The following is a 57,671-nucleotide window of genomic DNA, read 5'->3' on the forward strand; positions in this document are numbered from 1 at the left end:
CCCGTCACGCAATTCCAAAGCCCTCGCCAGATAAACCATGGATCAAGTCTGACAAAGATCAGACACAAAGGAACCAACGACACGCTACACTAGGAAGCTAGGACGCTACGGCGGCCGCGGTCATCTCGCACACGGCAGTGGATCAGGTCATGGTGACGAAAACGGGGCTGATCAATCACCAGGGATACGGTCCCGCGATCGGCCGGATTCGCAGGCAGCAAGATTATCGCTGGAGGTAGGGTGTGGACCATGTACCTGGAGAACATCGTCATTGACGCGATGGAGCCGCAACAGCTGGGGCGGTTCTGGGAGGCAGCGTTCGACGGCGAACAGCTCACCGACGAACCCGGCATCTACGAAACACGGCTCGCCACCGATGGCGGATTGGTCCTCGACCTGTGCTTCCAGCGGGTGCACGAACCGCCGTCGTCGGAACCCCGGATCCACCTGGATCTGCTCGGCGGGGATCGGCAGGCCGACGTCGTCGAGCGGTTGCTCAGCTTCGGTGCGCGGCATCTCGACATCGGACAGGGCGGGGTGCCCTGGACCGTGCTCGCCGATCCGGAAAGCAACGCCTTTTGCGTCATGAATGACCGGCCAGCCTATTCCAACACCGGACCGATTGCGGCCCTGCCGATCGATTCCGCCGATCCGGAGCGGGACGCGGCGTTCTGGTCGTGGCTCACCGGATGGCACCAGCTGGCCGGATCGCCCACCACGTTGCGGCACCCCTCCCACCGCGGCCCCTTGCTGGAGTTCTGTCCCGAGCCTGCCCCGAAGGGAACCGCGAAGAACCGGCTTCATCTCGACGTCCGGCTCGACCCTGCAGACAACCCCGACGACGTCGCCGCGGGCATTACCAGCCGGGGCGGGCGGGAGCTCAACCCCGACTGGGGCGACCTGCCCTGGCGGATCTATGCCGACCCGTCGGGCAACGAGCTCTGCGTCCTGCCAGCCCGATAGCCTGACGGCACCGAGGTTCTGCAAGTGATGTTGGACAACGGTTGTTGACCGAAAGAGAAGGATGATGGGTTCACTTGGTTGATTTGCGTCTGGTTCTTCCACCCGATCCGGAGAACAGTCCACCGGATAAGCCGTTGCTTGAGAATTACGTGGCTTGTCCTGATGGTGCCCTAGTGTCCGGGCACTACACCTAGCCGCACAACAAGCATCCTGCTTACTACTGAGGCAAGATAGGACTGTGGCCAGAACAGCTGATAACCCAGACATCGAACTTGCTCCGGATCAGACCCCGGTAGATTCCCTGCGGGAGGAGTACAACTCTCTGGCTGAAGAGGTGCGCCGTCACCGGTTTGCCTACTACAACGAGAACGCGCCGACTATTTCGGATGCCGAATTTGACGAGCTGTTCCGACGGCTGGAGAAGATCGAAGCGCTTCACCCCGAACTGGTAGCCAACGATTCACCAACCCAGGAAGTGGGCGGTGACGCGTCCTCCGCATTCGCGGCCGTGGACCACCTGCAGCGGATGTACAGCCTGGAGGACGTCTTCTCACTCGACGAACTGGATATCTGGGTGAGCCGCGCTGCCGCCAGCGTCGAATCCGTGAGCCCGGGCAGCACCATCAGCTGGCTGACGGAGTTGAAGATCGACGGCCTGGCGGTCAACCTGCTCTACCGGAAGGGGGAGCTGGTGCGCGCCGCCACCCGCGGCGACGGCACCACGGGTGAGGACATCACCCACAACGTCCTGACCATCAAGTCGATCCCCAGGGTCCTGGCCGGAACTGGCCACCCTGCCGAGATGGAGGTCCGTGGCGAGGTCTTCTTCCCCTCCACGGCGTTCGCCCAGCTCAACGAGCGGATGGTTGCCGCGGGGAAGGCTCCGTTTGCCAACCCCCGTAACGCTGCGGCCGGCTCCCTCCGCCAGAAGGACCCGGCACTGACCGCCGAGCGGCCACTGGATATGTACGTGCACGGTATCGGTGTCCGCGAGGGTCTGGCAGCGCAGTCCCAATCGGAAACCTACGGTCTGCTGAAGGGGTGGGGCTTGCCCACCTCGCCCTACTACAGGGTGCTCGACGACGCCCCGGCGGTGGTCGACTTCATCGAGCACTATGGGAAACACCGGCATGAAGTGTTGCACGAGATCGACGGCATCGTCGTCAAGGTCGATGATTTCGCGTTGCAGCGGGCCCTCGGGCACACCTCCAGGGTGCCCCGCTGGTCGGTAGCCTTTAAATACCCACCGGAAGAGGTCAACACCCGGCTGCTCGACATCCGGGTGAACGTGGGCCGGACCGGTCGCGTCACGCCGTTCGGGATGATGGAACCGGTCAAGGTTGCTGGCTCCACCGTCGAAATGGCGACCCTGCACAACCAGGATGTGGTCAAGGCCAAGGGAGTCCTGATCGGGGACATGGTGGTGCTGCGCAAGGCAGGGGATGTGATCCCGGAGATCGTGGGCCCCGTCGTCGCCCTTCGTGACGGCACCGAACGCGAGTTCGTCATGCCGACCGAGTGCCCGTCCTGCGGAACTCCGCTGGCCCCGGCGAAGGAGGGCGACGTTGACATCCGGTGCCCCAACGCCCGGTCCTGCCCGTCGCAGCTGCGGGAGCGGGTCTTCCACCTCGCAGGCCGAGGGGGCTTCGACATTGAGGCCCTCGGGTGGGAAGCGGCGATCGCGCTCACCCAGCCCGCCGAGCCGACCGACCCGCCGCTCACCTCCGAGGCGCAGCTGTTCGACCTGACCCCCGAGGCGCTCGCCGACGTGCGGATCCTGCGGGACAAGCGGGTCAAGGGCGAGGTGGTCGGCAAGGAGCTGGTGCCCTATTTCTACACCAAGGGAACCGCGAAGAAGCCGTCCGAACCCAGCGCCAATACCCGGCGGCTGTTCACCGAGCTGGAGAAGGCAAGGCAGCAGCCACTGTGGCGTGTCCTGGTCGCCCTGTCGGTCAGGCATGTGGGACCGACGGCCTCGCGTGCCCTGGCCACAGCGTTCGGCTCAATGGATCGGGTCCGGGCCGCGTCAGAAGAGGAACTGGCGAACGTCGACGGCGTCGGCCCCACCATTGCCGCGGCGCTGACCGAGTGGTTCGCTGAGGACTGGCACCGGGAGATCGTTGACGCGTGGGCCGCCGCGGGTGTGCGCATGGAGGACGACGTCGACACCTCCATGCCGCGCACCCTGGAGGGCGTGACCGTTGTCGTCACCGGGTCGCTGGAACGCTATAGCCGGGATGAAGCGAAAGAGGCGATCATCCAGCGCGGCGGCAAGGCATCTGGTTCTGTCTCGAAGAACACCCACTATGTGGTGGCGGGGGAAAACGCCGGCACCAAACTGGACAAGGCCGAAGCCCTGGGGCTCACGGTGTTGGACGAGGAAGGCTTCACCCGGCTGCTCGAGGAGGGCCCAGCGTGAGCGCATCCCCGACGGAGCTGCTGCACCTGGCAAAACAGGCTGCCTCCGCGGGAGCGGACGTGTTGGCGCGTCGGACTGTCGAGGCGTTGGGTTCGCAGAACAAGAGCTCGGACAGCGATTGGGTGACTGCGTTTGATCTGGCGGCCGAACGTGCCGTGCGGAATGTTATCTCCCGGTCCCGTCCCCACGATGTGATCACCGGTGAGGAGCTCGGAACCACTGTTCCCGACAGGGCCTCTGGAACCGACCGGGTGCGGTGGTCCATCGACCCGCTGGACGGCACCACCAACTTCATTCGCAATATTGTCTACTACTGCACGTCGGTGGCGGCCGCCGATGCTGACGGCCGGTGGCTGGCCGGGGTGGTCCATGCCCCGGCGCTGGACCGGGTGTACTGGGCAGCGGCCGGGCAGGGTGCCTGGGTGAGGGATCATGGCCGGATAACCCGTCTGGCGGGCCCGGAGAGCGGACGGATTGGCGCCCTGCTGGGTACCGGTTTCACCTACGACGCCGCATCCCGGGCTCAGCAGGTGGGGGAGTTGTCCTCACTCCTGGCGGGATTTGGGGACGTCCGGCGGCTGGGATCCGCGGCACTTGACCTGTGCATGGTTGCTGATGGCACCCTCGACGGGTATCTGGAACGCGGACTGAACGAACACGATTGGGCTGCTGGCGCCCTCATCGCCGAGGAGGCCGGTGCAGCGGTGCTCCGCCCGGATCTCACCTCCGAGCTCGACGGCGGCCCGGATGCAGCCGAGCGGTTTGGGGGCGTCACCGCTGCCGGAACACCGCAGCTGGTGCAACGCGCCGCAGCGTTGACCCTGAACCCGTCGGGGAGCAGCGAATGACGCCCAGTTGGCAGAAGGCGTTCTCCACCCTCTCAGCCCCTCGGCTGCGCGAACTCTACGCCGCTGCTGTGCTCGGCCAGCACTCCGATGCGTCGTCGAAGGAACTGGAGAAACTTCACGCGGCGGCGCTGCTGAATACGGACGGCACGGTGAATGCCGACCTGTTCCAGGAGGTGCTGGGCGCAACGGCACGGAAAAAGCCGCAGGGCGTTGACCGGTTCTTCCTCGACGGCCAGCTCGACGGGTTGCCGCGGAACCCTGCGGAGCGCACAGCGGTGCTCGAGCACCTGACCGAACGGCTCATTCCCGCGGACCAGGAGCTCTCCGAACGAGAAGTGAACCTGGTGCTGGCCACCGTCACCCGGGACATCCCCGCCCTGCGTCGCGCACTGGTGGACCAGGGCCATCTGGCCAGGCGCCCGGACGGGACCGGGTACCGACGCGCCTGACCACGGCCCGCCGACGTCGTCAGCTGTTGTGCGGAGCGTCCGGATCCGCTGGAGCCTCGTCCCGGCGCTTCTCGATCAGTTCCTTGGTGCGCACCAGGCGGAGCAGGGTTACGAGGAGGAGTCCGCCGAGCATGTTGAATGCCAGGGTGTAACCAAACCAGCCGAGCCATTGCAGGTAGCTGATGTCGGCGCCGGAATGGATCGCGGCGAAGATCAGGAGGGAATCCAGGATGGAGTGGAACAGCTGCAGGCCTGCCAGCAGAAATCCGCCGATCACCGTTGCCACGATCTTGGCGACGTCGTTCGATGTTCCCTGCTGCATCCGGCTCATCAGGGTGATGGTGCTGCCGCCCAGCACGGCCAGCGCGACCACCTGCATGGAGAACGGCGCATCAATGAAATGGTGGGCACTCTCGGCGACCGTCTCATTCCACTCCGGGAACGCCTGCATGACTATCCAGACGAAGGCCCAGCCGCTGACCAGGTTCGCCACAAGGGTTCCACCCCACAGCTTGGCCAGCTGCGTCACGCTGCCCTCCTTCGCGACGACGGCCGCGACCGGCATCAGAAAGTTCTCGGTGAACAGTTCGCTGTGCGCCAGGAACAGGGCGACGAGGCCCACGCTGAACGCGAGCCCGGCGAGCAGATGATCGCCCGTCTCGTGCAGCACCGCCAGGTAGGCCATGATGCCCAACCCGATTTCGAACCCCCCGAACACCCCGGTCACAAGGATGTTGCGGAAGGTGCGTTGCAGCCGCTCGGCACCCTCTTCGACTGTGTTGTCGAACGATTCCTTCAGCTCATCCTCGACCGGGGCGTCAGTGTCCCCTAGTTCCCGCCTGCGTGCTTCGCTCACGACGCCTCTCCCTGTGTTAGATGGGAGTGATCTCCCGAATCAGCGCTATCAACTAGAGGAATCGTAGCAACCGGGGGAGCTGCGCCCATTGCAACATCGTGATCATGGCTGCTTAATTTCGACGAGCTGGATCAGGTTGCCGCAGGTGTCGTCGAAGACGGCCATGACGGCCGTGCCGATGTCGGTGGGAGGCAGGGTAAAGACCACTCCCTTTTCGGTCAGCCGGGCATACTCGGACTCGAGGTCCTCCACCGCGAACTGCGCCAGCGGGATTCCGTCCTCAACCAGCGCATCGCGGTATGGCTTCACTGCGGGGTGGCTTGACGGTTCGAGGAGGAGTTCGGGGCTGTCGGGGGATTCGGGTGACCGGACGGTCAGCCAGAAATCGTCACCCAGCGGGATGTCGTGGCCTTTGGTGAAGCCAAGGACGTCGGTGTAGAAGGCTAACGCCGCTCGCTGGTCGTTAACGAACAGGCTGGTCAGGGCAATTTTCATTCGGTCCTCTTCTCGGTGGGCCATCTGCCGGTGATTTCGGTGAGCGGTCCAGGATTGAAATAGTGGAACTTGGAGCGGCCGCGCCGCTCGGTCAGCACCAGATGGGCTGACTCCAGTACTGCCAGGTGCTGCGAGATGGCCTGTCGGGTCAGGCTTCGCTGGTGTCGCATGGCGAGCACCGAACATAGATCGAACAGGGTCTGCCCGTCGCGGACGGAGAGCTCGTCAAGGATGATCCGCCGCGTTTCGTCGTCGAGAGCGTGGAAGACATCAGCCATGAATCCACTATAGGCAAGTATCGGCTTGCATATCAATGGCCATACTACGATGAGCGAATGGCTGAACTGGGGGCAGTACTTCAGGCCACGGGTCTCCTCGTTGGCTATTTCAGGGCGCCGGTGTGCGGTGCGGTGTCGGTGGCGGTCCAGCCCGGTGAGGTTCTCGGGATCGTCGGAGTCAATGGCGCGGGCAAGTCGACGGTCGTCCGGACGCTTGCCGGCCGTCAGCCCGCGCTGGCTGGTGACGTGCTGGTGCGGGGTTTGCCGGCGGTTCCGGACGCGGTAATGTTCCGGCGCCAGGTGTCTGCAGTGTTCGACGACGACCTGTTCTTTCCCGCCCTCACGGTCCGTGAGCATCTGCTGCTGGTCGCACGAGGCCATTCACTGGATGCCCCGGACGAAAGGGTCACCGCCGAACTGGAGTTCTTCGGACTTCGGGACCGGGCGGACGTGGTCCCGGATTCCCTGTCCTCCGGGCAGCGGCGGCGGCTCCTCCTGGCAGCCGGACTCATCCGTCCGTCTTCCCTCCTGATCCTCGACGAACCCGAACAACGGCTCGACCCGGTCATGCGCGCTGCGCTTGCGCAGCGGATCAGCGACCATGCGGACGCCGGCGCCGCCGTGGTGCTGGTGACCCACGATCCGCGGCTGCTGGTGCAGACCGCATCGACCTGCCTGGTCATTGACGACGTCGTCGAGCAGCTCGACCCTGACCAGGGAGCTGCGATCATTGCCGGCTCCTGACGCGCTTCGGCTGCGACCAGCTGCCAATGAGGACGAGGACGGGACCCTCGCCACCGCCCGAGCCGTCGTCGCATTTACCCGCACGTCGTCCCGCCGGTACAACCGGGCCCGGACCTCGGTCGGCGGCCTGTTCGTCGACATCTACTCGAACACCCTGGCGCTGGGCTGCGTGCTCGCGATCGCCGGCTCATTTGTGTTTGCTCTGCGCGACGAGATTGCCCGACGGGATCCTGCGCAGGGTGGCCTTGCCGACCAGCAGTGGCAGATCCTTCCGGCCGAGGTCCTGTGGATCCTGTTGACCTACCTCGCGTTGAACGGCTTGCTGGCCCTGACGAGGCGGCTGGGACCGGCATCGGTGAGTTCCAGCGAGGGATCCTGGTGGCGGCCCCTGCCGGTCGACCGGCGGCCGATGGTTCTGCCGGGCCTCATCCGCCTCATCGGCGGGGCGGGGGTGGCCGGTCCTGCGGCCTACCTTCCGTTCAGTCTGCTCACCGCTTTGGACCGGACACCTACGGGGCATCTCCTTACCGCTGGAACGTTTGGGTTGGTTGCGGTGATCGTGGTCGGCGGAGGAGCGCTGCTGCAGCTGCGGGCGAGTTCCGGCCGACGTGATGTTCTCTGGCCGGCGCTGGCTCTGCTACCCCTCGCGGTGTTGCCGTCGCTGGGTCCTGCCGTCTGGCCGCCACTGGTGGCGTGTGCCCTCGCGATCGGGATGCTGGCCTACTCGCTGCCGAAGGTTGGTGCAGTGGCAGGGGCCGAGCTGGTACGCGGGGGAGGCGTGTCCGGCCACGCCGGGGCTTCAGTGTTCCTCCTGGACATTAACGAGCTCAGCCGGGCATTGGCGGCCAGCCCGCGCCACACCGCCTCGATGCGGGGCGCGAAGATATACGCCCGCCAGGGGTTGGGGCCTCGGTCGGCGATCGCGCGCGCCGATATTGTTGCGTTCCTGCGGTTGCAGCCAGGGGTAGCGGGGCCGCTGGTCTGGTTGGGGGCATGTCTTGCTCTGGTGCTGGCTGATGCGGCCTTGCCCGCCGTCGTGCAACTGCTGGTCATCGTGGTTGCGGGATGCGTCACGAGTGCAGGAATGGGGGTCGTCGCGCGGCGGACGGCGCTGGTCCCGGAGCTGGATCTGCTGCTTCCGGTCTCCACCTCGGTGGTGATGCTCAGCCGGACCCTGATGCCGGCCGTCGCGATGAGCGCCTGGATGGTGGCTCTGACCGGTGCACTGACCATCGTCGGTGTCGGTGGGCCGGCCCTGATTCTGCTGGGAGCGGTGGCCGGCCTCGGGATGGGGGCCGGATCCGTCAGGGCCGCAACCCGTCCAGCGACTGACTGGACGGCCCCAGCCGCAGAAACGCCCTTCGGCCCCGTCCCCCGAACCCAGATTGCGGCGTTGTTCCGGGGCGCCGATGTGACGGTCCTATCCATGCTGCCGCTGCTGTTGGCCCTGTACATCGGGAACGTCTATCCGTGGCTGGTCGGGGTGCAGATAGCGATTAGTGCTGCGGCTATAGTGATCCAGATGGCAGCAAAATCCACCACCCAGTCAGGAGCCTGAGCCCGTGTTTTCTCCGAGAGTGACCCAGCACTGGTTCCCGGTAGATCTGGTCCCGGGGGCCTCAGGGAGTGTCCAGATAGTCATAGATCCGTCATTGGCTGAGGACCGCGCGGTGACAGTGTTGCATGTCGCGGAAGGCCCCAGCCTGCTCACTCTCACACCCGGACGGGCCCAGCACCTTGGCGTCTCTCCCAACCAGACGGTCCGCACCGAGGACCTCGCGCCGCGGCTCGCTGCCGCGGGAATCAGGCTGAACGGTCCGGACTGCCTGTTCTACCTTCCCGCCACCGATCACGAAGCAGTCCGGTGTGAACCCAGTCTCGAGGGCACTCGGCAGCTCACGCCGGACGACCACGAGGCCTTTGCCCGCTTCACGGGTCAGGCACCCGCCGCGGACCTGGACGAAGCGTTCGTCGAACTCGATCACTGGCTCGCGTTCGGCACCTTCAGCGGGGGCCGGCTGGTCGCCGCCGCGAGCATGTATCCCTGGCGCGCCATCAGCTCGATGGCCCTCCAGCTGGGCTACGAACCGCAGTATCGCTGCCAACGGGACAACGGGACAACGTGGCGTCGGCTGCGTTGGCTGAATCGGCGGGATTCGTCCGCTTCGGCGAATGGGACGTTGTGGAGAAGAACCCGGACGTGTAGCAGAATTGGAAGGCGGCATTCCGGCGTCGTGCCCGTCCGCCTTCCCAATGAGGATTAGATGACCCCCACAGCACCAACCGACCTCGTGATCCGACCCGTCACTGCAGCGGATTACGACGACGTCCGCCGCATCACCTGCGCCGCCTACCTTGAGGCAGGGTACTTCGAGGGACCGGACCACCCGTACCTGCGGGTACTGGCCGACGTCGAACACCGTGCCGAGCACGCCGAAATCTGGGTGGCCGAGCAGGATGCGGCGGTGGTGGCGTCCGTGGCGATCACGTTTGAGGGCCAGCGCTACACGGATATCGCCGTTGCCGGCGAGCTGGAGTTCCGTATGCTCGCCGTGGACCCGGCCTGCCAAAGGGGCGGGGTGGGCCGGCAGATGGTCGAAGCGATCATCGGGCACGCGCGGTCGCTGGACGGCATTACGGCAGTATCCCTGACCAGTGGGTCCGACATGACCCGCGCGCATGCGCTGTACCGGTCGTTAGGTTTTGAACGCCAGCCCGAACGGGACTGGTGGGTACGGGACGAGGAAATTCTTCTCTGGGTCTTCCGGCTGACCCTTTAGCCGAACGATGAAACTTCGGAGTCACACCCAGGGCCGGGCACAGCGAACGCTCCTGATCGTCGGCGTGATCGCGCTCAGCGCTGGTCTGTGGGTGGGCTGGTTCGCCTGGGACACGGGCTACCAGATCGACCCGGAGACCGGTTCGGCGTCAGGCCCCTACGAGCCTTGGCAGGTGATCGGGTGTGTTGTTTCGTGGGCAGCCCTTGGCTGGGTCGCGAACAAGTTCCTCGCGCCGGCCATTGTCATCCTCGCCATGCCCGCGGGATTCACCGGCGCGTTTGCCATCACCTCCGCCTCCGCCGACTACTCAGGGCTCTGGCTGGTGGGTGCGATTCTCGTCGCGTTTGGCACCCTTGCAGGAACCGTGCTTCTGGTCGCCGCGCTGAATTGGCGCAGACCCGCCGCCAAAGGATCTGCCAGCTAGGCGCAAGCCGGTTTCAGCCCCCGAGATCAGGTGCCGTACCCACTGCGAACGAACTTTGGTCAGGATTTCCACAGTATTCTCTCAGGTTGGCACTTTTTAGCATTCTTGCGCGCGACGGTGCGGCACTATGTGTGTATGAAACGATCTGTCGTTGGGGGGCAACGTTTGTTTCCGTGGGTCTGGCTGCCGCCATCGTCGTCAGCACTCTCGCCGTCTCGGTAAGTCGGCAGCCAGACAACCCCACGACTGCACCTGACCTGAGCGTGCACTCCCAAGTTCCTTACTGCCGTAATACGCCTCGGAATGACGGTTCTATTCCGAGTCTGCTCAGTAATCCGGAACCTACCGGCCCGCTCCGCCACCATCAGCGGCTAGGCCGGTCTCCGCATCGGATCGATGCCAGCATGGTAAGAGGTCAGTGGCCGTAGTCGCTCGTTCCCGCTGCGATGGCCTGCAGGGCAGCGAGATGGGAATCGAAAGCGATTCTCCCCTGAGGTGTCAGGGATAGCCAGCTGACCCGACGTGCATCTGCACGGCCAGCCGAGGACGACTTCGTCATGGCGACAAAACCGCCGTCGCTCAGCACCTTCAGGTGTTTCGACAGCGCCGCGTCGCCGATGTTGAGGGAGTCCCGAATCGCTGGGAAGTCTGCACTTTTCACGTTCCGGAGAAGTCCACAGATCCTGAAACGCAACGGTGCATGAATCAGCTCGTTGAACACCGCACCCGTGGTGTCAGCAGTCTCAGCGGGCACTGCGGATCCGGTTGACGGCACTTCGCATGAAGTAGTGGGCGCCCATGGCCCCTGCTCCGAAAGCAGCTGCAGCGGGAGCGATGACCCACCAGAGCAGGCCGAAAGATACGAGCCCCAGTGAAACGCTAAGCATGAGCAGGCAAAAGACCAGGGTCGCGGCGTAGATCAGCCACGCCGCCCAGCCGATTCTGGCCAACCTCACGCCCGTCGCCCGTTGGTAGAGGTAGACCACCAAGATTCCGACAATGATCAGCAGGGCTGAGTTGCCCGATCGGTTGTCTCCTGCCGCGGGTGAGACGACACAGATTGCCGCGAGAGCACCGAACGCAGGCGCTGCCCAGCTGGGCGTGGTCATGCGGTCGATGAGGGCTGAGCGGTCCTTGTCGACGTCGGCCAACAGCGCAGCAGCGGAGCTTGACTGATCGGCTGCTGATGGAGGCAAGTTATTTTCCATGGTGGAAAGTGTAATTACTTTCCGCTGCGGAAAGCAACTGCCATGGGCAGCGGACGACGTCGTCAACCACCGTCACGGCGCCGTCGGAGTTTGCGGCGGATTCTCTGAGGTCGAGTTGTTACGAGTCCCTGCCTGCGGCGCGAGTCTCGGGCGAGGCGGCGTGCGGGCCCTCACCCCGGAGGCAGTAAAGGGCCTTGATCTCGATTTGGTGATCCTGGTGATCCTGGTTGATCCGGAGGCTTTGGTGCGGACTCCCTGATGCTCTCCAATTTGATGCGCCGGCGCCCTCATGAACTATGAATATGGGGGCTATTTCAGCGGCCGCGGAGTGACTATCTGGGTTCGAATATTTGTTCGAGAGGTTTGTCCACATAGCCCTTAGTTCCGCAGGAATGTCGGTGGGGTTGGGACAATAGAGGTATGGAAGGCAGGGCAGCTCCATCACCGAAACGGAAGGGAACCCCCTCCCGAGTGGTGGCTCCGCGGGGAGCCTCTGGTGCTTGTTCTTCTGGTGAACCTGGCGGCGGCCGCTCCTCTGGTGCTGCTGACGGTGCTTCTTCCGCTGCGTCTGCCGGGGTTGGCCGTGAGCGTTCCACCCTAGCCCTGGCCGAATCGCTGAACTCCCTGAAACCGGCGGTGGATGTGGTGGGGTTGATTGATCAGTTGCGGGAGTTGGAGGATCTGAAGTCGGCGATTGCTGGGGTGCAGGCCCGGATCACGGTCGCGATCGACATCGTCGAACGCGACACCCAAACCCTCGCCGGGGTACCCGCCGCCGAGCGAGGCAAAGGGGTGGGGGCGCAGGTCGCGTTGGCGAGGCGTGAGTCCCCGTCTCGGGGCAGCCGGCTCCTCGGTTTGGCGCGGGCGCTGGTGACGGAGATGCCCCACACGCTGGCGGCCCTTCACACGGGTCAGTCGAATGAGTGGCGGGCGACCCTGTTGGTGAAAGAGACTGCGTGCCTCAGTAGTGTTGACCGTGCTGCCGTGGATGAAGAGCTATCAGCTGATACGGGTAGGTTCACCGGGTGTGGGGATAAGGCGATCATCGCAGCGGTGAAGGCAGCCGCGTACCGGCGGGATCCCCGGTCGGTGGTGAACCGGGCCGCCCACGCCGTGACGGAGCGGTGTGTGAGTATCCGGCCGGCACCGGACACCATGGCCTATTTGACCGCGTTGCTTCCGGTGAAGGAAGCCGTCGCCACCTACGCCGCGTTGACTCGTCACGCTGACACGGTCCGGGGTGCTGGTGACCCGAGGTCTAGGGGTCAGGTGATGGCCGATACCCTCGTCGAACGCGTCACCGGTGTCCCCGGGGGTATCAGCCGGGTCGAGTTGCAGCTCATCATGACCGACCGTGCCCTCTTCCAAGGCGACAGCGAACCAGCCAGGATCCCCGGCTACGGCATCGTCCCCTCCAGCTGGGCACGAAACCTCATCCAGGCAGAAACACCGACCAGCCCAGCAACCAGCCCAGCAAACAGCCAGGACGGAACGAAAAGTTCGACCGGGTCAGGGTCAGCTGGTGGCACTGGCACTGGTCCGAAAGGTCAAAGCCTGTCGGGGCAAGGAGGTTCGGCTTTCGACGTGTGGTTGCGTCGCCTCTACACGGCACCATCGACCGGGGACCTGGTGGCGATGGATTCCACGGCCCGGCTCTTCACGAAAGCGCAACGCCGGTTTATCACCGCCCGGGATGACACCTGCCGGACCCCGTACTGCGACGCCCCGATCCGCCACATCGATCACATCGTCCCCTGGCATCGCGGCGGGCCGACATCGATCGGCAATGGGGCTGGACTCTGCGAAGCATGCAACCACACCAAAGAACACCCGGCTGGGCTGTAGCCCCCGCACCCGGACCGAGACATAAGCTCAAAACCACCACCCCCACCGGCCACACCTACCACTCCACCGCACCACCCCTACCCGGAGAGCGGCCCGGCCCGCGACGGGAACGAAGTCTCGGTGGGGGAGCCTTGTCCCAGCAGCCGGGCTCCTGAAAGAGTGATGACATGAGAACTGTCGCGTGGTCCGAGGGACGCTGGACAACAGAGCCAGAGAATGTGCGCACCTCCGATGAGGGACTATTCGTGACCGCTAAGGAGGGCAGCGATGCATGGCGGACAACCTCGTACGGCTTCATTCATGACACCGAACACGCACTGCTCCGGCCAGTAAGTGTGGGCGAAGCAGTCGAGGTGGCCTTCCGCCTCGACTTCCCCGCGCAATTCGACCAGGCCGGTGTCTTCCTCAAAACAGATGACAAGAACTGGATCAAGGCCGGGGTCGAATGCAGTGATGGTGAGCCGGGTCTGGGCGCAGTAGTCACCCGCGGCGAATCCGACTGGTCACTATCACCGGTTCCGGGATGGGCCGGGCGGATCGTGACGGTGCGCGCCAGTTTGGCCCCCGGAGCGGTGACTATCCGAGCCAGGGTCGACGAGGAACCCTGGAGGCTGGTCCGCGTTGCGCCGTTCGCAACCGATGGGATCCTGGAGGCGGGACCGTTTTGTTGTGCTCCAACCCGGCCCGGACTGGTGGTCCACTTCCTTGGCTGGCGTACGACAGACGCTGACACCGCGCTTCACGCTGGGGAATCGTAACGCCCCGCCGAATCGGCCGCTGCTCACACCGCACGTAGACTTGAGCCAAACACCAATTCATTGACCATGGGAGATTTATGGCTGAGATCAACCGTGAGGACGTTGCGCACCTGGCGCGGCTGGCCCACATCGATATGAGCGCCGAAGAGCTGGACCGGATGACCGGTGAGCTGGCAGTAATTGTCGACTCGATCAAGCGGGTGAGCGAGGTGGCAGGCGACGACATTCCCACCACCAGCCACCCCATCCCGCTGAGCAACGTGTACCGCGAGGACGTGGTCGGCGAGACCCTCACCAACGAGGAAGCCCTCTCCGGCGCCCCCGACAACGCCGACGGACGCTTCAAGGTCCCAGCAATCCTGGACGGGGAATAGCCATGACTGAACTGATTCGGCTGAGCGCTGCAGCGCTCGCCCAGAAACTCGCCTCCCGAGAAATCTCAGCGGTCGAAGCCACCCAGGCCCACCTCGACCGGATCGCCCACGTCGACGGCGGCGACGACGGCGTCCACGCCTTCCTGCACGTCAATACCGATGAGGCACTCGCCGTCGCGGCTGGGGTAGACAAATCCCGCGCTAACTCTGAGGAACTCCACGCGCTGGCCGGCGTCCCGATCGCCGTCAAGGATCTGATCGTTACGAAGGGCCAGCCGACCACTGCCGGTTCCAGGATCCTCGAGGGCTGGCACAGCCCCTATGACGCGACGGTGATCCGCCGCCTCCGCGCGGCCGGAATGCCGATCCTGGGCAAGACCAACCTCGACGAGTTCGCCATGGGCTCCTCCACCGAACACTCCGCCTACGGACCCACCCGCAACCCATGGGACCTGGACCGGATCCCCGGCGGATCGGGCGGTGGCTCGGCTGCCGCCGTCGCCGCCTTCGAAGCACCTCTCGCCCTCGGCACCGACACCGGCGGCTCCATCCGCCAGCCCGGCGCCGTCACCGGCACCGTCGGCGTGAAGCCCACCTACGGTGGAGTTTCCCGTTACGGCGCCATCGCGATGGCGTCGTCGCTGGACCAGATCGGCCCCGTTTCGCGGACCGTCCTGGACTCCGCGCTGCTCCACGAGGTCATCGGCGGCCACGACCCCAATGACTCCACGTCGCTCACCGACCCCCTCGGCGCGCTGGTCGAGGCTGCCCGTCTGGGCAACGTCGAAGGCATGCGCATCGGTGTTATCAAGGAACTGCAGGGCGAGGGCTACCAGGCCGGCGTCCTGACCCGGTTCCAGGAGTCGCTGGAGCTGCTGCGCGGTGCAGGGGCCGAAATCGTTGAGGTTTCCTGCCCCAACTTCGAATACGCCCTGGGCGCTTACTACCTGATCATGCCCTCCGAGGCATCCTCGAACCTGGCCAAGTACGACGGCGTCCGGTTTGGTCTGCGGGTAGTGCCCGACGGTGCGCCCACCATTGAGCGCGTCATGGGAGCCACCCGTGCCGCCGGGTTTGGCGACGAAGTGAAACGCCGCATCATCCTGGGCACCTACGCACTGAGCGCCGGCTACTACGACGCCTACTACGGATCAGCGCAGAAGGTCCGTACCCTGATCCAGAGGGACTTCGACAACGCGTTCAAGCAGGCCGACGTCCTGATTTCCCCGACGTCGCCCACCACCGCCTTTAAACTGGGTGAGAAGCTCAACGATCCGCTGGCCATGTACCTGAACGACGTCGCAACCATCCCCGCCAACATGGCAGGCGTACCGGGGCTGTCGCTGCCCGGCGGCCTTGCCGACGAGGACGGCCTTCCCGTTGGCATCCAGTTGCTGGCTCCGGCCCGCCAGGATGCCCGGTTGTACCGGGTGGGAGCGGTGCTCGAATCGCTGCTCGAAGCCAGCTGGGGCGGCCCCCTGCTGGACCGCGCACCTGTCCTGAGGCCTGACGCTTTGCAGCCCGGCGGCGCAGCCGACCGCGTGGAGACCAGCACTGTAGGAGGAACCAACTGATGGTTATCGCAACCGAAGAAGTGCTCTCATTCGAGGAAGCACTTGAGAAGTACGATCCGGTGCTGGGGTTCGAGGTCCACGTGGAGCTGAACACGCAGACCAAGATGTTCTCCTCCGCGCCCAACGCGTTCGGAGACACCCCCAACACCAATGTCACCCCGGTGGACCTTGGCCTGCCCGGCGTCCTGCCGGTGGTGAACCGGGTGGCCGTTGAGTCCTCCATCAAGATTGGGCTGGCTCTGGGCTGCAAAATCGCCGAAAAGTGCTATTTCGCCCGGAAGAACTATTTCTACCCGGACACCCCGAAGAACTTCCAGACCTCCCAGTACGATGACCCGATCGCTTACGACGGCTCCATCGACATTGAGCTGGCCGACGGCACGGTGTTCACGGTCGAGATCGAGCGCGCCCACATGGAAGAGGACGCCGGAAAGCTCACCCACATGGGTGGCTCCACCGGCCGGATACAGGGCGCCGAGTTCTCCCTCGTGGACTACAACCGTGCCGGTGTTCCGTTGGTCGAAATCGTCACGAAGCCGATCGTCGGTGCCGGTGCCCGTGCCCCCGAGCTCGCCAAGGCCTACGTCGCAGCGATCCGCGAGATCGTGAAAAACCTGGGCGTATCCGACGCGAAGATGGAGCGCGGCAACGTCCGTTGCGACGCCAACGTCTCCCTCAAGCCCAAAGGGCAGGAGAAGTTCGGCACCCGCACCGAGACGAAGAACGTCAACTCGCTGCGCGCCGTCGAGCACGCTGTCCGGTACGAGATCCAGCGCCACGCCGCGGTGCTCGACTCGGGAACCCCGATCACCCAGGAAACCCGTCACTGGCACGAGGACACGCGGTCGACGACGTCGGGCCGCCCCAAGTCCGATGCCGACGACTACCGCTACTTCCCGGAACCCGATCTGGTTCCCATCGTCACCACCGAGGAGTGGATTGAGCGGCTCCGCGCCGAACTGCCCGAGCCGCCGGCTGAACGCCGCAAGCGGCTGCAGCAGGACTGGGGCTACTCCGACGCTGAGTTCCGCGACGTCGTCAACGCCGGCGTGATGTCCTCGATCGAGGACACTATCGCCGCCGGGGTCAAGCCAGCCGTCGCCCGCAAGTGGTGGATGGGCGAGATTTCCCGTCGTGCGAAGGTGGCCGATGTCGAGCCGTCCGAGCTGGGTGTCACCCCCGAGCTGATCGTCGAGCTGAACTCGCTGATCGAGTCGGGCAAGATCAACGACAAGCTCTCCCGTGAGGTGCTCGACGGTGTCCTCGCCGGTGAGGGCACCCCCACCGAAGTGGTGGAGGCCCGCGGGCTGGCAGTTGTTTCCGACGACGGACCGCTGCTCGAGGCTATCGACGCGGCGCTGGCCGCCCAGCCGGACGTTGCGGACAAGATCCGCGGCGGCAAGGTGCAGGCTGTCGGGGCAATCGTCGGCGGCGTCATGAAGGCAACCCGTGGCCAGGCCGACGCCGGCCGGGTGCGGGAGCTGATCCTGCAGCGCCTCGGCGTCGAGGGCTAACGGCCCTTACCCTCCTTGGGGTGAGCAACCTGGACAATTTGGGTCAACATTTTCCTCTCGAATGTCCAGGTTGCTCACCGCTTCTCACCAGAAAGGACCCTCGTGGCGAATAGGCCGGCCGCCGAGGTGCTGATTACCGCTGACCTGGTCCGGGAGCTCCTGGGGGAGCAGCATCCGGACCTCGCCGAGCTGCCCCTGAACGCCGTCGCCGAAGGCTGGGATAACGTCATTTTCCGGCTGGGGAGCGACCTCTCGGTCAGGCTGCCCCGCCGCGAGGCCGCCGCCCAGCTGGCCAGGAACGAGCAGGCGTGGCTGCCACGGTTGTTGTCCGACCAGCCCGGCGCCGACCCCGGCGCCCAGCCGCCCGAATCACCCCTGCGCTTCGCGTCGACGCCGGTACGGGTGGGGGAGCCGTCGTCGTCGTACCCCTGGCACTGGAGTATCACGACGTGGGTTGAGGGCGCTGTCGCGACGCAAATCCCCCTGGGGGACCGCACCCCGGCGGCGGAGGACCTTGCCGACTTCGTGCTGGCCTTTCAGCAGCCAGCTCCGGAGGATGCTCCCCGCAATCCTGTGCGCGGCGGTGCGCTCGGCGACCGGGACGGGGCCCTCCAACAGCGCCTTGCCGCCCTTGAATTACCCACCGCAGACCTCCTCGACCTGTGGCAGGAGCTGCGCGACTCACCGGCCTGGGACGGCACTGCCCTCTGGCTCCACGGCGACCTGCACGCAGCGAATCTGGTGTTGGGACCGGACAAAAAGCTGGCGGCAGTCCTGGACTTCGGCGACCTGGGCAGCGGTGATCCCGCCACCGATCTGGCCGCCGCGTGGCTGGTCTTCGACCGGTACGGCCGCCGCGTGTTCCAGAACCGGATCAACGCCGCTCGTCCCACCCCGGACGCCACTTGGCAGCGGGCCCGGGGCTGGGCGCTGTGCATCGGCGCGGCGATGGCCGCGCACTCCGATGACGACGCCGCGTTCCAGACAATGGGCCAGCAGGTCCTGCACTCCGTGCTCGTTGACCATGGGACCCGGCTCGCAGGGGGTGCACGCTGACATGTCGCACTGGACCCACCTGTCCCGCGTCCAGACCGAGGGCGATAACCACGTCATGGAGGACGCCTGCGGATACCGGGGCAACGCCGCCTGGATGGTCGACGGCGCCACCTCACTCCTGGAAGAAATAGACCTCCCCGGCGCCTCGAACCCATCCTGGTATGCACAGGTCCTGAACCTCGCGCTGGCCGAACACGCCGGACCCACCGACCCCCGTGCTGTCCTTGCGGCGGCGCTGGCCACCGTTGACGAACTGGGGCAACGGCTGGTGGGCAGCCGATCCCACTTTTTCCCCAGCGCGGCCGTTTCACTCGTCACGGCCGACGACGACGGAGGCGTGCAGGTCCTCAGTCTCGCCGACTGTCATGTCGTGGCCCGCCGCGACGACGGTAGCATCCTGCACGTTGGCACGCCGATCAGCGAGCCTACCGGCACCCGCGCCGAGCATGAACAGGCGAGACGGGAGCGGAACACCGAACAGGGTATCTGGGTGGCCCGGCGGGAACCCGAAGCCGCCGAGCGGGCCAGTCTGGTCCGGGTGGGGAACGCCCACACGGTCGCGCTGGCGTCCGACGGCGCCTGGCGGGCAGTCGACCTTGGCCTGGTGGTGAGCCCGGAAGCGTTCCTTGATGCGGTCAGCACCCCCGAGGGCGCGCAGGAGCTGATGCTGACATTGCGCATCACCCAGCTGGAGATTGGCGAGGCCGCAGACGACGCTTCGGTGATGTGCGTGGCCCTGCAGGACGAGGCCTGATCCCCGGAGCAGACGCACCCCGGCTGATACGCTGACGAGGGTGCCACAGCACCACTTGAGATGAACTGCACGCGCCAGGGCGTACCACGCTGGACCCGCGTGCCGGTGGAAGGAATACCCCTCAGTGAAGGCGCTTTACAAGTCCGGTCCGCAGCCCGGCTTCGAGCTGATCGACCGTCCCGAACCCACACCGGGACTTGGTGAAGTCAAGATCCGCGTGATGACCACCGGGATCTGTGGCACCGACCTCCACATCGAGTCCTGGGACCAGTGGGCGGCCAGCACCATCAGCGCACCACTCATTCCCGGCCACGAGTTCTACGGCGAAGTGGTTGAGCTCGGCTCCGGGGTGCGGGACGTCAAGGTGGGGGACAGGGTCTCCGGCGAGGGTCACATTGTCTGCGGCACCTGCCGCAACTGCCGTGCCGGCCGACGCCAGATGTGTATCCGGACCGCGAGCGTCGGGGTGCAGCGCGACGGTGCCTTCGCCGAGTTCGTGGTGATTCCCGAACCAAACGTCTGGGTCCACCCCGCCGGCATCACCCCCGAACTGGGCGCCGTGTTCGACCCCTTCGGCAACGCCGTACACACCGCATTGAGCTTCCCCTTGGTGGGCGAGGATGTGCTGATCACCGGCGCGGGACCCATCGGGCTGATGGCCGCGGCCGTCGCCCGCCACGCCGGAGCCCGCTACATCGCCGTCACCGACGTGTTTCAGCCGCGGCTGGACCTGGCCCTAGCAGTGGGTGCCGACCTTGCCGTCAACGTAGCCACCACCCGGATCGCCGACGCCCAGCGCCAGCTCGGAATGCGGGAGGGATTCGACGTCGGGATGGAAATGTCGGGCCATCCCACCGCGCTACCCGAAATGATCGACAACATGAACCATGGCGGCCGCATCGCCATGCTTGGCCTCCCCTCGGCGGACATCACCATCGACTGGGCCAAGGTGGTCACCCACATGCTCACGCTGAAGGGCATCTACGGGCGTGAGATGTTCGAAACCTGGTACGCCATGAGCGCCATGCTGCAATCCAACCCCGTCCTGCAGCAGGCCATCTCGAGCGTCGTCACCGACATTCTGCCCGCCTCCGCGTGGCAGCAAGGCTTTAACACCGCACGCAACGGGGCCAGCGGCAAAGTGGTCCTCGACTGGACCGGATTCTAAGGAGCAACGCGATGTACACGAGCATTCAGGAACAGCTGACCGAGGAACTGGACGGCATCCGCAGCGCGGGCCTGTTCAAGAACGAACGGCGGATTTCCTCTCCGCAGTCCAACCACATCGAGGCGGCCACCCTCGAGGGCGCCCCGCAGCGGGTGCTGAACTTCTGCGCCAACAATTATCTGGGGCTCGCCGACCACCCCGACATCATCGCCGCCGCCAAACAGGCGCTCGACGAGCGCGGGTTCGGCATGGCCTCGGTACGGTTCATCTGCGGCACCCAGGACCTCCACCTGGAACTGGAGGCGCGGGTGTCCCGGTTCCTGGGCACCGAGGACACCATCCTTTTCTCCTCCTGCTTCGATGCCAACGGCGGAGTCTTCGAATCCCTGCTGACCGCCGAGGACGCCGTGATTTCCGACGCGTTGAACCACGCCTCCATCATCGACGGGATCCGCCTGTCCAAGGCCCAGCGGTACCGGTACGCGAACCGCGACATGGCTGATCTGGAAGCAAAGCTGAAGGAAGCCGCGGGCGCGCGCCGCACCCTGATCGTCACCGACGGCGTGTTCTCCATGGACGGCTACCTCGCCCCGCTGGAAGCCATCTGCGACCTCGCCGACCAGTATGGCGCCATGGTGATGGTTGATGACTCCCACGCTGTCGGCTTCATGGGGGAGACCGGGGCCGGAACCCCCGAGCACGCCGGCGTCTCCAGCCGGGTGGACATCTACACCGGAACGTTCGGCAAGGCGTTGGGCGGCGCCTCGGGCGGCTACGTCGCAGCGCACGCAGAGATTGTGGCACTGCTGCGGCAGCGGGCGCGGCCGTACCTGTTCTCCAACTCGCTGGCGCCCTCGATCGTCGCCGCCACCCTGACCGCACTGGACCTGGTTCAAAACAGTGCCGATCTGCGGGCACAGCTTGAGGAAAACTCGGCCCTCTTCCGGCGCCGGATGACCGAGGAAGGCTTCGAACTGCTCGACGGCGAGCACGCGATCATCCCGGTGATGTTCGGCGACGCGGCCCAGGCAGCCAAGGCAGCTGACGCCATGCTGGCGCGCGGCGTGTTTGTCACTGCCTTCAGCTTCCCGGTGGTGCCCCGCGGCGCCGCCCGAATCCGGGTCCAGCTCTCCGCCGCCCACAGCGCCGAGGACATTGAGGCCTGCGTGCAGGCCTTCATCGGCGCCCGCGACGACGTCGCCGCCTAGTGCCCGGGTAGGCTGCTGCTATGGCACTCAACGCTGATGTTCTGATTGTGGGCGGCGGCATCGCCGGGCTGTCCCTCGCCTCGCAGCTGGCGGGACGCTGCACCGTCGTGCTGGTGGAGGCGGAGCAGAATCTTGCCTATCACGCCTCATCCCGGTCGGCCCGGCAGCTCATTCCCAGCTATGGGCCCCCAGAAGTGCAACAGCTGACCAGCCGCACCCTGGATCTGCTGCGGGTCGTTGAAGAGGAACACCAGCAGCACTTTCTGACCCCGCGCAGCTTCATGCTGGTCGGGTCGCAGCAGGACGTCGCCGACCGCTCCAGCGGCGCGATGACCGCCATCAGCCAGGATGAGGCGCTGGCCCTGTGCCCCCACCTCCGCCCGGAGAGCTTCGCTGCCGCAGGCATCGACACCACCTCGGTGGGCCTGGATGCCGAAGCCCTGATCGATTTCCACCGGCGCACCGCGCTCGACGCTGGTACGACGATCCTGACCGGCGCCAAAGTCCACTCCGCCCAGCGGATGGGCAACGGCTGGAGCGTCGGCGCCGGTCCCCACGCCATCCACGCAACGGTGGTCGTGAACGCGGCGGGCGCGTGGGCCGACGAACTCGCTGTGGTCTCGGGAGTCGAGATCCAGGGATTGCGCCCCTATCGCCGGACCGCCGCCGTCGCGCAGCTGACCCACGAGCTGGCCCCCGGGACACCGATGGTCGCGGCGGCCGACGACAGTTTCTACTTCCGCCGCGAAGGAGCCGGCCTGTTGATCTCGCCGTGCGAATCAGTGCCGAGCCCACCCGTTGATGCCCAGCCCGTCCCCGCCGACCTGGACGCACTCCTGCAGAAACTCAACGAGGCAACCACCCTGGGGATTACCTCCATCGACCGGGCCTGGACCGGGCTCCGCACCTCCTCCAAAGCAGGGCTGCCAGTGGTCGGGTTCGACCCGGAGGCAGAAGGGTTCTTCTGGCTAGCTGGCCAGGGCGGTTACGGGTTTCAGACGTCGTCGGGAATCGCCGAGTTGGCGGCCAGGCTGATCCTGGGCGAGGCGGGAACCACCTCACCCCTTGTGGATGCTCTGCGCCCCACCCGCTAAACCAGGAAGCCCCACACCGGGAAGCCCGGCACCGGACACCTCAGGCCCCGAAGAAAATTCCCGCCGGTTGCGGTTGTCGGGTTTCTTCTGCGGGTCCATACTCGTCTCATTCTGACGTGCTTGGACAGCCGCTGAGGAGTTGACGCAATGCCTTCACTACTCGATACGCTCACCCCCCTGTTGGGGGATGGCACAGATCTCGGCGATTTCGGTGACGCCCTCGACGAATTCACCGTCGACGATGCGCAGAACCCCTCCAATCCCGGCGGCATTACCGTCACCGGAACGGTGTCCTTCGCCGCGGGGCTGAGACTCGGCGTCGACGTCGTCAGTAAACGGCTGGTCTGGACACCCGCCGCAACCGCCGGGGGAGAGGACGCCTTCGGGGAGAACTCCTGGATTGACGTCCGCAACACCACCCTCGCTTTTGAACTGCAGGTCCCCGGGCTCGACGGCGAGGATTTCACCCTGGACCTGAGCTTGAGCAACATCGTGCTGAAAGCTCCCTTCCTCAGGGGCGCCCGACATGCCAGCCCGGGGGAGTTGGTCCCCGACCCGCAGAACCCTGAGGTCACCTTCACCCTGCCGGATGTCGAGTTCCAGATCTTCGGCGCAGCCGGCGCCACCGACGCCAAATTCCTCGGTCTGGGTAACACGGGAACCGACGACCCAGCGATCGCTGCTTTCGTGACCATGCAGCCCCCGTTTGCGTTCATCGGATCCACGGACGTCGTGGGGTTCGGGTTCCGCTCCGGCCTGCTGGACCTCTCAGGCGATGCCACGCCTCCCGCTGTCCTTGACCTCCTCAACCTCGGCGCCGAATGGCAGGGCCTTTACCTGCCGGAAATCCGACTCTTCGTCGCCCCGAACGGTGCCCGAGATCTCTGCGTTGACGCAGGCGCCAGGAATCTCCTCATTGGATTCGGGGAGACCTCAGGTGTGTCCGGCGACTTCGACCTGACCGTCGCCTACCAGGGGGCCGGTGCGCTCAGACTCGGCGCACGCTTCTACGACGCGGCCGGGCGCTGCTACTCACCGGAGGGTACAGGAGATACCCGCACGGTCACCCTGCCACCGCTGACCCGGATGGTCGCCGACGTCGACGGCGGACTGGCGCCCTTCACGTTCACCATCTCCATCGACGACGTCGCGCAGGCGACGGGCAGGGTCGCCGACATTGATCTCTCGGCGGACGCCAGCCAGCGCATTGTCATTACCGTCAGGGATGGAAGCGGCACCCCACAGACGGCCACCCTCACGCTGACGACGTCGGCCCTCGCCTCGGTGCCGGGCGGCGGCACCAACGCACGGCTGCGCACCCTCGGCACCACTACCGGCTCGGTACCCGCCGCGTCGCCACGGTTGCGGATCGACTCCGAGACTGCGGCGGGCACGACGACGACAGTCGTCCTTGCCCTCGACGTGGACACAGCAGCTGCGGCCACCATCGAATGGCGAGTCAACGGTGGAACCCCCACAACAGGACCCACGCTGTCCGTCCCGGTTGGACCCGGGCAGCGCTTCGCGGTGCAGGCACGGTTGCCCGGCTCAAGCACTGTCGGAAACGCCACCGCCTACTATCGTTTCGACACCCCCGACCCCGGTGCTGAAGCCTCGGCACAAAGCCGATCCGCTCCTGCGCCCAATGCCGGAGCCACCACACCCTGGACGGCGGGCACCGACACTGACGACACACTCCGACCACTTCTCGCCGCGCTTCCCACCGGCCACCCCGTCACCATCAGGGGGTACGCCAGTTTCGAGGGCGCCGATACCCCCACCGTGCGCCAGTACAACGAACGCCTCGCCCGCCGCCGTGCCGACGCACTGCAGCTACGGATTGAACGACTGTGCCAGGAGCCAGCCCTCGCCGGCCGGAACCCCTCGATTACCGCGTCCGCCGACATGGCGGGGTGGACCAGTCAGGGGCCAGCCCTCAACGTCCGACGGACCTTCTGGAAGGCAGAGGCAACCTGGCCACCGGTCACCACCGGGGACACGCTGGTCACCGCCGAACTGTGGCGCGAGGAAACCACGGGGCCAGGCACCGACCTGACCACTCCCGATTCCGACTCCGGCACCAGGACCAACCCGCCCTCGTGGTTCCGGAAGCTCGGGACGGTAGTCAGGATTGTCAGGAACACCTTCGTCTCCTGTGAAGTGTTTGGCGAGTTCGACATCCAGACACCGGCCGAGAACCGGCTCGCCGGTGAAATGACTCCGGGACGCGAGGAGCTGAGCGCCGCCCGGGCCATCGGCCGGAATCCCGCAGACGGCATCATCAGGATCCGTTTCCTGATCGAAATCGATGAGGCTGTCGGCTCGGTGAAGATCACCGCCCAGTACGGGGCGCACCCCGAAGACACCGACGGCCTGTACCTGTGGGGGATCCGCCCCGGGGAACCGCTGCAGGACCCGGAATTCGGGCTGGACTTCTTCGGTGCAACAGTTGTCTTGATGCCGCTGCTGTCTGAAACCGCCGGGGCCGTCGCCAACGAGGGCGGGATCGCCCAGATGGGCGTTACAGCAGCGATGCTCGGCATTCCGGCAGCAATCGCTGCCACGCGGATCGTCAAGACCGAACGGGTGGTGTGGCATGGTGGCGAAGTCCTCCTGAACGCTGTCCCGGGAGCCAACGAACTGGTGGTGCTCTTCGACATCGAAGCTGCCATCTCCATGAACATCTTCGACCTCGTGACCATCACCAGGGAAGCCCCGCTGACCGTTCGTTACAAGGCCGTCGGAATCAGATTGGGCGACGGCCTCGCAGGGCAACCGTTCCAGTTCCGCCCCGTGTTCGACGCCTCCAAGGGCTACTCGATCGACGTGTCGGGTCCCGGCGGTCTCAACATCGCCGAACCGCTTGGCGAGCTCCTCCAGGTACTCGGCGCCCGGGTGGCCCGCAACAATCCACTGATCTTCGAGATCGACCTGGGCTTTGCCGTCGACCTGGGTGTCGTCAGCATTGATCGCGCCCGGCTGCGCGTCGCTTTCGAACCATTCACCTTCGCCATCACCGCCTTCGGAGCCTCCATCGACATTCCAGGCGCCCTGGCCGGAAAAGGGTATCTCGAGCTGAGCCAGACCGAAGTCAAAGGGCAGCTGGACCTGACACTTGTCCCGGTATCGGTGCGGATCGCGGCCGGAGTGGGCGTGGCCAACATCAGCGTTGAGGAGGGTGGACCAGCGACAGGGGTGATCGTGACCCTTGAGGTGGAGTTCCCGGTCGCCATCCCGCTGGGGCAGAGCGGCATCGGGATCTACGGGTTCATGGGGCTGTTCGCCATGAACTACTCCCGCGACATGACCGGTATCGACACCTCGAACATGGCTCCCGCGCTGGCCTGGCTCCGGGCCACCGGGGGCAACCCCCTGAACGTGGAGTTCTGGAAGCCTGAGGTAAACGCCTGGGCATTCGGGGTCGGCGCGATCCTCGGCACCATGGGCAGCAGCGTGATCTTCAACCTCAAGGGTCTGATCATGCTGGAGCTACCCGGTCCGCGGCTGTTGCTGATCATGAAGGCGAAGCTCCTGGCTGTCATGCCAGCCCTCGGCGGCAACGCGGAGGGTGTCTTCCTCGCTGTGATCGACCTCGACATGGGGCGTGGGACCCTCACCATCGGGATCTCCATCGACTTTAGTATCTCCCCACTGCTGGAACTCCACATCCCAGTGGAAGCCTTCTTCAACTTCACCGATGTTGCGGACTGGCACCTGTACCTCGGGCGGCAAAGCAGCCCCATCCACGCCAACATTCTGGAAGTCTTCGACGGCACAGGGTACCTGATGATTTCCGGCAACGGACTCGCCCTGGAGAACCTGCCGGAGGTCTACGGTTTCTCCATCGGCACCGGCCTTCATGTTTCCTTCGAATGGGGAGACCGCAGCAGCGGTCTCTACGCAGAACTCGCCGCAGGCTTCGACGCCGTCGTGGGCTTCGACCCGTTCTGCCTTGCCGGCATCCTGTACGTCAGGGGAAGCCTTCACCTCTTCATCATCGAGGTGAGCGCGTGGGCCAAGCTTGAGGTCTTCGTAGGGGAGAAGATGATCGGCGGCAACCCGGCCAAGGTGTCCCGCATCAGCGGTGAGATCTGCGGCCGGGTGAAGTTCCTGTTCTTCTCGGTACAGGGCTGCGTCACCTTCGAACTCGGCGAAACGGTGATCCAGACCCCGCCGCCACCACCCCTTGTCGAAATGCTCAAACTCGTCGGCAGATCGCCCGCGCTGGTCCAGGGCTCCGGCGTCGACAAACCCATCGACAGTGGCCTGGCTGACGCCGCAGAGTCACTCGCGGACCTGAACCCGGGAATGGGAGTGCCCCTGGACGCTATTCCCGTGCTGATGATGAACCTGCCGCCGGTACCCGACCCAGCGACGCGGTTCAAGGGCGAGGTGCTGGCAGGCAGTACCGGGGTTGCACCCGGCGGGTGGGTCAAGAAGGGGTCTGCCTCCTACAAGTTCACCCTTACCTCGGTCACGCTGGACGCGGTGGACCCCGACGACGGTGGCGTGTTGCCGGGCGGGTTCACCGACGGATCGACGCCCGCCACGTGGTGGGCGCAAAAGAGCGGCGACACCGCGTTGTCGGCGCAGCTTGCCCTGCTGAGCTGGCTCCCCGAAGGGACCCCCAAGGCCGTCGAAACCGGGTACACCCTCGAAGAGTCAGTCACGGACAGCTGGGGGACCATCTGCGACCCCCTTGCACCGCCGACGTCGGTTCTGTTCACTTTCCTGGGCGAACCCCTGGGGCCGTCCGACGCCGGTTGGCATCTTGCCGGGACGCCGTGGCCCGACCCGCCGGGCAGCCATCGTTCGACACCCCCCGCCACGCAGCTGTCCGTCACCGAGCGCTGGCGCTCGGGCGACTTCTCGGTGGATAGCCTGCTCGCCGTCGTTCCGGCCCAGGTGGAGGGCCTGGCCGTCTCCTGCCCCGAGGGCGGCGATCCTCACCGGACCGCTTCGATCCCGGCAGGTACCGACGACGGCGAGAACCCGGTCCTCGCCGCGATCGGCGGGAAGGAACCGGAGGACACGGTGCTGCCCCGGATCGACTGGGGCGATCTGATCACCAAGCCGGATCCGGATCTTACCGTCCACCGGGCGCAACTGTTGGATGGCGTTCCCATCGAGCAGGGCCGTGCGAAGTGCTCTTCCCGGGCGCTCGCCGCACCCGTCTATGACGCCCGGGAACCGATGCACCACGGGGACGATGAGCGGAAACAGGACATTCACGAGGGGTGGAAAGCAACAGGATTCCAGCCGGGCCCCCTCGACAATGCCGTCGTCCTGCACACAGGCCCTTTCGCGCAAGCAGTGCTGTTCCTGCTGGTGCGCAGGGAGTTGCTTGAGGGAGGGCTGGTGGTCTGCACGTACGACGCCGACGAAAACGAGCTGTCCAGGGAACCCGTCACCCCCGCAGCCACCAGCCTTCCACCGCGGTGGACCGATGTTGCCGGCCCCTGGTCCCGTGATGCGTTTCTGCTCCGTCAGCAGGCCACCGCCATGGCCCGTCTGGGCTACCTCGGTGTCCTCGTCGATGTGAAAGGCGATGAGGCTGCCGACCACGTCCAGATCGGGATGCCTCCGGAGGAGGCAATCAATGAACGCCTCGACGTGCGCGGCTACTACGTGGCCGGCACCGAACTGACCACCTTCGCCGAGTACCTGCGGTACGACTGGGACCAGAGAGACCGTGGCTCGCGGCAGGGCGCCATCGCCAATGTGCTCGGTGGAGACACGGACGACCACGCCCTGCTTCACCCCGCTACCGTCTACCGCGCCACTGTCGGCTACTCGGTGCAGGCACGGCCGGTGCTCCCGGACGGATCCGACGGGCCGGCAGCCGACGTGCCCAGCTCCCCGCAGGAGTTCTTCTTCAGGACCGACAACCTCCCGCCCCGCCGGCTCGACCCCTGGATTCTCGGCAGTACCCCCCAGGAAGGTGAACAGCACTTCCCCACCGGGGAACCGATCAGGATCATTTTCGGGACCACCAACGTGGTCAGGATGTTTGCCGCCTATGGCAAGCGGCTCCAGGTACGGCTTCGCTCCTCCGCCTTCCGGCCTATCCAGGCGAAGCCCGGCTTTGCCCACCCCCTCGTGTTGCTTCCCTGGACACCCGGAGCAGACACCAACCCGGACCTCGTCGCGGCGGCGGTCCTCTCACCCTGGGAGCAGGCGCTCGCCGGGGTATTGACGGGCAGCTGCATCCCGGTGGACGAGGAGCGGGTGAGGCACTCGGTGGTGACAGTAGGAGTTGAACTCGAGAGCTACACCGACTACATCATGGATGTGGAAATCGCCGATCTGACGTCGCCGGACGGCGCGCAGGGGGAGGTGATCTGGCGACGGTCCTTCAGCACCGGAGCGTTTACCACCGTCGACGAGTTCAGCGGATCCTTTGCCGACGCCAGGATTGCGCACCGGTACGCCGCGCCGGGCGCGCTCCAGAACGTCGCCGCTTCCTTCGCTGCCCGCCCGCCGGAGGGCGCCGAACTGGATCAGGCGCTTTCCCTGGCGGGGCTGGAGCCGATGGGAGTGCCCAGATCGGGCCAGATTGTGGTGTTCTGGGAAACGGCGGCCGCCGCTGGCTCAATCCCACAGCCGGCAGCCGTGCTGCTCGATGCATCAGAGCCCATGTGGCGAAGCCGGGCGGTGGCGGTCGAAGAGGTGGATTCGGCGGTAGCAGGGAACCGCCGTTACACGATGGTGCAACGCAGGTGGCTGGAACTCGCAGAAGGAGCCAGCCCTGACGCCATCGTGGACCGGATTGTCCAGGCGCCCGGAGGCCAGCGGGCACTGATCTCCCTCAAAGCGGGATCCCGGGGCAAGCGGCTAAGCCTGGTTCTTGACCGTCTGGCTCAACCGGAGACGTATCTCGACGGGCCAACCGCCGCCGACATTGCCTATTCCGTCGCCGACCTATTGCTCACCACCGCACCGTGGGAAGAGACCGACCGATCATGAGCTACGTATTCAACCCACGCCGGTTCCAAGCCGAGGGCGTCGCCATCAATTGGGCAGTGCACGCCCGCGCTCTCGGCGGGCTCAAGGAGTATTCGCGCACCCTGAAGGTCAGACCGGCGAACGTGCAGCTGCGGTGGCTGCCGAATCAGGAGATCGGCATTCCCAGCCGACCCTTCAGCGTGTGGCGCCGGGCCACAATGCGGTCGGAATTCACCGACCTGGACTTTCGCACAGTTGTCATCCCCTCGCTCGGTGGGCGCACCTTGGTGACCTGGCCCGGAGCCCGGCTGGTGACAGTGGCGCTGTCCCTGGGGGGCAGCGCCGGCTACATCTACGCCTTTGCCGGCTGGCCCAGCACCTCCGGAGCCGTGGCTGTCAGACGTTTTGAACCCGGTGCTGGAACGGTCCGGATCGGCGCCAGTGCCATGGACGGCCTGCTGGTAGACCCGGGCATCAGCATCGAATCTCTCCTGGGCACCGACCTGTCGCAGTATGACGAGGGGATGGGCTGGGAGGAGCTGGAGCAGGTGGGACTCCCTGTTGACGGTGCACGGTGGACGGGGACGTCCTACGGCAGCCACCTGCAGGGCATGCTGGTCGACGGATCCGGCTCCGTGCCAGCGCTCACCGACCCCGTCACCGCCGCGGAGCAGCGGCTGGAGCGGGGCGCGCCGTCGTCGGGCTGGGACCCGCAACTGGCTGCCGGAATCACCGCGCCGGGGTGGCAGGAGCCTGACTTCAGAGCTGTCATCGCTGACGCGAACGACTCGCTGGTGCACCACCTCGCGGTCATTTCCAACTCCCACCCGCCGCGGGACCACGCGGGGCGAACCATCGCCGTGACCATGCCGCCGCCCGCCAACTCAAGTGGCGGCACCGCGCCGGGCGATCCCACCACCTCCCTGGTCTCACCCTGGGGGATGACCCTGCTCGCCGCCGGAACCGATCCCTATGCCGCGTTGGCGCTGGGCATGGGTACCGCGTACGGGCCCGATGACCTCCCGAAGGACGATCACGGCGAGCGCAACGGCTACGACTTCCTGGTGACCGCCACCTACGAAAAAGGGCTCGATGGGCAGTCGGCCGAACGCACCTACGCGGCGGTGATTCCCTCGCCGCAGCCGGGAATCGCACCCCTGGCTCCGGCCGGCCAGACGGTCCAGAAAATGGGGTATCTGCGCCCGGCAGCCAGGGACCTACCCTGGCGGACCTCCCTGCGCACGGGGTGGGAGCGACCACCGGTCACCCCGCTGGCCCGCCCCCGCAGTTACGCCTTCGCCCGGCTGTCCCGACCTGGGGACCTCGCGGCGTCGTCGCTGCTCCCTCCTCGGATCGGCGGCGGGTGGCTGCCGGGAGTGATCAACGATGCCCAGGTGGAGGGTGATCCGGCACCTCACAAGATCTCGGCAGTGGACCGTGAGATTCCGATCCCACCCGATCCGGGCAGCATCTCACCGACCTACTCGGTGGCACACCAGGATCTCTACGGGCTGTGGAGCAAGTGGCGGTCTGCCAGCGCCGCAGTCAGTCAACCGGCAGTTGACGCCGTAAGAATTGTCAGCGCCGCACTGACGGCAGTCGGCAGCCCGACGGCAGGAAGCCCAGTTTCCGGGCAACTGGAGGTTGAGTTCCTGTGGGATTTCTCAGCCAGAGGGCCACAGACCATCAGGTTTGCCGGCAGACTGTTCGCCGCCCCGCTGCACGGCGCGAAGCCGCCCGATACCTCGGTGCCCGCCAGGATGCAGCGCAGCCTGGGTGGTGGGGGAGCATTTGTCGACGTCGAGTTCACCGGGGACCAGGCTCAGCACGCCGGGGTGCCGCTGACAGGTCTTAATCTGGCGGGCGACGCAGTGGTGCCAATGGGCCCCGCCGGGCAGGGGGAGCGGGAACGGCGTTACCGGCTGCGCGTTCCCGGTTTCACCCTGGACTTCGATGCGTCGGGGCACATTGGGCTGGCACTCTGGGCCGTTGGGCGGGAACGTGTTGCACCGCACCGGTGGGGGGACTGGCCCGCCGATCCCAGTGTCGTCACGACCTCCGATCCCCGCCCTCCGGTGGTCATCATGGACAGCCTCCCCACGGTTGCACTGGGTAGCCTCCCGGACGCCAATGGGGAATCACACGCGCGGCTCTCCTGGTCGGCTGCCGGATCGGTCGCCGGCTACGCAATCTACGAGTCCACTGAAACCAAACTGGGGCAGACCGCGGGACTGCCCCCAGCGGACCTGGAAACCACTCTGTCCGAGCGGCTCGAGGCGATGAAGGGCGTGTTCAACGCCGACCCGTCCCGGCGAGCGTTCACCCGCCGGAACTCCACCCTGATCACCGGGACCTCGTCCGATGTGACCCTGCCTCGCGGTACCACGGACATCCACGTCTTCGTGGTCATTGGGGTCAGTGCCGGCCAGATCGAGGCGCCCTGGCCGTCCGGCTCCAGTGCCGCCGACCAGTGGTTTGCCTATGCCATCCCGCGCCGGTCGCGGCCGGCACCGCCAACCCTCGAACTCCATGCGCTGCAGGAGGGAGGAATCTACAAGACGCGGGTGCTGGTGGGCGCTCGCGACGGCGCACCGGTGACCCGGGTGGAACTGCACCGGGTCCGCGTGGACGAGGCGGTCGCAACACTCGGGACCATGGGGCCGCCCGTGGCGGCTGTGTCGGCGGGCACCCCCGGGTGGACAGTCGGCCCGGGACCGGCACCCGGCGGAGGAATCCGGACCCTTGATGGCTTCGACGTCCCCACCGGTTCCTGGAAACGCGTCTGGTACCGGGCGACAGCCTGGAGCAGTGACGACCCGTCACGGGGCGTCCTCGGGGACCGTTCGGACGCCAGCTCGGTCGCGTGGGTGGTGGTTCCCCCAGCCGGCCCCCCTGACCTCTCCACCCTCGATCTCTTACCCGGCCCAGCGGGTGCGGGGGAGGCCGTGGTCAGCTGGACCAGCCGCGCACCGGCCACCCGCAGTCCGCTCGGCACCCACCGGATCACCGTGTCCGCAACCGTCCCGCCAGGCGCTACGCTGATCAACTCGTCCGAGCAGCTTGGCCTGGTAACAGAGGTGGAGCCAGCGACAGGGTCGGGATTCTGGCGGATCGAGGGCGTAGGCGGTGCCGGAACCGGCTATCGGGCACTTCTCCGTCGCGACGATCCAGGGGATACCGTCGAGGTGAGTGTGACAATCACCGACCCCCTCGGCCGGACCACCACCGAAACGGTGACCGTCCCACCAGGGGCACTGCTCCCTGCGCCGGAGGTGACCGGGCTAGCCCTTGCCCGCCGTCAACCCCTCGCAGGCGCGCTCGCCGAGTGGACGAGCAACACGCCACCGGTTGCCACTCCCGCCGGTTCCTTCCGGCTGCGCGTGACCCTGCAGCCCCGGGTGATCACTCCGTTCCCGGGCCGGCGGCCCCGGCCGGTGGTGATTGACATGTTTCTGGAAGATGTGCCGGTGGCCAACCCGACAACAGCCTCCACGAGGACCCTCGTGGGGCGGTATCCAGGGCGGGCTGGCGAATACTGGGTGTACAGCCCTGCGGTCCCGGAGCGGATCACCGTCGGGCTGGGCTCCCCGGATGGCCGAAGCGCTGAGCAAACCATCGCGCTACGGCGGCCGGTGCGCCGCTAGGTACACCGCTAGTGGCGTCAGCACCTGCACCGCACCCTCACGTGCACAATTGTCAGCGGTTCGCGCCGTCAGCGGGGAAGAGTGAGAATCTCGGCCCCATCCTCGGTGATGGCGATCGTGTGCTCGCTGTGCGCGGTCCGGCAGCCGGTGGCGCTGCGAAGCGTCCATCCATCGGCGTCGGTCACCAGGGTGGCGGTGTCCGCCATGATCCAGGGCTCAAGTGCGAGCAGTAGTCCGGGGCGCAACACGTAGCCGCGACCCGGCCGCCCGGTGTTCGGGATGTGGGGGTCCTGGTGCATGGTCGACCCGATGCCATGGCCACCGAACTCGGTGTTGATGGGGTATCCGGCGTCGCTGAGCACCGTCCCGATGGCATACGAGAGGTCGCCGATGCGCGCGCCGGGGCCGGCCGCGGCGATCCCCGCACGCAGGGCCTTTTCGGTAGTGCTGATCATGGCGACGCTTTCTGCGGGGCGCGAGTCACCCACGATGAAACTGATTGCCGAGTCCGCTGCGACTCCACGTTTGGAGACCGCCAGGTCGAGCGTGAGCAGGTCCCCGTCGGCGAGTGCGTAGTCGTGGGGGAGGCCGTGCAGCACCGCGTCATTGACTGCCGTGCAGATGTAGTGCCCGAACGGGCCGCTTCCAAAGGAGGGTGCGTAATCCACGTAGCAGGACTGTGCCCCGGCGTCGGCGATCATCGTCTTTGTCCACGCGTCGATGTCCAGCAGATTGGTGCCGACCGTGGCGCGGCTTTTCATCGTCTGCAGAATCTCGCCTACCAGGGCACCGGTGTCCCTGGCTCGGGTCAGTTCGCTGGGGCTCAGGATCTCAATCATTCGGCGCCTTTCCTACGCAATGCTCATGCACCCACCCACTATCCCGGTAAGTGGAGACTCAGGGCAACCGGCCCGCTCTCTGGGCGGATCGGGCCGGTCATCACTCGGCACTCCCTGCGGGTGGAATGTCGCGGACAAGGTCTAGGATTAAGCCATGAAGGTCGACAAAACGCCGCTACCAGGAATCGGTATACGCAAGGAGATTGTGACGTCGTCGGGGCGCCGCATCGGAACAGTCACACAGCGCGACGGCGAGACCGCGCTCATTATCTCCCGACAGGACGACCCGGATGCCTGTCTGGTGTCCATCCCGCTCACGGCCGACGAATCAGCAACCCTCGGCAACCTGCTCGGCGCCCACCAACTGGTGGCCCAGTTGACCGAGGAGCACCGTGATCTACCGGGGGTGAACACCCGGCAATTCCTTATCACCCGCGGTTCACCCTTCGAGGGTTACCGCCTCGGCGATACCCGGATGAGAACCCGCACCGGCGCATCAGTGGTGGCGGCGCTGCGCGACGGCAAGGTCGAGCCGTCGCCAACCCCCGATTTCGTTTTGAAGGACGGGGACCTGCTGGTCGCCGTCGGAACGTCGGAGGGCCTGGAAGCGGCCGCCGAAATCCTCGGCGGCGGCTGATTCCGGCTTGGAGGCCGGTAGTGCGCTGACGCTGATCGAACTGGGGGCCGTGTTCTTCTGCCTCGGCATCCTGGCACGGCTGGCCGGACGGATCGGCCTCTCACCCATCCCGCTCTACCTTCTCGGTGGCCTCTTCTTCGGTCACGGCGGTTTCATCGAACTGGATGGGCTGAACGAGTTCAGCGAGATCGCCAGCGAGATCGGCGTGATCCTGCTGCTGCTCATGCTCGGCCTCGAGTACACGGCCAAGGAACTGGTCACCGGTCTCCGGCAATCCTGGCTCGCCGGGGTCCTGGACATTGTCCTGAACTTCACCCCCGGCGCCGTAGTGGCGCTGCTCCTCGGCTGGGGCCCGGTGGGTGCCATGGTGATGGGCGGCGTCACCTACATTTCGTCGTCGGGAATTGTGGCGAAGGTGCTGACCGACCTGGGGCGGCTGGGCAACCGGGAAACCCCGGTCATCCTGTCCCTGCTGGTGTTCGAAGACCTCGCCATGGCCGTGTACCTGCCCATCCTGACCACAGTCCTCGCCGGCGCCAGCTTCGCCGGCGGGATGCAGGCGGTCGGAATCTCGCTGGTGGTGGTCACGGTGGTGCTCATTATCGCCCTGCGGTTCGGGAACGTGGTTTCGGCGATTGTGGACAGCAAGGACCGCGAGGTCTTCCTTCTCACGGTGCTCGGTTCGGCACTCCTGGTGGCTGGCGTCGCGGCAGCGATGCAGGTATCGGCGGCCGTGGGGGCTTTCCTCCTCGGAATCGCCATCTCGGGGGCCACCGCGACGAACGCCACCCGGCTCCTCGAACCACTGCGCGACCTGTTCGCCGCGATCTTCTTTGTGGTGTTCGGTCTCAACACCGATCCGGCAACCATCCCCCCGGTGCTGGGGATCGCGATCCTCCTGGTGCTCATCACGTCGATCACCAAGATTGCCACCGGCTGGTGGGCGGCCCGCCAGCACGGCGTGGGACGGCTGGGGCGGGCACGGGCCGGCGTCGTCCTGATCGCCCGCGGTGAGTTCTCGATCGTGATCGCCGGCCTGGCCGTCGCGTCGGGGGCGATCACCGGCGAGCTGGCTGCCCTGGCTACCGCCTATGTGCTCCTGACAGCGGTCCTCGGACCGATTGCTGCCCGCCTGGTCGAACCGGTGATGGGTCGGCTGCAGCGCAGGCCCCGGCCGGACCCGTTACCGGCCACCTAACCGGTGTGGGGGCGCGCGGACCTCAGTCGAGGATCTTGCCGACCGGTTCGCGCTTCTCCGCCTGGAACCGGTCCTCGGTGCGGCCCAGCGCCCAATAGCCGGACAGCGACACCTGGCTGCGCTCCAGGCCGTGCTTGACGAAGAACACATCCCGCAGTTGCTTCATTGACTCCCGCTCGCCGTGGGCAAAGACGTGCACCCGGCCCTCACGCCAGGATGCCTGCTGGAGGGCAGCGGCCAGGAGGGTCCCCGCCGTCGCCCCGCGACGGCACAGCCAGACGAGTTCCACACCGGACGGGGCGGTGAGATCGAGGCGGTCGGGCTCCCCCTCCACCTCGATGAACACCAGCCCGACGGCGTCAGCAGGCAGGGACTCGAGCGCCGCAGCCACCGCGGGCAGTGCAGTTTCGTCGGCGGCGAATAGGTACCAGTCGGCATCCGGGTTGGGGGAGTAGCCGCCACCGGGTCCGGTCACCACCAGGGTGTCTCCGGGCTGGGCCGACGCCGCCCACGGTCCGGCGAGGCCCTCGTCGCCATGCACCACAAAGTCGATGGCCAGCTGCTGGGCAGCGTAGTCCACCCACCGGAGGGTGTAGGTCCGGGTGACCGGCAGGTCGGCGGGGTCGAGTGTGGCGCGGAGTACCTGGTGGTCGTACGGCGGCACCAGCCCCAGCTCGGATTTGGCGAAGTGGATCTTCACGTACCGGTCGGTGAAGTCATTGCGGCCAAACGTGGCGAACCCGTCACCGCCGGCAACCACCCGCACCATGGCCGGGGACAACCACTCGGTGCGCTGAACGGTCAGGATGAACTGGGGTTTGGGCTTGCGTATTGGGGCGACGCTCACTGGGTGGATCTCCTTGGCGGGTATGTCCCAAGGCTAGCAACCCGGCGCTTCGGGTTAGGCCAGGGGCCCGCCCAGGGCGTCCTGCACGGCGGTGACCAGTGAGCCGTTGTCGACCAGTACCCGCACCGCTTCTATCTCGGGTGCGAGATAGCGGTCGGTGTCCGGTCCATCAACCACGTTCCGGACCACCGCCCGCGCCGCATGGATGGCCACTGCACTGCGTGAGGTGGCCAGGCCGCCGTCGCGCATGTCCAGCGCACGGGCGGCTGTCAGGATCTCGATCGCCAGGACCCGGGTCAGGCCGTCCAGGGCGCGCCGGAGTTTCAGCCCGGCCGCCCACCCCATGGAGACGTGGTCCTCCTGCATGGCCGACGAGGGGATCGAATCCACTGACGCTGGATTTGCGAGCCGCTTGAGCTCCGACACAATCCCGGCCTGCGTGTACTGGGCGATCATGTGTCCGGAATCGACCCCGGGGTCGTGCGCCAGGAAGGGGTTCAACCCGTGGCTGCGGGCCTTGTCGAGGAACCGGTCGGTGCGGCGCTCGCTCATTGAGGCCACATCGGCGACGGCGATGGCGAGGAAGTCCAGCGCGTAACCGACCGGGGCGCCGTGAAAGTTGCCGTTGGACTCGACCCGGCCGTCGACGGTGACCACCGGGTTGTCGATGGCGGAGCCCAGCTCGATGGCCGCTACCGACTCGACGTGGGCGAGGGTGGAGCGGGCGGCCCCATGCACCTGCGGAGCGCAGCGCAGCGAGTACGCGTCCTGGACCCGGGTGCTGCGGTGGGCGCTGAGCTCTGAGGCAGAGTGTTCCTGGGTCAGTGGTGACCCATCGAGCAGTTGGCGGATGTTGGCGGCCGATGAAATCTGGCCCGGATGGGGGCGCAGTGCGTGGAGGTCAGCGGCGAACACGCCGTCCGTGCCGAGCAGCCCCTCGACGCTCATGGCTGCGGCGAGATCGGCCGTCTTCAACAGGCGGTGGAGGTCAGCCGACGCCAGGATCAGCATGCCGAGCATGCCGTCGGTGCCGTTGATCAGGGCCAGCCCCTCCTTTTCGCGGAGCTCCACCGGGGTGATTCCGGCGGCGTCGAGCGCCTCGCCGGCGGGACGGAGGACGCCGTCGCCGTCGCGCACGTCACCCTCGCCCATCAGGGCAAGCGCAATGTGCGACAGCGGTGCCAGATCGCCGGAGCAGCCCAGCGAGCCGTATTCGCCGATGACCGGGGTGATCCCCGCGTTCAGGAGCGCCGCGTAAGTCTGTGCCACGAGGGGGCGGACGCCGGTCCGGCCGGTGGCCATCGTGGAGAGCCGTCCGAGCATCAGCCCGCGGACCACCTCCCGGTCCACCTCAGCGCCCGAAGAGGCGGCATGGCTGCGGATCAGGCTCCGCTGCAGCTGGGTGCGCTGTGCCACCGGGATATGGGTGGTCGCCAGGGCGCCGAAGCCGGTGGACACGCCGTAGTGGGGCATCGGGTCGTTCACGAGGTCCTCGATCACCCGCCGGGAGGCTTCCATCGCGGTGATCGACTCCCGAAGGAGGTCGACCCTTGCGCCGTGCCGTGCCACCGTGACGACGTCGTCGGGCCGGAGGGCGCCGACGCCCACGTTGACGGTCTGAGTGCTGCCCACCTGCGGACCCGCTTTCACAAGAAGTCTTGCCAATGAATGAGAAGAGCGTTTCAATAAGTGAAATGCATTCCGTCCTGCAATGCAAGACCCACGCACCGAATCACCCGCTCTAGGAGGCGCACCGAATGGCCGATGCATCGACCCGCACCGTCGAACGCGCGCTCCTGCTCCTGGGAGCTGTCTGCGAAAGGGGTGCGGTCAGCCTGGCCGACGCCGCCCGCGACGCGTCGCTCTCAGCCTCCACCGCACTTCGTCTGCTGCGCACCCTGGAAGCCACTGGTTTCGTCCGGAAGGACGACGACGGCTACCGGCCCGGCATGCGCATCGTCCAGCTCGGAGCCCAGGCACTCAGCCACGAGTCACTCGTGTCGCTGTCCGGTGCTGCGCTGGACCGGCTGGTGGCTGGCACGGGGGAGTCCGCCTACCTCAACGTCCCCGCTGACGACGGGCACGGCATCTACATCGCCGTCCGCGAAGGCACACACTCGGTCAGGCACACCAGCTGGGTGGGCCGGCGCATCCCGCTGACCGGCACTGCCGCCGGCAGGGTACTTGCCGGGGAGGCGCCGGCGTGTGGCTACGTGGTGGTCCGCAACGGCGTCGAACCTGACGTCACGGCCGTCGCCGCCCCCGTCATGATCGGGGACCGGATCGCCGCCTCGCTGAGCGTGGTGGTCCCCAGCTACCGCATCAGTGAGCACCAGGCGGAAATCCTCGGCCAACTGGTCGCCGCCGAAGCATCGGGCATCCTCAACACGTCCACTACCCCCACACATCCGGGACACCTCACCATCGACGGAGAATCCGCATGAGCACCTCATTCACCCAGCACGACCCCACCCGCTCCATCCGTGCCGCCCGTGGCACCACCCTCACCGCCAAGAGCTGGCAAACCGAGGCACCCCTGCGGATGCTGATGAACAACCTCGATCCTGAGGTCGCCGAGCGCCCCGAGGACCTGGTCGTCTACGGGGGCACTGGCCGTGCCGCGCGCAGCTGGGAAGCCTACGACGCGATCGTCCGGTCCCTGGAGGACCTGGAGGATGACGAGACGCTGCTGGTGCAGTCGGGCAAACCGGTGGGCATTTTCCGCACCAACACGTGGGCGCCGCGGGTGCTGCTGGCCAACTCCAACCTGGTGGGGGACTGGGCCACCTGGCCCGAGTTCCGCAAGCTCGAAGCCGAGGGCCTGATGATGTACGGGCAAATGACCGCTGGCTCCTGGATTTATATCGGCACCCAGGGCATCCTGCAGGGGACCTACGAGACCTTCGCGGCGATTGCCCGGAAACTGTTCAAGTCCCCGACCGCCACGCTGGCCGGGACGCTGACCCTGACCGCCGGCTGCGGCGGCATGGGTGGTGCTCAGCCGCTCGCCGTCAAACTGAACGGTGGTGCGGTGCTGATTGTCGACGTCGACCGGTCCCGGCTGGAGCGCCGCGCCGCGAAACGCTACCTTGACGTCGTCGCCACGGACCTTGAGGACGGCCTGCGTCAGGTGCTGGCCGCCAAGGAGGGCAAGCGCGCCCTGTCGGTCGGCGTCGTTGGCAATGCTGCCGAGGTCTTCCCGGAGCTCCTGCGCCGCCACCTAGCTGGAGAGCTCATCATCGACATCGTCACCGACCAGACCTCCGCCCATGACCCGTTGAGCTATCTGCCCGAGGGCGTGTCGATCGACGAGTGGGACCGGGAAGCGAAGGGCGATCCGGACGGCTTTACCAAGAAGGCGCAGACCTCGATGGCCCACCACGTCGAGGCGATGGTCGGTTTCCAGGACGCCGGCGCCGAGGTCTTCGACTACGGCAACTCCATCCGTGACGAAGCCCGGCAGGGCGGTTACCCGCGGGCGTTCGAGTTTCCCGGCTTCGTCCCGGCCTACATCCGGCCGCTGTTCTGCGAGGGCATGGGTCCGTTCCGCTGGGTGGCACTGTCCGGTGACCCGGCCGACATCGCCGTTACCGACGCGGCACTGAAGGAGCTGTTCCCCGAGAACGCCCACCTGCACCGCTGGCTCGACGCCGCCGGCGACCTGGTCGAGTTCGAGGGCCTCCCGGCGCGGATCTGCTGGCTCGGCTACGGTGACCGGGCCAAGGCCGGGCTCCTCTTCAACCAGCTCGTCGCCGACGGCAAGGTATCAGCGCCGATCGTCATCGGCCGCGATCACCTCGACTCCGGGTCGGTGGCCTCACCCTACCGGGAGACCGAGGCGATGGCCGACGGATCCGACGCCGTCGCGGACTGGCCCCTTCTCAACGCCCTCCTGAACACTTCCTCGGGCGCCACCTGGGTGTCGATCCACCACGGCGGCGGGGTCGGCATTGGCCGGTCCATCCACGCTGGCCAGGTATCCGTGGCCGACGGGACGCCGCTCGCCGCCGAGAAGCTTCAACGGCTGCTCACCAATGACCCCGGGATGGGGGTGATCCGTCACGTCGACGCCGGATACCAGCGCGCGTCCGACGTCGCGGCGGAGCGTGGAGTGCGGATCCCCATGGCAGACTGACTCATCTGGCGCTTGGGGCCTTCGGCTCCCTGCCGCCGGCTCGGCAAAGATTTCCGCTGGCTCGTTCCTCGCTACCGGAAATCCAACTCGCCTACACACCTGGCCGCTGCAGCGGCCAGTTCGCCCCAATGTCGGTGGCTGCGCAGGGTTATTGGAAAGGCATTTTTTATGAATACCGTCAGCTCGATGCTTGAGTCGATTTCCGACGTCGGACGCGACTCCCACCGGGGTGGGTATTCCCGGCCGGTGTTTTCCGGAGCCGAACTCGAGCTGCGCGAATGGTTCACCGCCGAAGCCTCACAGCGTGGCCTTGAGGTCAGCACCGACCGCAACGGCATCATGTGGGGCTGGTGGGATGCCGCGGCGGGGGACCGGACCGGCGCCCTGGTCACCGGGAGCCACCTCGATTCGGTGCCCGGCGGTGGGCCGTTTGACGGACCGCTCGGCGTGAGCGCTGCGCTCGCCGCCGTCGACGTCCTGAAGGAACGCGGCGTCGAGCCGCGCCGGTCTCTCGCGGTCGCCGTCTTCCCGGAGGAGGAAGGGTCCCGGTTTGGGGTGGCCTGTCTCGGATCACGGCTCCTGACCGGTGCCATCGACGCCGACAAGGTGCGGAACCTCAAGGACCCCGACGGCAACACCTTCGCCGACGTCAGCCGCGCCCACGGACTGGACCCGGCACGCCTTGGCCGCGACGAGGACGCCCTCCGGACCATCGGCGACTTCGTCGAACTCCACGTCGAACAGGGCCGGGCGCTGATCGACCTGGACGCGCCGGTCGGCGTCGGCTCCTCCATCCTTGGGCACGGACGCTGGCGGCTGAGCGTCGAGGGCCAGGGCAACCACGCCGGTACCACCCTGATGGCAGACCGTGCGGACCCGATGATCGTCGCCGCGCAGATTATCCTGGCCATCAAGCGGGTCGCCGGAGCACAGGACGACGCCCGCGCCACCGTCGGGCGGCTGCAGCCTGTCCCGGGCGGCACCAACGTCATCGCCTCCCGTGTGGACCTGTGGCTCGATGTCCGCCACCCGGACGACGCCGTCACCGCGGCCCTCGTCGAGTCGATCCACGGTCAGGCCCAAAAGGCGGCAGCGTTCGAGGGGTGTGCAGTGACCCTCACGGAGGAATCCTTCAGCAGCACCGTCCACTTCGATGTACCCCTGCAACGCCAGCTGCAGAACTCACTGCGCCGGTCGAACGGCGGGAATCAGGTGCCCGCACTGCCCACCGGCGCCGGCCACGACGCCGGAGTGCTGGCCGGGTACAGCCCCTCGGCCATGGTCTACATCCGCAATCCGACCGGCATCAGCCACTCGCCGGAAGAGTACGTCGAACGCGACGACGCCGACCTCGCAGCCACCGCACTCGCCGACGTACTGGAAGACCTGCTGTGACCACATTCTGGTGTGAACAGGCCTGGGTTGCTGGGCAGGGCATCCAGCCACGCGTACGCATCGAGGCCGACGACGCCGGCTCCATCGCCGGCGTGACTTGCGACGTTGACGCGGCACCCGGCGACAACAGGGACCTCGCCGGGGTGGTCTTCCCCGCCGCCGCCAACGCCCACTCGCACGCGTTCCACCGGGTACTCCGGGGCCGCACCCACGACAACGGCGGCGACTTCTGGGTCTGGCGGGAAGAGATGTACCGCGCGGCCGGAACACTGACTCCCGGGAACTATGAACGGCTCGCCACGGCGGTCTTCGCCGAAATGGTGGTCACCGGCTGGTCCAGCGTCGCCGAATTTCACTACGTGCACCACCGGCCGGGCGGGGCTCCCTATGGGGCACCCGACGAGCGGCCGCACGCCATGGAGCTGGCTTTGTGCCGCGCCGCGGTCGCTGCGGGAATCCGGCTGACCCTGCTGGACACCTGCTACCTGGTCGGCGGCATTGGAAAGCCGTTGAGCGCCGATCAGGAACGGTTCGGTGACGCCCACGCCGGTGCCTGGCTGGAGCGGTTCGCCGACCTGCGCCGGACCGTCGCCGCCCAGTTCGACCCGGGGTTCGTCACCGTCGGGGCAGCCCTGCACTCGGTCCGCGCCGTCCCGGAAACAGCCCTGCGCCTCCTCGCGGCAGGCCTCCCCACCGATGTCCCAGTCCACATCCACCTGTCCGAACAACCCGCCGAAAACGCTGACTGCGAAAAGCACTACGGCACTACACCGACGGGACTGCTCCAGAAGGTCGGGTTTCTCTCCGACCGGCTGAGCGTGGTCCATGCCACCCACCTCACCGATCAGGACATCGCCCTGCTGGGAGGGTCCGGAACCACAGCAGTCATCTGTCCCACCACCGAGGCGGACCTGGCCGACGGGATCGGCCCCGCCCGCGCCCTGCAGGATGCCGGTGCGAGGATCGCGCTCGGCACCGACCAGCACGCAGTGATCGACCCGTGGCTGGAAATGCGGGCCCTCGAACAGGGGGAACGGCTGGGCTCGGGCCAGCGCGGCCGGTTCAGCCCCGCCAGCCTGCTCGACGCCGCCACCACCGGGGCAGCCCGCGCGATGGCCACCCCCGTGGCTGCCATCGAGATTGGGCGTCCCTGCGACCTGGTCAGCGTGAACCCGATGTCGCTGCGCACGGCCGGATCCACCCCCGGCCAGCTCCCGCTCACCGCCACCGCCGCTGACGTGGGAGCCGTCGTCGTCGCCGGTCATCTGGTGGCACGCGACGGACACCATCACGCGCTCGGCGACCCGGGCGCCCTGCTGGCCGCCGCCCTGGAAGGACACGCATGAGCATCGTGATCACCAACATCGGTGAACTCTCCACCCAGGACCGTGAGCTCACGGTCCTCAGGGACGCCGCAGTGGTGTTCGAAGGGGAACGAATCAGCTGGATTGGCGCGGCGGCCGATGCGCCAGCCGCCGATGACAGGATCGACGCGCAGGGGCGTGCAGGGCTCCCGGGCTGGGTGGACAGTCACACCCATCTGGTCTTCGCAGGGGACCGCACCGCCGAATTCGAGGCACGGATGGCGGGCGAAGACTACGCCGCCGGCGGCATCGCCGTCACCACCGACGCCACCCGGGCCGCATCGGATGATGACCTCACCCGGCTGGTCCTCGGCCGGGTCGCCGAAGCCAACGCGGGCGGCACCACCTACCTGGAAACCAAGACCGGGTACGGGCTCGACGTCGAGCATGAGGCCCGCAGCGCCCGCATCGCCGCGGGCGTCGTCGATGAGGTGACCTACCTCGGCGCCCACCTCGTCCCCACCGGGATCGACCCGGATGACTATGTGCGCCTGGTCTGCGGTCCGATGCTCGACGCCGTCCGCCCCTACGTCAGCTGGGCCGACGTGTTCTGCGAGCGTGGTGCCTTCACCGCCGGACAGTCCCGCGAGATCCTCGCCGCCTGCCGGGAGGCGGGGCTGGGCCTTCGGGTCCACGGGAACCAGTTGGGCCACGGCGAGGGTGTGCAGCTCGCCGTCGAGTTCGGCGCCGCCAGCGTGGACCACGTGAACTACCTCAACGAGGCCGACATCGCCGCGCTTGCCGGTACCTGGTCCGGGTACGACGACGGCTCCGGACCCCGGGGGACGGTGGCCGGCTGCCTACCCGCCTGCGACCTGTCCACCCGCCAGCCCCTGGCGCCCGGGCGCGCGTTGCTGGATGCCGGCGTCCAGATCGCGTTGGCCTCCAACTGCAATCCCGGTACCTCCTACACCACATCGATGGCCTACTGCGTGACCACCGCCGTCCTGCAGATGGGGCTCAGCGTCCACGAGGCCGTCCGCGCCGCCACTTTCGGGGGCGCGCTGGCTCTCCACCGGGAAACCGGGGCCGACGACGACGGCGCCCGCGCGGTCGGATCCCTCGCCGTCGGGCATCGGGCCGACCTGCAACTGCTCAGCGCCCCATCGGTCACCCATCTGGCCTACCGCCCGGGAGTGCCCCTGACCCACGCCGTCTGGAAACGGGGCGCCCGGATCGTCTGAGCGGAGTCAGCGGATTCAAACCTTCTCAGCAGTTGCCAGTCACGCGACTGCGGACGAAAGCTGACCTCAATAGGCCCTAGGCTGTGGAGCAGTTTCCGCCACCGGGTGGACCCTAGGACCAGGAGAGGACTGCGAAATGGACTGGAAGATTGAGGTTGTTCCGATCCCCGTCACTGATGTTGACCGGGCCAAAGCCTTTTACGTTGACCAGGTGGGCTTCATTGCCGACCAGGACCATCAGGTCGACGAGAACGTCAGATTCGTCCAGCTCACCCCACCGGGATCCGCCTGCTCGTTGGTGATGGGGACCGGCCTGACCGAGATGGCTCCGGGGACACAAAAGGGGGTCATGATCGTGGTCCCCAACGCCGACGACGCCCTCAGACACCTCGCGGACAACGGCGTATCTGCGCGCGGTGTCGAGGAAATGGAGTGGGGCCGGTTCGTCTACTTCGCCGACCCCGACGGCAACGAGTGGACTCTCCAGGAACTGCCGAACTACTCCTGAGCGCGACCGCTGGGCTTCACCGCAGGGGCTACTTCACTGCTCCTGCGGTGAGGCCACCGATCAGGCGCTTCTCGATCAGCGCGAACAGGATGATCACCGGAATGATAGCAACAATTGAAATACCAAACACGTACTGCCACGAGGTGGCATACTGACCGATGAACTTGGTCAGTGCCACCGATAGCGGCTGATTCTCCGCGGTCGACATGATCACCAGGGAAGCCGCGAACTCGTTCCAGGACGATACAAAGGTGAAGATGACGGCGGTGACGATGCCCGGCCAGACCAGCGGCAGGTTCACGCGGAACATCACCGTGAGCTTTCCTGCGCCGTCCAGCTGCGCCGCCTCATCGATTTCCTTCGGGATCGCCGCGAAGAAGCTGTGCATGATCCAGAGGGCGAAGGAGAGGTTGAAGGCCGCGTTGATCAGGATCATGGCCAGCCAGGTGTCGTTGATCCCCAAGAGCAACATTTCACGAAACAGGCCGGCGGTCAGCACCGCTGGCTGCAGCATCTGGGTGACGATGACCAGGAACAAGAACACAGTCTTTCCCGGGAAGCGGAACCTGGCCGTGTAGTACGCCGCGGGGGTTGCCACCAGAAGGACGAGGAGGGTCGCAAACACCGCAATGATGATCGTGGAGATCAGGTTGTAGGGCAACGGCGTTTCGGGGGTGCCCCACATGGTTGCATAGTTGCTCCATTGCAGGCCCTCGGTGGGGAAGTAGGCGGGTGGCACAGAAAGGATTTCTGACCGGGTCTTCAGGGAGCCCACCAGCATGATGCCGTAGGGCAGCAGGAACACGAGCGCGACGATGGCGCCGATCACCATCCGGAGACCCATTTTGCGGCCGGAGACCTGATCGGCGCCGTACCGTTTCTGCCGTGCTTTCACTGGGGGCAGTGCTGAGCGTTCCGATTCGTTGAGCGTGGTCGTCGACATGCCTAGACCTCCTTCATCGGCTTGACGATTTTCACGTACGCCGCAACGATCACGATGACGATGGCGAAGTTGACCACGCTGAGGGCACTGGCAATGTCCACCCGTCGATCAAACTGCAGCACCTTGAAGATGTAGGTCATGAGGGTATCCGCCTGATACCCAGGGATCGATCCAGTGATAATCCTGAGGATCGGGAGGTTGTTGAATACGTTGATGATGTTGATCAAGACGGCCACGGCAAGAGCCCCCCGAAGCTGGGGCAGCACAATGCTGAAGTAGGTGCGGATAGGCCCGGCCCCGTCCATCTTGGCTGCCTCGAGGGCGTCCTCCGGAACTGACTGCAAGCCAGCGAGCAACGTATAGGCAGTAAACGGGATCGATACGAACACTGCCACAATGATCGCCACTCCGAGGGCCGGAAGGACGTTCTTGGTGAACCCATACGGCGAGTCGAGGATCCCGATGTCCACCAGGAAGGCGTTCATGATCCCGTAGTTGCTGTCGAGGCCGTAATAGAAAACGGTGGTGGTCATCACCACGCTGGCCGCCCAGGGAACAACCACTGCCATCCGGACGAGGGTGCGGCCGGGGAAGGGTTTGTTCAGAAACTGGGCCAGGATCAGTGAGAGGAGCACTGTCAGCGATACCACCACCACCACCCAGACCACTGTGTTCAGCAGCACGCGCGGCAGATTGGGATCAGAGAACACATCAGCGAAGTTGGCGAACCCCGCGGACCCCTGGTCGATCCCGCTCCGGCTGATTTCCCGGGTGGAGTTGTAGATCATGAACCCGGCCGGGAAGATCACGATCGCGAAGATCAGAAGCAGTACCGGCCCAATCCAGGGGAGGGCGGCAGGAAGACCGTCGGAGTTCTGGCGGCGGCGTTTGCGTCCGGGGGACGCGGCCGGGCCGGCCAGCACGGGCTGTGCGCTCATCGTAAATAGCTCATATCTCTACCGCCAATGGTTATGGGCAGGCGCCGGTGCGGGCCCTGATGGACCGCACCGGCGCCGGCTGCTGGCTACTCGGCTGCTGCGTCAGCTTCCGCTTGAATCTGCTCGAGTACTTCCGCTGGTTCCATCCCCTGGCCCAACTGGCCGAACAGGCTCTTGAATGCGCCATCGGTGGCGTTCCAGGCCGGGTTGGAGGTCGGGTAGAACACTGCACTTGGCAGCATGTCCAGGAACGGCGCCAGGGTTTCATCGCCGGACATCTGCTCGGCACCGGAAATGGTGGTCGGCAGGAACCCTTCGGCGCTGACCCATTCGACGTAGTTGTCCTCGGCGAAGAAGAAGTCCATGAACGCGGTCACGGCCTCGGCCTTATCGCCGTCGTTCTCGAACGACATCAGCCGGTCTGCGACACCCAGTGTGGCCGGTTCGCCCGACGCGGTGGGGATGTTCGCCAAACCGTAGTTCAGGTCAGGGTTCTCGGCTTCGATTTGTCCGACGGTCTGTGGCAGACCGTAAACCATTCCAATCTGGCCCTGAATGAACACGTTGATCATCGGGGTGCGCTGGGTGGCTCCCGGATCGGACTGGGTCAGTCCGTCGTCAATCATGCGTTTCATGAACTCGACTGCCTCGAGGTTTTCAGGCGTATCAACGGTGATCTCGCTTTCATCGCCGAATCCGCCGCCGTTGCCAGCCATCCAGATCAGCGCTTCACCCTGGGCTTCCTCGGAGCCGAGTGGCATGCCGTAACCGGGGGTTCCGGTCTCGGTGATAGCGTCAGCGGCATCGTAGAGTTCATCCCAGGTGGTGGGTGCACCGTCAACGCCGGCTTCTTCGAACAGGTCCTCGTTGTAGAACAGGGCCCGTGCGGACGCCAGCAACGGCAGAGCGTACTGGGTCCCGTCAAACTCCTCGTTGACCGCAAAGGACTCCTGGAAATCTTCGAGAGTTTCGGGTGAGGCGATTTCCTCGGCCGGGTAGAGCAGCCCTTCCTCGGCGAAGGCTGCAAAAGCGCCACCGTTGTAGATGTCCGGTGCCTCGCCGGCCTGGATCTGAGTGTTCAGGACCGACTCAAGGTTCTCCCACGATTCGACCTGAAGGTTGACTGAGATGTCCTCGTTGGCGGCCTCGAACTCCTCGATGACGCCTTCCCATAGAGCCCTGCTGTTATCGGAATAGCTGGGTACCAGTAGGTCCAGGGAGGTGCTGCCCTCCGCATCACCACCGCTGTCTCCGCCACCGAAGCCGCAGGAGCTGAGCATAAGTCCGGCGACCGCCACACTGGCGACCATCCCGGTACGAATTGATTTCTTCATGGTTTCCTCGTTTTCCCAAAGGTGGCTCAGCAGCTATGGCTGTCCGGAATACTTGCAACAAGTTGACGGTATTGCCTTCAGAATGAGCATTACTGTTCATCCGTTGTGGAACGATACTTGCGTGATCCACGTCTCACGTCAAGCGGGCGCGCGGATCGATATCCGAGCGTTATGGCGTCAGTACTGCCAAAAGCCGCCTTACAGTGGTTAGATTGATACTGATTGCTTTACCCTTTGAAACGTCATACCCAATCAACTGCGGATCATGCCGCTGTAAACCGCACAGGAGCTCCCGATGCCCCACTCCGCCCCCCAGGTTCCCGAATCCGCAGGGACGCACATGGATCGCGAGCTCCACTCCCAGCCCGCCGTCTGGCGTCAAGCCATTGAGCAGGCAGCCGCTGAGCACCTTCTTCCCGCCGACGGCGAAAGGGTCGCTGTGATCGGCTGCGGCACGTCCTGGTTCATGGCACAAAGCTATGCCGCCGCCAGGGAAGGTGCAGGCAAAGGTCTGACCGATGCGTTTGCAGCCTCCGAGGCGGCAGTGGTGGCTGGCCGCGGCTACGACGCCGTCGTCGCCATCTCCCGATCCGGCACCACCACCGAGGTGCTCGAACTCATGACGGAGCTCAAGGGGACCCTCCGGATCATCGCCGTCATCGGCGATACCAGCTCCCCGGCCATCGGGCTCGCCGACGCCGTCGTCGCCCTGCCCTACGCGGATGAGGAGTCGGTGGTCCAGACCCGCTTTGCCACCGCCGCACTCGCTTACCTTCTGGCGTCACTGGGAATCGACCTGGGCGAAGCGGTCACCGATGCGACCGCAGCACTTGAGCTGGACATCAGCCCCGAGATGCTCGACGCCGAGCAATTCACCTTCCTGGGGACCGGCTGGACCGTGGGGCTTGCCCACGAGGCCGGGCTGAAGATGCGTGAGGGCGTGCAGGGCTGGACCGAGTCCTACCCCGCAAAGGAGTACCGCCACGGGCCCATCTCGATCGCCGCCCCCGGCCGGGTGGTGTGGTTGTTCGGAGACGACGTCGTTGGGCTGGCCGAGGACGTCGCACCCACCGGCGCGGACTACATCAACACCGGGCGCCACCCGCTCGCCGACCTGGCCCTGATCCACAAGATCACCCTCGCCCGGGCCCGCGCCCGTGGGCTGGACCCGGACCTGCCCCGTAACCTGACCCGCTCAGTGATCCTGGACTCCTAGTACCGATGACCGACCACCCGGCGACGACGGCGGACCCGGCGCCAGCGCCCGCGACGGACCTGGTGCTGGCCATCGACGTGGGCGGCACCGACCTGAAGTCGGCCCTCGCCGACCCGGACGGGACTCTCCTCGACATCCGGCGTACCCCCACCCCCGCTCCCTCCTGCATCCCCGGGGAAAGCATCGTGGAGCGCGCGGCCGAGCTACTCGCCGACTACCGCGCCGCCTGGCCGGCCCACCGCATCGGCGCCATCGGCCTGATCGCCCCCGGGCTGGTCGACGAAGTCAATGGCGTCGGGATCTACTCGGCGAACCTCGGCTGGCGTGACTTCCCGTTTGCCCAGCGACTTCAGGAGGCCACGGGCCTCCCCGTCACCTACGCGCACGACGTCGGCGCCGCCGGCGACGCCGAGATGCGCTTCGGTGCGGCCCGCGGGTTCGCCGACGTCGTCGTCGTGATCATTGGGACGGGGATCGCCGGCGCGGTGTTCTGCGGTGGCGTGCGCGTGCAGGCCGGCGGATATGCCGGAGAGCTGGGGCATGCCCGGGTGCCCGGTGGGCTGGCGTGCACCTGCGGTGTGCACGGGTGCCTGGAAACCCTGGGCTCGGCGGGAGCGATCGCCCGCCGCTATGCCGATCAGAGCAACCAGTCGGTCACCGGTGCGCAGGACGTGTTCGAGGCCGCGGCCGCGGGGGACCCGGCCGCCCAACAGGTGATTGACGACGCCGTCGCCGCGCTGGCGTTCAGCATCAGCCAGCTCGTCGCGATTCTCGGCACCGAGGCAGTGGTGATCGGCGGCGGACTGGCCCAGGCCGGTGAGGCGCTATTCGGCCCACTGCGCCGGGAGCTTGAGGGGAACCTTTCCTTCCATCGTCGTCCGGTCCTCCTGGCGGCACGGATGGGCCAGGACGCCGGCCTAATCGGCGCGGCGCTGCGCGCCCGCAGCCTCCTGGACGCGCCATGACAGGGGTGCTGCGCCCCCGCGGGACAATTGTGACCGTGACGGCGAACCCGGCGGTCGACCTGACCTATGCCGTGCCGCGGCTGGTTCCCGGCTCATCCCACCGGGTGGGTGAGCCCCTGCTGCGCGCTGGCGGAAAGGGGCTCAACGTCGCGCGGGTGCTGAACCAGGCGGGGTACCGGACGGTCGCAGTGGCACCGGTTGGTGGCCTGTCCGGTTCCGAGTTCCGGGACGAACTCGTTGCCAGCGGGGTCCCCCATGCGTTGACCACGACGGCGGCCGCCACCCGTCGGAGCATGGCATTCGTCGACCGCGAGGCCGGGCAAACCAGCATCTTTAACGAGGCCGGACGCCCCCTCTCGGACACCGAGTGGGGTGCGCTCCGTGCTGCGCTCGAAGCCCAGCTCGACGGTGCCGGTGCACTGGTGGGTTCCGGCAGCCTGCCCGAGGGTGCGCCAGCGGACTTCTACCCATCCCTCGTGCGGCGCGCCCGGGAGCAGGGCATCCCCAGCATTATCGATACCTCCGGCGACGCGCTGCTGGCGGCGGCCGACGCCGGCGCGGACCTCCTCAAGCCCAACCATCACGAACTGCTGGCAGCGACCGGTGCCACGACGCTCGACGACGGCGCCCGACAGCTGTTGAGCCGCGGCGCGGGTGCCGTAGTGGTCAGCTGCGGGGAGGACGGCATGGCCCTGCACCGGACCAGGAGACCTACCCTGTGGGCCTCCCTGCCACGGGTGGACGGGAACCCGACCGGCGCGGGGGACGCCGCGGTTGCCGCTCTCGCCGTCGTGCTCGCCTCGAGCGCCACCTCCGCCGCGGGCGTCGCTGCCACCGACATTGATGCCGACACCGACACCGACGCCGCCTCCGACCAAGGCGACGAGACCCTGCTGCGGCTGGCCACCGCCTGGTCGGCCGCCGCGGTCCTGATGCCGGCCGCGGGAGAGCTGCACGCCAGCTTCCCGGAGCTGGTCGCAGCGGTCACCATCACGCCGGCCCTTACGACCCCGACCCCTAACACCCCCGCCCTCACGACCCCAGAGCCAAACACCCCGGACCGGCCCACGAGCCCCCACGCACAGCAGGAGCCCCGACCATGAGCCTCACACCGACACGCGATCTGATGGCCGCTGCTGTTGCCGCCGGGACGGGCCTCGGCGCCTTCAACGTGATCCATCTGGAAACCGCCGAAGCGCTGGTGGCCGGCGCGGAGGCGGCGGGACTCCCGGTGATCCTGCAGATTTCCGAAAACTGCGTCAAATACCACCGGCAGCTGGAGCCGATCGCCCTGGCCACCCTCGCGATCGCCCGGTCGGCGAGCGTGCCGGTCGCCGTCCACCTCGACCACGCCGAGGACCCGGAGTTGGCCCTCGCCGCCGTTGACCTGGGTTTCGGGTCCGTGATGTACGACGGCGCCGCCCTGCCTTTCGCGGACAACGTCGCCACCACCTCGCGGGTCGCCGCCTATGCCCGGGAACGCGGTGTGTATGTCGAGGCCGAACTGGGACAGATCGGCGGGAAGGACGGCGCCCACGCGCCGGGAGTCCGCACCGACCCGGGGGAGGCCGCCGCCTTCGTGACGGCAACGGGCGTGGACGCCCTCGCCGTCGCCGTCGGCTCGTCCCACGCCATGACACAGCGCAGCGCCGAACTGGACCTGGTACGGATCGCAGCCCTGAAATCAGTCCTTGAGGTGCCGCTGGTGCTCCACGGGTCATCGGGGGTCTCCGACGCGAACCTCACCGCGGCAATCCGGGCCGGGATGACGAAGATCAATGTCTCAACCCACCTGAACCAGCTGGCCACCCGCGCCGTCCGCCTGTATCTCGAGCACAACCCGTCGGCGGTCGACCCGCGCAAGTACCTCGCTGCCGGACGTGCCGCCATCGAACCTGAGACGGCCCGGTTACTCACCCTTTTCGCCGCCGCGGGCTCAGCACCCGGGAAGGGGCAGGCACGATGAAACGTGCAGAGCGGCTCACCGCCATCCTTGACCTTCTGTCTGTGGCCAGCCAGGTGGATGTCGAGGAGATCGTCACCAAGCTCAAGGTGTCACCGGCGACCGCCCGGCGGGACCTGGACAGCCTCGCGGAGCAGCGGCTGCTGACCCGTACCCACGGTGGCGCCAGCATCGAGGCCGTCGCCTACGACCTGCCCGGCCGCTACAACAGGGACGCCCACGCGGACCAGAAACGGGCCATCGCCCAGGCGGCAAGCGACCTCATTCCCAAGGGCGCGGTGATCGGGCTGTGCGGGGGGACCACCAGCACTGCGATCGCCTCGGCCCTGAGCAAGCGCAGCGACCTGATGGAACCGTCCACCAAGCCCACCCTCACGGTCGTGACCAACGCGATCAACATTGCAGCCCAGCTGGTGGTCCGGCCCAACTTCAAGATCATGGTCACCGGTGGGATCGTCAATCCGCGATCCTACGAGCTGGTGGGATCCTATGCCGACGCGGTGCTGCAGCGGGTAGCTCTGGACCTCGCGTTCGTCGGGGTGAACGGCCTGGACCCGGTCGTCGGCCCCACCATCAGTGATGAGGGGGAGGCGGCAGTTAACGCGATGGTCGCCAAGCGGGCAACCACCGCCTATGTGGTCGCGGACTCGTCGAAAATCGGCACCCGTTGCTTCGCCACCATGACCGGTTACACCTTCAGCAACCTGATCACCGACTCCGGGATTACCGACGCCCAGCGGCAGTCGTTCGAGGATCACGGCACCACGGTGATCGTGGCGCCGATGGTGGCCACCGAATAGCCACAGGAGCTCCCACTAGGATGGCTGCCATGCCCACCGATGCCACCCACCCGCCCGCACGGCCCGCTCCCGGCGCCGTCGGGAGTGCCTCACCCGGCCAGCGCCGCCGGATCACCGCGGAGATCGCGATTGTCCTGGGACTGTCCCTTGGCCAGTCGGCGGTCTACTCGGTAGTGAACCTGCTCGACAAACTGAGCCAGGCTCCGCTGGCGTCCCAGACCACGCGGCTCAACCCCGTGCTCAACGACCGGCAGTATTTCGATCTCGTTTACCAGCTGCTGGGCATCTTCTTTGCCTTCATCCCGGTGTTCCTGGTGCTGTTCCTGCTCACGGAGCCCGGCAAATCGGCGTTCAGGACGCTGGGGTTCACCTTCAGTCGGCCCCGGGTCGACTTCGGGCTCGGTTTCGGCCTGGCCGTCCTGATCGGGGCGGGCACGCTGGGCGTGTACGCGGGCGGCAGGGCGCTGGGTATCACGACGGCGATCGAACCGGCGGCGCTCGACGCGTACTGGTGGACGGTGCCGGTGCTCATGCTGTCGGCACTGCGCCATGCGGTTGTCGAGGAGGTGATCGTGGTGGGGTATCTGTTCCACCGGCTGCGCCAGCTCGGATGGTCGACGCCGGTGATCATCGTCAGCAGCGCCCTGCTGCGCGGCAGCTACCACCTGTACCAGGGGTTCGGGCCGTTTATCGGCAACTTCATCATGGGGCTGATCTTCGGGTACGCCTACACCCGCACCAAACGGGTGATGCCGCTGGTAATTGCCCACGCGCTGCTGGACATTGCGGGTTTCGTTGGCTTTGCCCTCTTCGGGTCGGCGATCGGTATCGGCGACTAGGGGAACCCGACCCGCCCCGGCCCGGTGGGCCGGGGCCGTAATTTGGTGAGCGGGGACGGGCTAGATTTCAACCAGGCCGCTGGCAGCCTCGAAGGTCACCGACATCACGCCGGGAGTGCCGTTCGGGGCCACCCAGCGCACCGCGACACCATCCAGCGGATCGGTGGCGGGGGTCCCCAGCCATTCGGCGATCCGATCGGGTGACCCGGCGATGGTCAACGAGTCGAGCCGGACCGACGATGGGCGGGCATGCGAGGGGTGCAGCGCCTCGGTCCCGTCATCCCACCTCAACATGTAGGGAACCTGGGGGTCGGCGATCAAACCCTTGATGCCGATCTGCTGCCACGTCAGTTCCTGTCCGTCCGGGAACTTGCGGTTTCCGGGAACCGCGCTGCGGCCGAGCCGCTCCTCAAACGGGGCCAGGTCGTCGACCGCGACGCACCACCCCATCCAGCCTCCACCGGCTTCGGAGCGCGCACGGACCGCCTGGCCGAAGGGCGCCTTGTCTGACGCGGGGTGGTTGAGTACCTCGACCACCTCAAGGTATTGGCCATTCAGCAAAGGGAAAATCATGTTCCGCGTGCCGAAGCGGGGGTGCACACCGCCCTTGACCGGTTCGATGCCCAGGGCAGTGGAAATCCTCCCCGCTGTCGCTACGAGGCCGTCGGGTTCACAAGCATATGAGACATGGTCCAAGCGCATGGCCCTAGTTTTGCACTTTGTGATGCGTGTCTCGACTTAGGGTCGCCTAACCTCTTGATGGGCCCCGCTGTCGCGGTAGATTGCGTTCACATATTTGCACCGGGACGGCTTCTTCGGGTTATCTAGAAGCAGGTCACGAGTGCCAGCACGGAGCGGATTACCGTTCCACCAGAGCCCCGGCTTGCTGGACGGCAACCCTCCTTCGCGGCGGGGTGCCCCGGGTGACGACCAGGCGGTGGGCAAGGTGTCCGGCGCAAGCGCGGACTTCGAGGCGGGCGGTTTCAGTGACAACTCTTCACACGACCCAACAGGGCAGCACCATGCATTCGCGCCGGGACGGGACAGTGCAGACCCGCAACCTGGGCTCCTTCACCTGCGAGACCGGGGGATACCTCCCCGAACTCACCCTCGCCTACGAAACCTGGGGCACCCTCAACGAGGATGCCTCCAACGCGGTCCTGATCCAGCACGCGCTGACGGGCAGCTCCCATGTTGCCCGGGGCGATTCGGACGAGGACGGCTGGTGGGACCAACTGGTCGGCCCTGGCAAGACTATCGATACCACCAGGTACTTCGCCGTGTCGATCAACATGCTCGGCGGGTGCTACGGGTCCACCGGCCCCGCCAGCCTCGATCCCGACGGCGTCCCCTGGGGATCGCGGTTCCCGTTCCTGACGGTGCGGGATTCCGTGCGGGCCGAAGCGCTGCTGGCGGATGCACTGGGAATCGGGACCTGGCATTCGGTGCTTGGGGGGTCCCTGGGTGGGGCCAGGGCCCTCGAGTGGGCACTGATGTATCCGGATCGGGTGGAACGATGCGCAGTCATCGCGTGCACGGCGTCGAGCTCCGCGGAACAGATCGCCTTCGGCCAGGCCCAGCTCGCTGCCATCCGCCTGGACCCCGGGTTCGCCGGCGGCGACTACTACCCCGGCAGCGGGCCCACCGCGGGGCTGGGGCTGGCGCGACGGATCGCCCACATCACCTACCGGTCCGAACCCGAGCTTGAGTACCGGTTCGGCCGGGCACCCCAGAGTCCGGAGGTCCCCTTCGGCTCCACCGATCCGGCGGCCCGTGGCCGCTACCAGGTGGAGAGCTACCTTGATCATCAGGCTGACAAACTGGTGGACCGCTTCGACGCCAACAGCTATGTTGCCTTGACCGAAGCCCTGATGGGTCACGACGCGGCTCGCGATCGTGGCTCGCTGCACGCAGCGGTGCAGTTGGCGCGGGCGCAGTTCTTCATCGCCGCGGTGGACTCGGACCGGCTTTACTATCCCAGCCAGTCCCAGCTCCTGGCGGACGCGCTGCCCGGAGAGGTACCCGTGCACCTGATCACCTCACCGATCGGTCACGACGCGTTCCTCACCGAGGTCAGCCAGCTCCACGACAGGCTGCGGGACGCCTTCTACTCCTAGCCGCCCGCGCCCGGCGGCATACCCGGACCAAAGATGGGCGCGGCATCCGGACGCTTCGCCAGTATGCCGTCACCGGCCGACTGGCGGCGGAGCCGGCGCAACACCCAGGGAACGAAGTACACCTTCGCCCAGACGAGGTCCTCTGTACGGGCTGCACGCCAGCTCTTGTGGGGCAGGGGCTGCGGTTTCAGTGGAGTCAGGGAATGCGGCACGGCGAGGGTCTCCAGCACCATCATCGCGATCGTGTGGTGGCCCAGAGGAGAGAAATGCAGGCGGTCCCCGTCCCACATCTGCATGTCGACCAGTTGGCGCAACGCCCACAGGTCGGCGATCAACGCGTCGTGGCGCGCCGCGATGATCCGCAGGTTTTCATTGAAGATGGCGGTCCGGGATCTGAAGTTCCCCAGGACCGACTCGCGCGCGTCCGGTCCGGTGAACAGTACTACCGTCGCATGGTCGGCGCTGAGTTGTTCGACGGCGCTGTCCAGTTGTTCGGCGAGCCGGTCGGGATCGCCGCCCGGACGGATCAGGTCGTTGCCGCCCGCCGAAATGGTGATCAGGTCCGGCCGCAACGCCAGCGCGGGCTCCACCTGCTGATCGACAATCTGGTGCAGGAGCCGCCCGCGGACCGCGAGGTTGGCATACGCGAAGTCCTCACGGCTCAGGGCAAGTTCCTCTGCCACCCGGTCGGCCCAGCCCCGGTTGCCGCCGACGCTCTCGGGGTTCGGATCGCCGATTCCCTCGGTGAATGAATCACCCAGCGCAACGTAACGCGTCCAGGGGTGGGGGGTGGCGTTTCCGGCGGGATGGGGTTCCGGTGGCTGGTACAGGTTCCGGTTCATGCTCCTATCCTGTAGCAGTCCCCGGCTGGGTGCCACCGGTGGGCGCATGCCAGAATACTTCAATGACTCTTTCGGATACCCCCCACACATCAGCCGAGCAAGCCACCGGGCCGGCCTGGGATCCGGTAGTCCTGTGGTCCCGTCCCGAGGAGGAGAGGCAGGGGACTGCCCTGCTGGTGATGTTCCACGGGCACCTTGCCAACGAGGAG

Annotated in this window: 51 protein-coding genes and 1 riboswitch (1 of these 52 running past the window's edge); of the genes, 38 read left to right on the forward strand and 13 right to left on the reverse strand. The window is 66.4% G+C overall.

From position 1 onward, the window contains the following. Positions 1-249 precede the first annotated feature (249 nt). From IWX64_RS11440 to IWX64_RS11455, 4 genes are all read left to right on the forward strand, one after another. Positions 250-963, forward strand: coding sequence for a VOC family protein (locus IWX64_RS11440; RefSeq protein WP_196867258.1), 714 nt, complete (start codon positions 250-252; stop codon positions 961-963). 238 nt (positions 964-1,201) lie between these two features. Further along, positions 1,202-3,382, forward strand: a complete 2,181-nt coding sequence (gene ligA, locus IWX64_RS11445) for an NAD-dependent DNA ligase LigA (protein WP_334683263.1) — start codon at positions 1,202-1,204, stop codon at positions 3,380-3,382. Then, positions 3,379-4,230, forward strand: a complete 852-nt coding sequence (locus tag IWX64_RS11450) for an inositol monophosphatase family protein (RefSeq protein ID WP_196867259.1) — start codon at positions 3,379-3,381, stop codon at positions 4,228-4,230. The genes ligA and IWX64_RS11450 overlap by 4 nt, the downstream gene beginning before the upstream one ends. Then, positions 4,227-4,679: a DUF2087 domain-containing protein gene (locus tag IWX64_RS11455; RefSeq protein ID WP_196867260.1), complete on the forward strand. Its 453-nt coding sequence runs from the start codon at positions 4,227-4,229 to the stop codon at positions 4,677-4,679. Before IWX64_RS11450 ends, IWX64_RS11455 begins: the two co-directional genes overlap by 4 nt. A 19-nt stretch (positions 4,680-4,698) precedes the next feature. On the opposite strand, the gene IWX64_RS11460 is transcribed toward IWX64_RS11455, so the two are convergent. From IWX64_RS11460 to IWX64_RS11470, 3 genes are all read right to left on the reverse strand, one after another. Then, the gene (locus IWX64_RS11460) at positions 4,699-5,535 is read right to left on the reverse strand and encodes a formate/nitrite transporter family protein (protein WP_196867261.1); all 837 of its coding nucleotides are present in this window, start codon (positions 5,533-5,535) and stop codon (positions 4,699-4,701) included. 102 nt (positions 5,536-5,637) lie between these two features. Beyond that, the gene (locus IWX64_RS11465; protein ID WP_196867262.1) at positions 5,638-6,030 is read right to left on the reverse strand and encodes a VOC family protein; all 393 of its coding nucleotides are present in this window, start codon (positions 6,028-6,030) and stop codon (positions 5,638-5,640) included. Further along, positions 6,027-6,308 (reverse strand): ArsR/SmtB family transcription factor, encoded by a 282-nt coding sequence (locus IWX64_RS11470; protein WP_196867263.1) that lies wholly within the window; start codon positions 6,306-6,308, stop codon positions 6,027-6,029. Before IWX64_RS11470 ends, IWX64_RS11465 begins: the two co-directional genes overlap by 4 nt. Positions 6,309-6,365: 57 nt before the next feature. On the opposite strand from IWX64_RS11470, the gene IWX64_RS11475 reads away from it, so the two are divergent. The 5 genes from IWX64_RS11475 (at position 6,366) to IWX64_RS11495 (ending at position 10,256) form a co-directional block, all read left to right on the forward strand. Then, entirely contained in the window at positions 6,366-7,052 is a 687-nt protein-coding gene (locus IWX64_RS11475) for an ABC transporter ATP-binding protein (RefSeq protein WP_334683264.1), read from the forward strand. Continuing rightward, positions 7,039-8,610, forward strand: coding sequence for a DUF6297 family protein (locus IWX64_RS11480; RefSeq protein WP_196867264.1), 1,572 nt, complete (start codon positions 7,039-7,041; stop codon positions 8,608-8,610). The genes IWX64_RS11475 and IWX64_RS11480 overlap by 14 nt, the downstream gene beginning before the upstream one ends. A 112-nt stretch (positions 8,611-8,722) precedes the next feature. After that, the gene (locus IWX64_RS11485) at positions 8,723-9,316 is read left to right on the forward strand and encodes a hypothetical protein (protein WP_196867265.1); all 594 of its coding nucleotides are present in this window, start codon (positions 8,723-8,725) and stop codon (positions 9,314-9,316) included. Further along, positions 9,317-9,832 (forward strand): GNAT family N-acetyltransferase, encoded by a 516-nt coding sequence (locus tag IWX64_RS11490; protein ID WP_196867266.1) that lies wholly within the window; start codon positions 9,317-9,319, stop codon positions 9,830-9,832. A 7-nt stretch (positions 9,833-9,839) separates the two neighbouring features. Next, positions 9,840-10,256: a hypothetical protein gene (locus IWX64_RS11495; RefSeq protein WP_196867267.1), complete on the forward strand. Its 417-nt coding sequence runs from the start codon at positions 9,840-9,842 to the stop codon at positions 10,254-10,256. Positions 10,257-10,671: 415 nt separating this feature from the next. Here the strand turns inward: IWX64_RS11495 and IWX64_RS11500 are convergent, their stop codons facing one another. Continuing rightward, on the reverse strand, positions 10,672-11,010 hold the full coding sequence (locus IWX64_RS11500) for a transcriptional regulator (RefSeq protein ID WP_196867268.1): 339 nt from the start codon (positions 11,008-11,010) through the stop codon (positions 10,672-10,674). Then, the gene (locus IWX64_RS11505) at positions 11,000-11,464 is read right to left on the reverse strand and encodes a hypothetical protein (RefSeq protein ID WP_196867269.1); all 465 of its coding nucleotides are present in this window, start codon (positions 11,462-11,464) and stop codon (positions 11,000-11,002) included. Before IWX64_RS11505 ends, IWX64_RS11500 begins: the two co-directional genes overlap by 11 nt. On the opposite strand from IWX64_RS11505, the gene IWX64_RS11510 reads away from it, so the two are divergent. The 13 genes from IWX64_RS11510 to IWX64_RS11570 all read left to right on the forward strand — a co-directional run bounded on the left by IWX64_RS11510 (position 11,463) and on the right by IWX64_RS11570 (position 33,398). After that, positions 11,463-11,723, forward strand: coding sequence for a hypothetical protein (locus IWX64_RS11510; protein ID WP_196867270.1), 261 nt, complete (start codon positions 11,463-11,465; stop codon positions 11,721-11,723). The two genes, IWX64_RS11505 and IWX64_RS11510, sit on opposite strands and share 2 nt — an antisense overlap. Positions 11,724-11,884: 161 nt before the next feature. Continuing rightward, a complete protein-coding gene (locus tag IWX64_RS11515) occupies positions 11,885-13,309 on the forward strand; it encodes an HNH endonuclease signature motif containing protein (RefSeq protein WP_196867271.1) in 1,425 nt (474 codons plus the stop codon). Between the two features lie 167 nt (positions 13,310-13,476). Further along, positions 13,477-14,067: a DUF1349 domain-containing protein gene (locus IWX64_RS11520; protein ID WP_196867272.1), complete on the forward strand. Its 591-nt coding sequence runs from the start codon at positions 13,477-13,479 to the stop codon at positions 14,065-14,067. A gap of 77 nt (positions 14,068-14,144) precedes the next feature. Then, the gene (gatC, locus tag IWX64_RS11525; RefSeq protein WP_171586331.1) at positions 14,145-14,441 is read left to right on the forward strand and encodes an Asp-tRNA(Asn)/Glu-tRNA(Gln) amidotransferase subunit GatC; all 297 of its coding nucleotides are present in this window, start codon (positions 14,145-14,147) and stop codon (positions 14,439-14,441) included. A 2-nt stretch (positions 14,442-14,443) separates the two neighbouring features. Continuing rightward, positions 14,444-16,015: an Asp-tRNA(Asn)/Glu-tRNA(Gln) amidotransferase subunit GatA gene (gene gatA, locus IWX64_RS11530; RefSeq protein WP_196867273.1), complete on the forward strand. Its 1,572-nt coding sequence runs from the start codon at positions 14,444-14,446 to the stop codon at positions 16,013-16,015. After that, positions 16,015-17,529 (forward strand): Asp-tRNA(Asn)/Glu-tRNA(Gln) amidotransferase subunit GatB, encoded by a 1,515-nt coding sequence (gene gatB / locus IWX64_RS11535; RefSeq protein WP_245345711.1) that lies wholly within the window; start codon positions 16,015-16,017, stop codon positions 17,527-17,529. Before gatA ends, gatB begins: the two co-directional genes overlap by 1 nt. 102 nt (positions 17,530-17,631) lie before the next feature. Then, positions 17,632-18,585: an aminoglycoside phosphotransferase family protein gene (locus IWX64_RS11540; RefSeq protein ID WP_196867274.1), complete on the forward strand. Its 954-nt coding sequence runs from the start codon at positions 17,632-17,634 to the stop codon at positions 18,583-18,585. 1 nt (position 18,586) lies between these two features. Continuing rightward, positions 18,587-19,339: a hypothetical protein gene (locus IWX64_RS11545; RefSeq protein ID WP_196867275.1), complete on the forward strand. Its 753-nt coding sequence runs from the start codon at positions 18,587-18,589 to the stop codon at positions 19,337-19,339. A 124-nt stretch (positions 19,340-19,463) separates the two neighbouring features. After that, complete coding sequence (gene tdh / locus IWX64_RS11550) at positions 19,464-20,507, forward strand: L-threonine 3-dehydrogenase (protein ID WP_196867276.1); 1,044 nt, start codon at positions 19,464-19,466, stop codon at positions 20,505-20,507. A gap of 11 nt (positions 20,508-20,518) precedes the next feature. Continuing rightward, the gene (locus IWX64_RS11555) at positions 20,519-21,715 is read left to right on the forward strand and encodes a glycine C-acetyltransferase (protein WP_196867277.1); all 1,197 of its coding nucleotides are present in this window, start codon (positions 20,519-20,521) and stop codon (positions 21,713-21,715) included. Between the two features lie 20 nt (positions 21,716-21,735). Next, positions 21,736-22,809 (forward strand): NAD(P)/FAD-dependent oxidoreductase, encoded by a 1,074-nt coding sequence (locus tag IWX64_RS11560; protein WP_196867278.1) that lies wholly within the window; start codon positions 21,736-21,738, stop codon positions 22,807-22,809. A 147-nt stretch (positions 22,810-22,956) separates the two neighbouring features. Further along, on the forward strand, positions 22,957-29,775 hold the full coding sequence (locus IWX64_RS11565) for a hypothetical protein (protein ID WP_196867279.1): 6,819 nt from the start codon (positions 22,957-22,959) through the stop codon (positions 29,773-29,775). Then, on the forward strand, positions 29,772-33,398 hold the full coding sequence (locus IWX64_RS11570) for a hypothetical protein (protein WP_196867280.1): 3,627 nt from the start codon (positions 29,772-29,774) through the stop codon (positions 33,396-33,398). Before IWX64_RS11565 ends, IWX64_RS11570 begins: the two co-directional genes overlap by 4 nt. Before the next feature lie 68 nt (positions 33,399-33,466). Here the strand turns inward: IWX64_RS11570 and map are convergent, their stop codons facing one another. After that, the gene (gene map, locus IWX64_RS11575) at positions 33,467-34,237 is read right to left on the reverse strand and encodes a type I methionyl aminopeptidase (protein ID WP_196867281.1); all 771 of its coding nucleotides are present in this window, start codon (positions 34,235-34,237) and stop codon (positions 33,467-33,469) included. 154 nt (positions 34,238-34,391) lie between these two features. Between map and IWX64_RS11580 the strand changes: the two genes are divergently transcribed. After that, positions 34,392-34,874 (forward strand): cation:proton antiporter regulatory subunit, encoded by a 483-nt coding sequence (locus IWX64_RS11580; protein ID WP_196867282.1) that lies wholly within the window; start codon positions 34,392-34,394, stop codon positions 34,872-34,874. A gap of 7 nt (positions 34,875-34,881) precedes the next feature. Further along, entirely contained in the window at positions 34,882-36,072 is a 1,191-nt protein-coding gene (locus IWX64_RS11585) for a cation:proton antiporter (protein WP_196867283.1), read from the forward strand. 22 nt (positions 36,073-36,094) lie between these two features. On the opposite strand, the gene IWX64_RS11590 is transcribed toward IWX64_RS11585, so the two are convergent. Beyond that, positions 36,095-36,919, reverse strand: a complete 825-nt coding sequence (locus IWX64_RS11590; RefSeq protein ID WP_196867284.1) for a siderophore-interacting protein — start codon at positions 36,917-36,919, stop codon at positions 36,095-36,097. Between the two features lie 54 nt (positions 36,920-36,973). Further along, positions 36,974-38,551: a histidine ammonia-lyase gene (gene hutH, locus IWX64_RS11595; protein WP_196867285.1), complete on the reverse strand. Its 1,578-nt coding sequence runs from the start codon at positions 38,549-38,551 to the stop codon at positions 36,974-36,976. A 125-nt stretch (positions 38,552-38,676) separates the two neighbouring features. On the opposite strand from hutH, the gene IWX64_RS11600 reads away from it, so the two are divergent. From IWX64_RS11600 to IWX64_RS11625, 6 genes are all read left to right on the forward strand, one after another. After that, entirely contained in the window at positions 38,677-39,363 is a 687-nt protein-coding gene (locus tag IWX64_RS11600) for an IclR family transcriptional regulator (RefSeq protein WP_196867286.1), read from the forward strand. Further along, positions 39,360-41,054 (forward strand): urocanate hydratase, encoded by a 1,695-nt coding sequence (hutU, locus tag IWX64_RS11605; RefSeq protein WP_196867287.1) that lies wholly within the window; start codon positions 39,360-39,362, stop codon positions 41,052-41,054. The genes IWX64_RS11600 and hutU overlap by 4 nt, the downstream gene beginning before the upstream one ends. A gap of 168 nt (positions 41,055-41,222) precedes the next feature. Beyond that, on the forward strand, positions 41,223-42,449 hold the full coding sequence (locus IWX64_RS11610; protein ID WP_196867288.1) for an allantoate amidohydrolase: 1,227 nt from the start codon (positions 41,223-41,225) through the stop codon (positions 42,447-42,449). After that, positions 42,446-43,795, forward strand: a complete 1,350-nt coding sequence (locus IWX64_RS11615) for a formimidoylglutamate deiminase (RefSeq protein WP_196867289.1) — start codon at positions 42,446-42,448, stop codon at positions 43,793-43,795. The genes IWX64_RS11610 and IWX64_RS11615 overlap by 4 nt, the downstream gene beginning before the upstream one ends. Continuing rightward, the gene (locus IWX64_RS11620) at positions 43,792-44,997 is read left to right on the forward strand and encodes an amidohydrolase family protein (RefSeq protein WP_196867290.1); all 1,206 of its coding nucleotides are present in this window, start codon (positions 43,792-43,794) and stop codon (positions 44,995-44,997) included. The genes IWX64_RS11615 and IWX64_RS11620 overlap by 4 nt, the downstream gene beginning before the upstream one ends. 136 nt (positions 44,998-45,133) lie before the next feature. After that, a complete protein-coding gene (locus IWX64_RS11625; RefSeq protein ID WP_196867291.1) occupies positions 45,134-45,505 on the forward strand; it encodes a glyoxalase superfamily protein in 372 nt (123 codons plus the stop codon). A 28-nt stretch (positions 45,506-45,533) separates the two neighbouring features. On the opposite strand, the gene IWX64_RS11630 is transcribed toward IWX64_RS11625, so the two are convergent. The 3 genes from IWX64_RS11630 to IWX64_RS11640 all read right to left on the reverse strand — a co-directional run bounded on the left by IWX64_RS11630 (position 45,534) and on the right by IWX64_RS11640 (position 48,720). Next, complete coding sequence (locus tag IWX64_RS11630; protein ID WP_196867292.1) at positions 45,534-46,448, reverse strand: carbohydrate ABC transporter permease; 915 nt, start codon at positions 46,446-46,448, stop codon at positions 45,534-45,536. A 2-nt stretch (positions 46,449-46,450) separates the two neighbouring features. Beyond that, positions 46,451-47,386, reverse strand: coding sequence for a carbohydrate ABC transporter permease (locus tag IWX64_RS11635; protein ID WP_196867293.1), 936 nt, complete (start codon positions 47,384-47,386; stop codon positions 46,451-46,453). 86 nt (positions 47,387-47,472) lie between these two features. After that, entirely contained in the window at positions 47,473-48,720 is a 1,248-nt protein-coding gene (locus IWX64_RS11640) for an extracellular solute-binding protein (protein ID WP_196867294.1), read from the reverse strand. A 295-nt stretch (positions 48,721-49,015) separates the two neighbouring features. Here IWX64_RS11640 and IWX64_RS11645 point away from each other — a divergent pair, with 295 nt between their 5' ends. Genes IWX64_RS11645 through IWX64_RS11670 form a run of 6 tightly spaced genes read left to right on the forward strand, consistent with a single transcriptional unit; the run spans position 49,016 to position 54,503 of the window. Further along, complete coding sequence (locus IWX64_RS11645) at positions 49,016-49,936, forward strand: SIS domain-containing protein (RefSeq protein WP_196867295.1); 921 nt, start codon at positions 49,016-49,018, stop codon at positions 49,934-49,936. A 5-nt stretch (positions 49,937-49,941) separates the two neighbouring features. Then, the gene (locus tag IWX64_RS11650; protein WP_196867296.1) at positions 49,942-50,901 is read left to right on the forward strand and encodes an ROK family protein; all 960 of its coding nucleotides are present in this window, start codon (positions 49,942-49,944) and stop codon (positions 50,899-50,901) included. Next, entirely contained in the window at positions 50,898-52,004 is a 1,107-nt protein-coding gene (locus IWX64_RS11655; RefSeq protein WP_196867297.1) for a 1-phosphofructokinase family hexose kinase, read from the forward strand. The genes IWX64_RS11650 and IWX64_RS11655 overlap by 4 nt, the downstream gene beginning before the upstream one ends. Further along, a complete protein-coding gene (locus IWX64_RS11660; RefSeq protein ID WP_196867298.1) occupies positions 52,001-52,867 on the forward strand; it encodes a class II fructose-bisphosphate aldolase in 867 nt (288 codons plus the stop codon). Before IWX64_RS11655 ends, IWX64_RS11660 begins: the two co-directional genes overlap by 4 nt. Further along, complete coding sequence (locus tag IWX64_RS11665; RefSeq protein ID WP_196867299.1) at positions 52,864-53,664, forward strand: DeoR/GlpR family DNA-binding transcription regulator; 801 nt, start codon at positions 52,864-52,866, stop codon at positions 53,662-53,664. Before IWX64_RS11660 ends, IWX64_RS11665 begins: the two co-directional genes overlap by 4 nt. Positions 53,665-53,693: 29 nt before the next feature. Next, complete coding sequence (locus tag IWX64_RS11670) at positions 53,694-54,503, forward strand: CPBP family intramembrane glutamic endopeptidase (RefSeq protein ID WP_334683265.1); 810 nt, start codon at positions 53,694-53,696, stop codon at positions 54,501-54,503. A gap of 60 nt (positions 54,504-54,563) precedes the next feature. On the opposite strand, the gene IWX64_RS11675 is transcribed toward IWX64_RS11670, so the two are convergent. Further along, positions 54,564-55,205 (reverse strand): VOC family protein, encoded by a 642-nt coding sequence (locus IWX64_RS11675; protein WP_196867300.1) that lies wholly within the window; start codon positions 55,203-55,205, stop codon positions 54,564-54,566. Between the two features lie 131 nt (positions 55,206-55,336). Then, positions 55,337-55,471: riboswitch (SAM riboswitch) on the forward strand. 54 nt (positions 55,472-55,525) lie between these two features. Between IWX64_RS11675 and metX the strand changes: the two genes are divergently transcribed. After that, positions 55,526-56,620: a homoserine O-acetyltransferase MetX gene (metX, locus tag IWX64_RS11680; protein ID WP_196867329.1), complete on the forward strand. Its 1,095-nt coding sequence runs from the start codon at positions 55,526-55,528 to the stop codon at positions 56,618-56,620. On the opposite strand, the gene IWX64_RS11685 is transcribed toward metX, so the two are convergent. Beyond that, on the reverse strand, positions 56,617-57,462 hold the full coding sequence (locus tag IWX64_RS11685; protein WP_196867301.1) for an SGNH/GDSL hydrolase family protein: 846 nt from the start codon (positions 57,460-57,462) through the stop codon (positions 56,617-56,619). The two genes, metX and IWX64_RS11685, sit on opposite strands and share 4 nt — an antisense overlap. Positions 57,463-57,524: 62 nt before the next feature. Here IWX64_RS11685 and IWX64_RS11690 point away from each other — a divergent pair, with 62 nt between their 5' ends. Next, positions 57,525-57,671, forward strand: the start of a protein-coding gene (locus tag IWX64_RS11690; protein ID WP_196867302.1) for an alpha/beta hydrolase. The gene runs 561 nt beyond the window's last position; 147 of the gene's 708 nt are visible here — the first part of the coding sequence; its start codon is at positions 57,525-57,527; its stop codon lies beyond the right edge, outside the window.

It is taken from the genome of Arthrobacter sp. CAN_A212, assembly GCF_015752345.1.
GTDB lineage: Bacteria > Actinomycetota > Actinomycetes > Actinomycetales > Micrococcaceae > Arthrobacter_D.

Coding starts and splice junctions, on each gene's coding strand:
- IWX64_RS11465 (WP_196867262.1), bottom strand. CDS start 6,030: ATGAAAATTGCCCTGACCAGCCTGTTCGTTAACGACCAGCGAGCGGCG.
- map (WP_196867281.1), bottom strand. CDS start 34,237: ATGATTGAGATCCTGAGCCCCAGCGAACTGACCCGAGCCAGGGACACC.
- IWX64_RS11520 (WP_196867272.1), top strand. CDS start 13,477: ATGAGAACTGTCGCGTGGTCCGAGGGACGCTGGACAACAGAGCCAGAG.
- metX (WP_196867329.1), top strand. CDS start 55,526: ATGCATTCGCGCCGGGACGGGACAGTGCAGACCCGCAACCTGGGCTCC.
- IWX64_RS11475 (WP_334683264.1), top strand. CDS start 6,366: ATGGCTGAACTGGGGGCAGTACTTCAGGCCACGGGTCTCCTCGTTGGC.
- IWX64_RS11600 (WP_196867286.1), top strand. CDS start 38,677: ATGGCCGATGCATCGACCCGCACCGTCGAACGCGCGCTCCTGCTCCTG.
- IWX64_RS11645 (WP_196867295.1), top strand. CDS start 49,016: ATGCCCCACTCCGCCCCCCAGGTTCCCGAATCCGCAGGGACGCACATG.
- IWX64_RS11555 (WP_196867277.1), top strand. CDS start 20,519: ATGTACACGAGCATTCAGGAACAGCTGACCGAGGAACTGGACGGCATC.
- IWX64_RS11505 (WP_196867269.1), bottom strand. CDS start 11,464: ATGGAAAATAACTTGCCTCCATCAGCAGCCGATCAGTCAAGCTCCGCT.
- IWX64_RS11455 (WP_196867260.1), top strand. CDS start 4,227: ATGACGCCCAGTTGGCAGAAGGCGTTCTCCACCCTCTCAGCCCCTCGG.
- IWX64_RS11545 (WP_196867275.1), top strand. CDS start 18,587: ATGTCGCACTGGACCCACCTGTCCCGCGTCCAGACCGAGGGCGATAAC.
- IWX64_RS11635 (WP_196867293.1), bottom strand. CDS start 47,386: ATGAGCGCACAGCCCGTGCTGGCCGGCCCGGCCGCGTCCCCCGGACGC.
- IWX64_RS11665 (WP_196867299.1), top strand. CDS start 52,864: ATGAAACGTGCAGAGCGGCTCACCGCCATCCTTGACCTTCTGTCTGTG.
- IWX64_RS11495 (WP_196867267.1), top strand. CDS start 9,840: ATGAAACTTCGGAGTCACACCCAGGGCCGGGCACAGCGAACGCTCCTG.
- gatA (WP_196867273.1), top strand. CDS start 14,444: ATGACTGAACTGATTCGGCTGAGCGCTGCAGCGCTCGCCCAGAAACTC.
- IWX64_RS11630 (WP_196867292.1), bottom strand. CDS start 46,448: ATGTCGACGACCACGCTCAACGAATCGGAACGCTCAGCACTGCCCCCA.
- gatC (WP_171586331.1), top strand. CDS start 14,145: ATGGCTGAGATCAACCGTGAGGACGTTGCGCACCTGGCGCGGCTGGCC.
- IWX64_RS11655 (WP_196867297.1), top strand. CDS start 50,898: ATGACAGGGGTGCTGCGCCCCCGCGGGACAATTGTGACCGTGACGGCG.
- IWX64_RS11510 (WP_196867270.1), top strand. CDS start 11,463: ATGGTGGAAAGTGTAATTACTTTCCGCTGCGGAAAGCAACTGCCATGG.
- IWX64_RS11440 (WP_196867258.1), top strand. CDS start 250: ATGTACCTGGAGAACATCGTCATTGACGCGATGGAGCCGCAACAGCTG.
- IWX64_RS11470 (WP_196867263.1), bottom strand. CDS start 6,308: ATGGCTGATGTCTTCCACGCTCTCGACGACGAAACGCGGCGGATCATC.
- IWX64_RS11625 (WP_196867291.1), top strand. CDS start 45,134: ATGGACTGGAAGATTGAGGTTGTTCCGATCCCCGTCACTGATGTTGAC.
- IWX64_RS11670 (WP_334683265.1), top strand. CDS start 53,694: ATGCCCACCGATGCCACCCACCCGCCCGCACGGCCCGCTCCCGGCGCC.
- IWX64_RS11490 (WP_196867266.1), top strand. CDS start 9,317: ATGACCCCCACAGCACCAACCGACCTCGTGATCCGACCCGTCACTGCA.
- IWX64_RS11580 (WP_196867282.1), top strand. CDS start 34,392: ATGAAGGTCGACAAAACGCCGCTACCAGGAATCGGTATACGCAAGGAG.
- IWX64_RS11570 (WP_196867280.1), top strand. CDS start 29,772: ATGAGCTACGTATTCAACCCACGCCGGTTCCAAGCCGAGGGCGTCGCC.
- IWX64_RS11560 (WP_196867278.1), top strand. CDS start 21,736: ATGGCACTCAACGCTGATGTTCTGATTGTGGGCGGCGGCATCGCCGGG.
- IWX64_RS11565 (WP_196867279.1), top strand. CDS start 22,957: ATGCCTTCACTACTCGATACGCTCACCCCCCTGTTGGGGGATGGCACA.
- IWX64_RS11685 (WP_196867301.1), bottom strand. CDS start 57,462: ATGAACCGGAACCTGTACCAGCCACCGGAACCCCATCCCGCCGGAAAC.
- gatB (WP_245345711.1), top strand. CDS start 16,015: ATGGTTATCGCAACCGAAGAAGTGCTCTCATTCGAGGAAGCACTTGAG.
- IWX64_RS11650 (WP_196867296.1), top strand. CDS start 49,942: ATGACCGACCACCCGGCGACGACGGCGGACCCGGCGCCAGCGCCCGCG.
- IWX64_RS11660 (WP_196867298.1), top strand. CDS start 52,001: ATGAGCCTCACACCGACACGCGATCTGATGGCCGCTGCTGTTGCCGCC.
- hutU (WP_196867287.1), top strand. CDS start 39,360: ATGAGCACCTCATTCACCCAGCACGACCCCACCCGCTCCATCCGTGCC.
- IWX64_RS11610 (WP_196867288.1), top strand. CDS start 41,223: ATGAATACCGTCAGCTCGATGCTTGAGTCGATTTCCGACGTCGGACGC.
- IWX64_RS11515 (WP_196867271.1), top strand. CDS start 11,885: ATGGAAGGCAGGGCAGCTCCATCACCGAAACGGAAGGGAACCCCCTCC.
- IWX64_RS11675 (WP_196867300.1), bottom strand. CDS start 55,205: ATGCGCTTGGACCATGTCTCATATGCTTGTGAACCCGACGGCCTCGTA.
- IWX64_RS11620 (WP_196867290.1), top strand. CDS start 43,792: ATGAGCATCGTGATCACCAACATCGGTGAACTCTCCACCCAGGACCGT.
- IWX64_RS11640 (WP_196867294.1), bottom strand. CDS start 48,720: ATGAAGAAATCAATTCGTACCGGGATGGTCGCCAGTGTGGCGGTCGCC.